Here is a 48,463-nt window from a genome sequence, read left to right as displayed (position 1 = left end):
CCCCGCCTCACGACGACGCCCTTGCGCTTCGCTAACCCTTCGCCGCCATCAGGCTGGGTAGAGGACTTACACCTCCGAGCTGTCGATCATGCTCGGCACACAAAGAAAAGGCCGCCCGGAAGGCGGCCTTTTGCGATACAGAGAGGCTGCTCAGAGCGAAGACGTGATCTGCAGCTCGTTGGCACCGTCGAGCGCGTAGACGTCGTCGCGGAACTGGACGACGCCCGGTCCTGTCGACCATGCCGAAAGGTAGAGGAAATGCACCGGCACCGGGTTGGTGACCTGGATCGGCGTGTTTTCGCCGGTCTTGATCGCTGCCTCGAAATGCTGGCGGTCCCAGCCAGGCGTGTCGCGCAGGATCCAGGTGACGAGATCGCGCACGTTCTGCACGCGCACGCAGCCCGAGGAATCGAAGCGCATCATCTTGCCGAACAGGCTCTGCTGCGGCGTGTCGTGCATATAGACGCCGTCGGGGCTCGGGAAGTTGATCTTGACCGAGGCCATCGCGTTGCCCGCACCCGGATCCTGGCGGAAGCGATATTTGGCCGCATCGTCAGTCGACCAGTCGACATTGAGCGGATCGACCTCGCTGCCGTCCGGCGCGAACAAGCGGATATGGCTGTCCTTCAGGTAGTCAGGATTCTTCCGCATCAATGGAATGATATCCTTGCGCACGATCGAAACCGGCGCGTTCCAGTACGGATTGACGATGATCTCGTTGATCTTGGAATTGACGATCGGGGTCTGGCGATCGATCTTGCCGACGATCGCGGTGTGGCGAAGCACGACACGATCGTTCTCGACAGCCTCGATCTGCGCCGCCGGAATGTCGACCAGCACATAGCGGCTGCCGAGCGTGCCGGCCTTTTCGCGCAGGCGCTGCAGATTTGTCTGCAACTGGCCAAGCCGAATCTGTGCCGATACGTTCATTGCCGCATAGGTGTACTTGCCCAAAGCGCCGTCAGCAGGCAGGCCATGACGGGTCTGGAAGCGCTTGACCGCTGAATCGACATAAGAATCGAAGGCGGTCGAAACTCCAGCGCCTTGCGCCAGGTCGCCGGAAACCATCAACCGCTTGCGCAACGGCACGACATCGGGATCATCGACGCCGAGCTGCAACTTCTTGGTCGCGGGAACCTCTACCCAGCCGCCCTGCCCGACGATGTTCTGATACTGGGCGACAGCCTGTTCGGTGAAAGCGACGGTCTGCAGGCTGAAAATCGGCAGCGTCGAGGCCACTTTGCCGCCTTCGCTGGCGCGGGCGTCGAACTGGTCGTCCCAATTGCCGCGGGCCGAGGATTTCAGGATATCCCCGATCACATCCTGAGCACTCGCGTGGCCCGCCACCATGGCGGCAGCGAGCGCTGAGGCTCCGGAGAGGAAAAAACGGCGGCTGGTTCTCATGGACGTTCCAGACATTTGTAGCAGTTCGTTCACTTGCTGCGTTGATCATCGGGCGATCTCGCCCGCACTCTAAAATTGGCAATCTTAACAATTAGCCAACCATGGTCCGCATCGTCGAGCGCGAACGGGTGCCGGCGCGACGCGGTTTGCGGGTGAACGCTTGGTCTTGACCACAGCATCACTGCCATCCTCGGTTCCATTGGATTATGGCGGCAACGTGGCCTCGTCTCCAAATCGGGCCAGGCAGCGCTCCGAAAAGAAAAGACCGGTGCTTTTCGGCACCGGCCCTGACTGAAGGTCGCTGTTTCGGCCGCGCTTCTGTGGCGCGGGCCAGATCCGATGCGGCGGACGTCAATTACATCCGGTAGGCGATGGTGTCGTTCCAGAAGCGGTCGAGCCGCTGCAGGGCGCGGTTCATCTGCTTGAACTCGTCGGTGTTGATGCCGCCGACCTGCTCGATCGAGCCGACATGGCGCTCGTAGAGACCGGCAACCACTTCCGCCACCTCGTTGCCCTTCGGCGTCAGCGAGATACGGACCGAACGGCGGTCGATGCGCGAGCGCTGGTGATTGATGAAGCCGAGATCGACCAGCTTCTTCAGATTGTAGGAGACGTTCGAGCCGAGATAATAGCCACGCGAGCGCAGTTCGCCGGCCGTCAGCTCGGAATTGCCGATGTTGAACAAAAGCAGCGCCTGTATGGCATTGATGTCGGAACGGCCGTTGCGGTCGAATTCGTCCTTGATCACGTCAAGCAGACGGCGGTGCAGCCGCTCTACAAGCTGGAGCGATTCCATGTACAGCGAACGGATTGCCTCGCGGCGGTCGTCGGAAACGTTGGCGGTCTTCGCCGCCGGACGCGAATTGATCATTGTCTTTGCCTCTCGTTTGTCGCCCTGGTGATTTTTTGTTTTTCACCTTGATCGCGACACTATCGAATACTCATAAAATTCGACTTAAACGCTAGGGCTAACAAGAGCTTACCGGTAACAGGTTTCGAAAGAGGCTTAACGAACGGTCACCCGAGCAAGGATGATTAACCTAAAGATTTAGGCAATGTTCCGAGGGCGGAATCCGGGATATCGCCAGGTCGCCAATCCGCTCAACGGCTTACCCCCGCCTCGGCCGCTTCTGCATGTAGATGACGATGCGAAAAACGATATAGAGCAGCGTCACCGCGGCATGCGAGACGACAATGAGCGGACGGTGGCCGAAGAGCTCGGGGAAGCCGGCGTACATGACCGTCTCGGTCACCGCGCAGATGAACCAGATCACCGGGCCCCAGGAGGCCAGCATCCACAAGCCGGCGGCGGCAAAGGGAAAGAACACGGCGAGCACGACCGCCGCCACTTGCCAGTGCACCGGCATCAGGTCGAAGCGCCACAGGGGGCCTGGATAGAAGCCAATCAGCTTGATCCAGTAGAGAACGCCGAACAGCAGGCAGTAGCCCGATACGACGCGCTGGAACCAGGCGAAGATAACTTCCACGCCTGAAGGCTGAAGTACGACGCGTCTGGAGGTCACCTCGCTCATAGCCGAAGCTCCCGTTCGCCGAGCGGGGCGAAATAGGCGTCGACATCCGCCTCGCCGACCGCGTCCAGGGTTGCCGGCCGCCATTGCGGCTTCGATCCCTTGTCGATGATGGCGGCGCGGATGCCCTCGTAGAAATCATGGCCGGCAAGCATGCGGTTGAGAATGCGGAACTCCATCTTCATGCAATCGTCCATGGACAGGGTCGACCCGGCGCTGATCTGGCGCCAGGCGACGCGAAGGCTGGTCGGCGAGCGCGTGCGGATCGTCGCCAGCGTTCTTGCGGCGAAATCGTCGGCGCCCGCGGCGCGCTCCAGACTACCGATGGCGTCCTGCAGCGACGGTTGGGCGAAATGGCTGGAGATCGCCTCCAGCGTCGGCCTGTCGGTCTCCCGCCTCGCCTGGACGAAGAAACCACGCAGCACCGATTCCGGATCGCCGGTCAGGGCCAGCCGGTCGAGGAAGCCCGACTGGTCCTCGGCCTTGATGGTGTGGGTAGCCAACCCCGACCACAGCGGGTCGCCATAGCGGATGCGGTTGCCAGTCAGGGCCAGATACATGCCGAAGGAGCCGCCGAGATCGGGCAGCAAATGGCTGGCGCCGACATCCGGGAAAAAGCCGATGCCGACTTCCGGCATGGCGAACTGGGCATTCTCGGTCATCACCCGGTGCGAACCGTGGAAGGAAATGCCGACACCGCCGCCCATGACGATGCCATCGATCAGAGCGACGTAAGGCTTCTTGAAGCTGTTGATGCGGGCATTGAGCCGATATTCGTCGGCGAAGAATTCGACCGGCGGCTTTCCGGCCCGTCCGGCCTCGTAGATGTGCAGGATATCGCCTCCGGCCGAAAACGCCCTGCCCTCGGCCTTGACGACGACGACGTCGATGCCCGGATCCCGCTCCCAGGCGCGCAAAGCCTTTGCCAGGGCGTTGACCATGCGATGCGTCACCGCATTGAGCGCGTGCGGCCGCGTCAGCGTGACGATGCCGGCCCGGCCCAGATGCTCGAAGCGGATCTCGTCGCCTCCGCCAAAATCCATCGTGAAAGAATCCCTTCCCGCGCCGCCGGGACTGAAGTGCTAAAGCGTGGCGCATGGATGCGTCAATGCCGGGACGCACCGCACGGCTCCGAACGTTGGCAAAAGGCGGCTAACACCGGCGGTGCCGGCGCTTTTTATGCCGGCAGCTTTTCACGATAGGAATTTTTTCTTGACAGGGTGAGTGCAGCTATGGTAGATATTTACCTATGGTGCAGATTTGCGCCAATGACCCGCCGCACAGGCGGGTTTTTCGTTTGATGCTTCTCAACCAACGCGCCGGCGAACGCTCCAGTGGAGCGTCGGCGAACGCTCCAGAGGAACCCGTTGAACCGGGTTTCGTTGCCGTGCCACCGCAACCGCTTGGCTCGCGTCGGGGGCCGGTGCTAAAAATCGAACCGTAATGCCGGCAACGATGAGAAACCGGGCGGCATGCGTGCTGCAACGCGGCGCTGGCGGGTCTTTGAACGGGGGGTGTGTCCATGACTCGATTTTTGCGCCGAGCACTGGTGTCGATGGCGCTGATCGGCATCTGCCTGGCTGTCCATCCAGCCTTGGCGACAAACCTCGCCGAACTTTACCGATCGCAGACCATCGTCAACGGCAAGTACGAGAAAAACCGCCAGTCCGGTTTCAAGCGCTGTCTCGACGCGGTTCTGGTCCGGGTTTCCGGCGATCAGCGCCTGCCGGCCAAACCGGAGATGTCAGTCCTGCGCGAGAAGGCCGGCAGCTTCGTCGCCGGCTTCAGCTACCGCGACCGCATGGAAGGCATTCCCAACCATGACGATCAAGGCACGTACGATCGGCCGCACAACCTCTATTGCCAGTACACGCCGGCGGTGATCGACCCGCTGCTGGCATCGCTCGGCAGCAAGCCGTGGCTGATGGAGCGGCCACGGCTGGCGGTATTTTTGGCGACCGAGCGCGGCGCCAGGCGTTTCGCGCTCGATGCCGACGATGAGCGCGGCCTGCTGATGCGCGAATCGTTCAGCAATGCCGCCGCGCCGCTCGCCATGCAGGTGGCGTTTCCCACGGCAGCGCAGCTGTCGCAGGCAGCGTTGGACGACAGGAACCTGCGCGACGCCGAGGTGACGATGCTGGACGCTGTGGCCAAGAAAGCCGGCGCCGACCAAGCGCTGGCCGGCAGTATCGTGTGGAGCGATAAGGAACTGGGCTGGATCGCCGACTGGCGCCTGGCGACGGCCGGGAATACCTATCGCTGGCAGGTGCGCGGGGTTTCCTTCGACGACGCCTTTCGCGTCGCCCTGCGTGGCGCGGCGCAGATCCTGTCGGGCAATGGGCAACCGGAATAGAACGCGGCCGGATCGCTGGCACAAACGTGTCGCATTGGTCAGCGGCAAGGGGCCGTGGTAAAAACCCGCCGATCCGGAGTTTAGGCAAATGAACAAATTCACCCCGACAAAGCCAGCCGGCGCGCGCAGCGTCGACGACATCACCGGCAGCCGGCGTTTGCGCCGCATGCGCAAGGCCGACTGGTCGCGCCGTCTGGTGCAGGAGAACCGGCTTACGGTCGACGACCTGATCTGGCCGATCTTCGTCGTCGATGGCAAAAATGTGCGAGAGCCGATCGCCGCCATGCCCGGCGTGTTCCGCATGTCGATCGACCTTGCCATCAAGGAGGCTGAACGCGCGGCAAAACTTGGCATTCCCGCGCTTGCCACCTTCCCCAATGTCGACATCTCGTTGCGCGACCAGACGGGCTCGCACATCCTCGACCCGGAAAACGTCATCAACCGCGCCACGCGGGCGATAAAGGACGCGGTGCCGCAGATCGGCATCATTACCGATGCCGCGCTCGACCCCTTCACCAGCCACGGCCATGACGGCATCCTGCGCGACGGCATCGTCGTCAACGACGAAACGGTCGAACAGGTCGCGGCGGCGGCAGTGATCCAGGCGGCCGCCGGCGCCGACATCATCGCACCGTCGGACATGATGGACGGCCGGATCGGCGCCATCCGCGAGGCGCTCGACGCCAACGGCTTCCAGGACGTGGCGATCATGTCCTACGCGACCAAATTCGCCTCGGCCTTCTACGGCCCCTACCGCGAAGCGGTGGGCACCGCCGGCCTGCTCAAGGGCGACAAGAAGACCTATTACATCGATCACGCCAATTCCGATGAGGCGGTGCGCGAGGCCGAACAGGACCTCGCCGAAGGCGCCGACATGCTGATGGTCAAGCCTGGCTTGCCCTATCTGGACATCATCCGGAGGTTGAAGGACGAATTCCAGATGCCGACCTTTGCCTACCAGGTGTCGGGCGAATATTCGATGATCAAGGCGGCTGCCGCCAATGGCTGGATCGATGGCGAGAAGGCGATGCTGGAATCGCTGCTCGCCTTCAAGCGCGCCGGCTGCGACGGGATCCTGACCTATTTTGCGCCCGAAGTGGCGGAGCTGCTGAAGGGATAGCAGTCCGGTCGTTTTGGAATTTTGGCAACAATCCGCTAGAATGAACTTATGAGCAGGAATGACGTCATTCGGCAGTTGCAGAGAAACGCGGATGCTATCAAAGGCATGGGCGCGACTTCGCTTTATCTGTTCGGATCGATGGCGCGGGACGACGCGCGGCCGGACAGTGACCTCGATCTGTTCATCGATTATGATCCTGCGAGGCGTTTCTCGCTGATCGACCTGGTCGGCATCAAGCAATTTCTCGAAGAGACGATGTCAGCAGAGATTGATATCACCACCCGCGACAGCCTTAACCCAATGTTGAAGGCCGATATCGAACGATCGGCTGTGCGCATATTTTGATGGCAGCGCGTCGGATCGAACCGATTCTAGCCGAAATAATAGAGGCTTTGGATGGTATTATCGCTGCCACAACCGGTAAGACTCTGGATGACTTCAACAGCGACTGGCTGCTTCGACATGGCACCGAACGCGGGATCGAAATCGTTTCCGAAGCTGCGCGACATATTCCGGAGGATCTGACAGCTCTTGCTCCTGAGATTCCATGGAAACAAGTTCGTGGAATAGGCAACGTTTTGCGTCACGAATACCACAAGACTTCCGGTGCGATAGTGTGGGCCGTGGTGACGGATAACCTACTCCCCCTACGTCTTGCCGTCGAACGTATGCTCGAAGCGTCGAAGCCCCGATAATTCTGACTTCCAGCACGAGCTGCGGCGCACCCTGTTTCGCCCACTGTGCAAGTGCGATGTCGCTCTCGTGTATACAACCCCTCTCCTGACGATGAAGCATTTCGTACGTCGGCTTGGTCGGGCGTCGTCGAAAAAAACCGCTTGCAAATCGCAATCAGTTTGCTACAAGGAAACTACTTGCAAAACACAATCGGTTATCGAGGAGACCTTTCATGTCCAAGCTTCGCGTCAATGCATTCAGTCTGTCGCTTGACGGCTATGGTGCCGGTCCGGACCAGGATCTGCAAAATCCGCTCGGCGTCGGCGGCCCAGCCGTGCACAAATGGGCCTTCAGCACCCGCACCTTTCGGAAAATGTTCGGCGAAGAGGGCGGCGCGACGACCGGCGCCGATGAGGATTTCGCGGCGCGCAGTTTCGAGAATGTCGGCGCATGGATCCTCGGCCGCAACATGTTCGGGCCGATCCGCGGCGAATGGCCTGACGACAGCTGGAAAGGCTGGTGGGGCGACAACCCTCCCTACCATGTGCCGGTCTTCGTGTTGACGCACCACGAACGGGCACCCATCACGATGGAAAGAGGCACGACCTTCTATTTTGTGACCGACGGCATCCATTCGGCGCTCGAGCAGGCGAAGGCGGCGGCGGGTGGCAAGGATGTGCGGGTTGGCGGCGGCGTCGCCACCATCCGGCAATATCTTCAGGAGAGATTGATCAACGAGATGCATCTGGCAATCTCGCCGGTGTTGCTTGGCAAGGGCGAGAACCTTTTTGCCGGCCTGGATATGCTGGAGTTGGGCTACCATTGCAGCGAGCAGGTGGCAACGGATCTTGCCACGCATGTGGTCATCAAGCGCGTGTAGGCGCTTGATGAAACTCTGGTGATTAGCGAAATCCTCGCGCCAGCCTCTTTCTCCCCGTCACTATACGGGGAGAAATGCCCGGCAGGGCAATGAGGGGCAGCGCAAACAGGTTGAATATTGCGTCGCCGGGAATATCACTGATGGCAATATGGTAGCAGAATAAATTGAGCCTACGCAGCGATTTGTGAGGATTCAACCATCGACGTCGGCGCCGCCCCTCATCCGCCTGCCGGTCCTCCGCAGCAGCTTCGGAGGGTGGACCGGCACCTTCTTCCCGTATAGTGACGGGAAGAAGGGAGTAGTCCATCAATACTTCTCCGGCACGTAAAGCTCGCCGGGCAGCACCTGGCGCTCGTATTCCGGGTTGAAGACGCGCTCCGGCAGCGATATCTCCTCGTGCGGCACTTCCTCGTAGGGAACCTGCTGCAGCAGATGGTCGATGCAGTTCAGCCGCGCCCGCTTCTTATCGTTGCCCTCGACGATGAACCATGGCGCCTCGGGAATGTTGGTGCGGGCGAACGTCTCTTCCTTGGCCTTGGTGTATTGCTCCCAGCGCACGCGCGACTCCAGATCCATCGGCGACAGCTTCCACTGCTTCATCGGATCGTGGATGCGCATGAGGAAACGCATCTGCTGCTCCTCGTCGGTGATCGAGAACCAGTATTTGACCAGCGTGATGCCGGAGCGCACCAGCATGCGCTCGAACTCCGGCACGTCGTGGAAGAACTCTTCCACCTGGTCCGGCCCGGCGAACCCCATCACCCGCTCGACGCCGGAGCGGTTGTACCAGGAGCGGTCGAAGAGCACGATCTCACCGCCCGCCGGCAGATGCGGGACATAGCGCTGGAAATACCATTGTGACTTCTCGCGCTCGGTCGGCGCCGGCAGCGCCACGACGCGGCAGATGCGCGGATTGAGCCGCTGGGTGATGCGCTTGATGACGCCGCCCTTGCCGGCGGAATCGCGGCCCTCGAAAATCACCACCAGCTTCTTCTTGTGATGGGCGACCCAGGACTGCAGCTTGATCAATTCCGACTGCAAGGCGATCAAGTCGCGAAAATACTGCATGCGATCGATCGAGGGCGGATGCGAGTTCTTGTAGATCTTGGCGATCTCCATCGACAGCGCCGGCTCCGATAATTCGAGCTCATAGTCTTCGTCGAGCGTGTCGGCGAGTTCTGCTTCGAGCCAGTCCTTGGCGGGAGAATTCTGTTTTTCCTCGGTCATTTTCGCTGCTCCGCTTGCAAGCCCTGTCGGTCACGTCAGGCGCTCCAAGCTCCTGACCTGCGTCCGGGAATGGCAACACCTGAGCCGACTTCAGTATAGGCCGGCAATGACGGTTTTATTGCAGCCTGGTCTTGACCGCCGCCGCCGCTACAAATCCGCGAGGCATGATCGATCCGTCGTCGTGGCATGGCGACAAACGATCCAAATTGTCCTACAAATACCTGCTACATCGGGGCTACCCTTCCCCTCCTTTTCCCAATGCAATCGCGAGGACCGACATGGAATACCGCACCCTCGGCCGTTCCGGCTTGAAAGTTTCGACACTGACCATGGGAACCATGACCTTCGGCGGCGCCGGCGCGTTTTCGGCTGTCGGCAAGACCGACCTCGACGAGGCACGCCGGATGATCGACATCTGCATCGATGCCGGCATCAACCTGATCGACACCGCCAATGTCTATTCGAACGGCATTTCCGAGGAGATCATCGGCGAAGCGCTCGGCGGCAAGCGCAAGGGCGACGTGCTGATAGCCTCCAAGGCGCGGATGCGGATCGGCAATGGTCCCAACGATGAAGGCCTGTCGCGCTATCATCTGATCCGCGAATGCGAGAAGAGCCTCAAGCGCCTGAAGACCGATGTCATCGACATTTACTTCCTGCACGAATGGGACGGTGCAACCCCGCTGGAGGAAACCATTGCCGCGCTCGACACGCTGGTTACCCAAGGCAAGGTTCGCTATGTCGGCTGTTCCAACTATTCAGGCTGGCAGGTGATGAAGGCGCTCTCCATCAGCGACAGCCACCACCAGCCGCGCTTCGTCACCCAGCAGATCCACTACACGCTGGAGGCGCGCGAGGCCGAATACGAGCTGCTGCCGATTTCGGTCGACCAGGGGCTGGGCGTGCTGGTGTGGAGCCCGCTCGCCGGCGGATTGCTTTCCGGCAAATACCGCCGCGACAGCCCGACCGCCCGCCAACTCGCCGGCTGGTCGGAACCGCCGATCCGCGATGAGGACCGGCTGTGGCGGATCGTCGATATCCTCGTTGAGATCGGTACTCAGCGCGGCGTGTCGGCCGCGCAGGTGGCCCTCGCCTGGCTGCTCGGCCGGCCTGCCATCAGTTCGCTGGTGATCGGCGCGCGCAGCGAAACGCAGCTCAAGGACAATATCGCAGCCGCAAGCCTTGCGCTCTCGGACGACGAACGCGGGCGCCTCGACACGGTCAGCAGGCCGCCCCTGCTCTACCCCTACTGGCACCAGCAACTGACGGCAAAAGACCGTTTTGGCGCCGCCGACCTCGTGATTGACCGATGCGGCGTCTGACCCGCGATTTTCGATCATGTGGCGGGCGATACCCGCCGGCGGCTAACCCGAAATGAAGCGCCAGACCTCTGCGTCCGGTTTGACCTGGCCGCTGAGCACAAAGTATTTATAGAGCACGAGCAGGGAGATCGCCTGCTCGGTCCGCTCGTCGGCGAATGTCCGGCAATAGGCGTTCGCGGCGGCGATGATGCGTTCGGCCCGTTCGGGGTGCCGCTCGAAATAAGCCACGCGTTCCGCGAGATCGGCGAAGTCCGATTCGAGCGGCACATAATGGACATCGGGTTCGAGTTGCTTTTCGGCAAACCATGTCTCGTATGTCGGCGGCGGCATCAAGCAAAGCGAGTTGGAATTCAGGATCCATTTGAGATTGGTCGCCACGTCATTGCCTTCGAGCGAAACAATGTAGCGATAACGCTGGTGCTGGCTGATGCTGAGATAGGGTTTGCTGTACTCGGCCGGTGCGTTCGGCTTGTGCGAGCCGGCGTCGCAGAACCGCAGGTCACACACCGCATCCAGAAATCTTGTCCGGATCGGATTGTTGAGATCGCCGCGCCAGACCACGGCCGGGAGCTTGTCGGCGAATGCGGTTGCATCGGCCGGCATCTGGAAGTGACGGAACTTGTCGAGCTTCATGATGACCGCGTTCTTGTCGTCGGCGCGGATCGGCCTATCCTTGACGATCGACGGCACCTTCGGCACGTCGATCACGTCGCCGAACTCCAGGTCGATCAGCAATCCGGGATCGAAGTAGCGGGCAAATTCCTTCAGGTCGTAATAGTACATGGTCGGCGTGAAGGGCAGCCTGTTGATGCGCACGGCATCGGGGCTGGGCACGAAGCCATCCTGCAGCTTGTTGTAGTAATTCAGGCGCCGGCGCGCCGCTTCGCCCGAAAGCCTCGCCATCTCCAGGTGAGCGCCCAATCTGCGGCGGAACAATGCCTGCGGGACGGCATCGCGCGCAAAGTTGCGCGCATAGTAGAAAACCCTTGCGGTCGTTCGCGCAATTGTGGCCATAGCTCACTTGATCAAGATAAACAGGCAGCTCTCAATAGGTCGGCGCCCCGGCACTTCCTACACCATTGTGCCGCGCATCTTGCAAGTCCCCGAACAGATCGTTGTGACGTCCGGATAGTTTCGCTCCGGCTGTTGTGTTTGGCAGCCAATGCTCCTAGGCAGGGTCAGAGCCCCAGGGCCAATCAAAAAAGGAGCCGGTATGGCGCGAGCACCAAACTACGATCAGGAACGCAAGGAACGCGACCGCCAGAAAGCGGCCAAGAAGGCCGAGAAGCAGGCGGCCAAGGTCGCGGCGCGGGAACGTTCGAAACCCGAGGGCGAAGGCGAGACTGAGACCGAAACGGAAGAATGACGGCATGCGGCCCGCGAATGCGGGCCGTGCCTCAATCTCCATTGTCGTCCTGTAATCAGGCAGGAGCCTTGTCGCTGACGAAAACGTCCACTTCACGCGCCGCCGCGATAAAGGCGCGCCTGGCGTTCATGGCCGGCTTGTCCCCGGCCAGCGCGTCGTGGCAGGCCTGCAGCGCCGCGCGATGCTTAGGGCTGCGCTTTCCGGGCCAGCTGTTGAGAAGGTAATCGGAAGCCTCCCTTGCCGAGCGCAGGACCTGAGTGCTTCCCGCCGTGACGGACTTGACGGTCACGGGTGTTTCAAATCGGTTGTTTTCCATCGCCGCTCTTACGCCATCGGCGCCCGTGAAGCGAGGCCGAAAGTGCGCTTCACGTTCGGCCGGAAACTTTTCGCATGGCCCTGCCCCAGCTAGGCAGCGACGACGGCAAATCCCCTGGCGCGAAGACCGCGTCGATCGTTGGCGAGCGACGTGACCAGCCGGTCGCGGCTGCCGATGATATGGGCCGAAAGCAAGCGCGCGGCTCCATCGCCGTCGCCAAGGCGTGTCGCCGCCAGAATGGCGCGATGCTCGGCCCAGGCGCGAACAAGCGCAGCTTGATCGCGAACCTCCAGCCAGCGAGCCCGCGACAGCCGTGTCATGGCATCGCGAACGGCCCGGAACAGGAATTCGTTGCCTGACAGGCGCGCCAACTCGATGTGAAAATCCATGCCGATACGATGCCATTCCTCGCGCGGCGTTTCGTTGTCGCAGGAATCGAGCATTGCCTCGATCACATCGACGGCGCTTCTGTCGGCTTGGGCGCTCGTCAGCCGCACAGCCGCGATCTCGACCGCCTCGCGATAGACCGCGATCTGCTCGAGTTCGGCCAGATTGATGGGTGAAACCGTCCAGCCGCGCCCGTCCCTGCCGACCAGCCCCTCGGTCTCCAGCCGCAGCAGCGCCGCCCTGACCGGGGTGCGCGAGGCGCCGAAGCGGCCTTCGATCCAACGCTCGGTCAGGCGCTCGCCGGGCCCGATCTCCAACCCCAGGATCATCTCGCGAAGCTGCCGCTCGACGTTCTGCATTTGCGACATCGCGTTTCCCTTTCGAGGCCGCATTGACAGCGGCGAGGCTGAGGTCCATGACGGATACCAGATTGGTATCCCAAATTGGTATCCGCTACAATCCCCCCGACATTCGGCAGGCAAGGCAATGGCACAGGACAATACGCAACAGCAGGGCTACAACATCCACTGGCGGCGCAATCTCGCCGTCTGCTTCGCCGGCTCGTTCAGCACGCTCATTGCCATGACCCTGCTGTTGCCTTTCCTGCCGCTCTACGTCGAACAGCTGGGCGCCGAGGGCCATGTGGCGATCGTGCAGTGGTCGGGCATCGCCTATGGGGCGACCTTCTTCGCCGCGGCGATGGTCGCGCCGCTGTGGGGACGTCTTGGCGACCGCTACGGCCGCAAGCTGATGCTGGTGCGGGCCAGTTTCGGCATGGCGCTCTGCATGTCGCTGACGGGCATGGTCGAGACCGTCTGGCAACTGGTGCTGCTGCGCCTGCTGATCGGTTTTGCCGGCGGCTATTCCTCGGGTTCGACCATATTGGTGGCCATGCAGACGCCGAAAGACCGCTCCGGCTGGGCCCTGGGCGTGTTGTCGGCGGGGATCACGGCAGGCTCGCTGGTCGGCCCCCTGCTGGGTGGCGCGCTGCCGCCACTGATCGGCATTCGCGCGACCTTCCTGTTGTCCGGCGGCGTCATCTTTCTTGCCTTCCTGGCAACGACGTTCCTGATCAAGGAGAACACGCGAGCCGAGGCGGCAAAAGCCGCATCGGCGGCGAATCCGAAAAGCGGCTGGTCGCAGGTTCCCGACAAGCGGCCGGTCGTCGCCATGCTGACCACTGGCATGCTGCTCGCCTTCGCCACCATGTCGATCGAGCCGATCATCACGGTCTACGTGCAGCAGCTCATCGAGGATCAGAGCCGGGTGACGCTAGTCGCCGGCGTCGTGATGTCGGCGACAGCGCTCGGCGCGATTGTCTCCGCCTCATGGCTCGGCAAGCTTGCCGATCGCGTTGGCCACTGGAACGTCGTCGTCGGGGCGCTGGCCGTCTCGGCCCTGCTGCTCATCCCGCAGGCCTTCGTCACCAATAGCTGGCAACTGATCGCCCTACGTCTCCTGATGGGCCTAGCGCTTGGCGGCCTGCTGCCATGCATCACCAGCGTTATCAGGCACAATGTGCCGGACGGCGTCGGCGGCAATGTGCTGGGCTTGTCGATCTCGGCGCAGTATGTCGGACAGGTCGCAGGGCCGCTGGCCGGCGGCTTCGTGGGCGGCCGTTTCGGCATGCCGGCGGTGTTTCTCGGCACATCGGTGCTGATGGCGGGAGGAGCGGTCTACAACTGGATTGTTCAGTCGCGGCGAACGCGGCATATGATGCTTGAGGCGGGCGAGCCCTGAGGGTTTGCCCGGCCGGACCAACCGCACAAGGGAGCGCTCCAACATGAACCTCGCCGATCCAAACGGCAGCCGTGTCCTTGTGTTTGCCGGCGGTCTCGTCGGCGCGGCGGGGGTGGCGCTGTCGGCGGCGGCGGCGCATGGTGGCGGCGCCTTCACCGGCACGGCCGCGTCCTTCCTGCTGATGCACGCCCCGGTCTTTCTGGCCGTTGGCCTCATTGGCGCAAACCGCTTCCTGCGGATCGCCAGCCTGGTGCTTTTGACCGGGCTCCTGCTTTTTGCTGGCGACCTTGTCGCGCGCGATTTGTTCGGCGCGAGATTGTTTCCGATGTCGGCGCCAATCGGAGGCAGCCTGCTCATCGCCGGGTGGCTGGCGATCGCGGTCTCCGCCCTGGTGCGTCCACGTCCCTGAGCATTCGGCGAGGCTCAGTCCCGACGGCGTCCTGGCCGGCCCCAGAAGTCACGGTTGCGCGTGGCGGGCTTTGCCAGGCGCCGCGCCTCCGGCCGCTCGGCAGCCGGCGAGATGCCCCAGTAATTGCGGTAAATGTCTGCGAACAGATGATTGATGGGATGCATGGTCTGTCTCCCTGTGCTTGAATCGATCCAATCGATGGGCAAAAAAATGCCGCCGGTCAGATCCGCTTGCGCCTCACGAGAAAACGCAGGTCGCGAACCCACGGGCCGGCACCGTCGCGCGGCTTACGCCTGGCGGTGGTCGACCCAATATTCCAGTCGTTGCGATAGATGTCTTCGAACAGATAGTTGACGGGGTGCATGATGCTCCTCCTCTTCGGCAATCGGGCAGGCGAATGTGCCACTTTGGATCGATTCAAACATAGGTCCTCGGCCAGCGCTGGTCAAGCAATAAATTGAATCGATCCAACGAAAATACTAGATGCAACTCAAGAACGTGCTAAATGCAGGCTAGGAGGCACGCAGAATGGCGCCACTTACCGCAGGCAATCGACGACCCGTCCGGCTGGCCGACATCGCCAAGGCCGCCGGTGTTTCGCACGGCACCGCATCCAATGTTTTCAGCCGCCCCGAGATCGTGCGCGAGGAAGTCCGTGAACGGGTCAAGGCGGCGGCCGAGGCGATGGGCTATGGCGGCCCGGATCCCAAGGGCCGGCTGCTGCGGGCCGGCAAGGTCAACGCCATCGGCGTGGCGACGGCAGAGCCCCTCTCCTACTTCTTCGACGATCCCTTTGCGCGCGTCATGATGGCTGGCATCTCCCAAGCTTGCGACGCAACAGGGGCTGGTATCTCCCTTGTTTCAGCCGCCAACAGCGAACAGCTTGCCTGGAACATCCAGAGCGCCCTGGTCGACGGCTTCATCGTCTTCTGTATCGAAGGCGGCTCGCGGCTGGTCGAGCTGGCACGAGAGCGCAAGCTTCCCTTTGTGGCGCTCGACCTGGATTCCGAGGACGGGTCGGTCGCGGCGATCGGTGTCGACAACATCGCCGGGGCCGGCCTGGCGGCGCGTCATCTGACGGATCTCGGGCATCGCCGCTTTGCCGTGCTGGCGCTGCCTTTCGCCGATGGCAGGACAGGCCTTATTTCGCCCGAGGAGCTTCGCGCCGCGGCCTATGCCGGGACACGCGATCGCCTCACCGGATATTTCCGGGAGCTTTCGCGGGTTGGCATCGACACGTCCACAGTGCCCGTCTACGAAACCGCCAACGATGCCGCCAGCACAAAGGCCGGGCTGGAAACGATCTTTGCTTCCGGCGAGCCACCCACGGCCATCCTGGCGATGTCGGACAGAATGGCCCTGGCAACGCTCGAATGGCTGAGTGCGCGCAACCTGAGCGTCCCCGGCGACGTTTCCGTCGTTGGCTTCGATGGTGTTCCGGAAGGAGCGGTATCGGAGCCGCCATTGACCACGGTCGCCCAGCCGATCGCGGAGATGGGGCGCCTGGCCGTCAAGGCGATCCTGGAAAGCGATGGCCAGGTTCGCCGGCAGCAACTGCCTGTCGAACTGATCGTGCGGGGTTCGTCGGCTCCCCCAGCCGGCTGAACCGACCGAAGCAATTCCGGGAAAACAGCTCCAGGCGGCTCATCGATTGGCTCTCGCCGCCACGGCCGAGATGCCGAAAGACGCACGGACGGGTTGGGTCGTCCGGGCCTTGCCCGAGCCGCCGATGGCCGACAGCCATTCGAGATAGAAGGCAAGCGCGAACTGCATGGCGATGCCGGCCGATATCAGCAGGCCGTCATAGGCAAGGCCACCCGGATTGATCAGTTTCATCACCTGGGCGACCATGGCGATCACCGTGCCGGCGATGAAGACCGGCAGCGAACGCTTGCCGAGTATCGCCAGCGGATGATCGGGGCTGGTGCGGAACAGGTTGGAGAACGCCGGCAGAGCCACGAACAGGTAGCTGACCGCGAGGATATGCAACAGCCGCGGCAGCGACAGGAAGGTCTTGTCGAAACCGCCGAGCACCACGGGCAGGTTGAACCACGTTACGTGTCCCCAGAGCGGGCTGTGCACCCATACCGCCGCCGTCAGCACATAGGCGGCGGCCGCGCCGACCAGCCAGCGGTTGACCGGAATGACACCGCCGCGCCTGATATGCAGCATGGCGGCAATGCCGATGTTGAACAGGAACTGCCAGGACAGAGGATTGAGGAACCAGAAACCAGGCTCGGGATAGTTCGGCGGAGCGATCTGCCAGATGCCGGCGAAAAGCCACAGCAAGCCCGACACGGTCAGCCCAGCAAGCGGCCTGTGGCCGATGAACAGGACAAAGACCGGCGCCATCAAAAGCAGCGCGGCATAGACCGGCAGGATGTTGTTGTAGCCGAGCTGATGGCCGAGCGTGACAATACCGACCAGCACTTCGGGCGTGTTCTTCATCAGCGGCTCGATGTTGATCAGCTTCAAGAGCTCCGGCTTTTTGGCGAACACCGCCACGGCGCAGAACAAGCCCATCACCACCATTGTCGTCACGATATGGGCGATATAAAGCACACACGCCCGCCGCCACATCTTCAATGTCGCGAGAAGACGGCCGCCCGGCCGGAACTTCGTGCCATAGGCAAGCGCGACGGAGATGCCGGAGATGAGCACGAACGCCTCGGCGGCGTCCGAAAAGCCGAAATTCTTGTAGGTCAAGGCCTCGAAGGCCGTACCCGGCACATGGTCGATGAAAATGGTCAGCAACGCGAGCGCGCGCACCACATCGATACGCGTATCGCGTTCCGGCGAAGCAGGGGTGGTCATCGAGAAAAGGCCTCAAAGCTGGTCGTTCATAGGGGCAATGCGATGCCGGCGCACCGCTTCGATTCCTCCCGCAGGAAATGTATCGGCCCGAAAACGGGCTGGAGTGCGCCCGGTTCAATCAACTTTCGCAGAGCATGAAAATATTGCGTTTTGAAGCCGGCAAATTGAGCGAAACGAAATGTAATCAAAGGGATGCGGAATGACCGACGAGAACGTCGAAAACGGCAAGCTGCTGCTGGATCTGGCCTTTCCCTATCGTCTTGACGCAGCCGGCGGAACCAGCCGCGCATGCCTCTTCCTGCTGCATGGATCGGGCGCCGACGAGACAAGCCTGTTGCCACTGGCGAAACGGATAGCGCCCGGAGCCGTATTGGTGGCGGTACGCGGACGCGTCCCCCAGGAGGATGGCTTCCGCTGGTTCGAGCGGATCACCCCGACGCGTTTCGACCAGACAAGCGTCCTTGCCGAGACGGCTGCTTTCGGGCAGTTCGTCGCCAAGGTCGGGGATCGGCACGGGATCGATCCCGCAGGCGCCGTCTTCCTCGGCTATTCGAACGGCGCCAATCTGGTTTCCAGCCTGATGCTGCTCCATCCAGGCATGGTCAGGGCGGCGGCGCTGCTCAGGCCAATGCTTGTGCTTGACCAGGCGCCGGCAACGGATCTCCGGGGGACGCGGACGCTGATCGTCGCCGGCGCCGCCGACGAGACCTACGGGCCCTTCGCACCGGCGCTGGTGAGGCTGCTCAGCGAGCACGGCGCCGAGGTCGACGCCCGCATTATTTCCTCAGGCCATGAAGTCGGTGATCCAGACGCTGCGATCGTCAGGCAATGGTTGGCAGGATCGGCGGCGCTGGCGCAGGCAAGCTGACCGGCCGCACGAAGCGATCGAGGCGCGGAGAAAATGAGATCCGTCTCTCTCAGATGGTCTCTGGGTGGGCCCTACCCCCGCCCCATCCTGTTCCAGGCGTCGAGACCAGCGATCTTGTAGGCTTCGGCGAGCGTCGGATAGTTGAAGGTATTGTTGACGAAGAAGTCGACGGTGCCGCCGAGATTGATGACAGCCTGGCCGATGTGAATGAGTTCGGTTGCCCCTTCGCCGACAATATGCGCGCCGAGCAGCCGGCGCGTCTCGATCGAAAACAACAGCTTCAGGAAACCGGTGTTGACGCCCATGATATGGCCGCGCGAGGTCTCGCGGAAGCGTGCCACGCCAACCTCGTAGGCAGCACCGCTCTCGCGCACCTGCTCCTCGGATTGGCCGACGGTGGAGATCTCCGGCACCGCGTAGATGCCATAAGGGAAGGTTTCCGGCGGCGGCGGCAACGAAACACCGAAGGCATGGCAGGCGGCCACCCTGCCCTGCTCCATCGAGGTCGAGGCGAGGCTCGGAAAGCCGATCACGTCGCCGGCAGCATAGATGTTGGGCACGCTCGTCTGGAAAGTCTGCGGATCGACCTTGATACGGCCTCTGGGATCGGCATCGATGCCGACGACGTCCAGCCCCAGGCTGCCGACATTGCCGGTGCGGCCGGCGGCATAGAGCACGACCTCCGAACGGATGGTGCGGCCATCGGCCAGTTCTACTTCGGCTGCTTCAGGCTTGGAGCGGATTTCCTTCACCGCGCTGCCCAGCCTTATCGTCATGCCGCGATCGCGCATCTGGTGAATGAAATCGTCGACGATCTCGCGATCGACGAAATCGAGCATGGAATTGCGCGGCTCGACCAGCGTCACCGGCACGTCGAGCGCCGAGAAGATCGTGGCGTATTCGACACCGATCACGCCGGCGCCGATGACGGTCAGCGTGCGCGGCAGGCGGTCGAGTTCGAGCATCTCGTCGCTGTCGAAGACGCGGCTTTTGTCGAAAGGCACGTCGCCCGGCCGGTGCGGCCTTGTGCCGACCGCGATCAGCGCGTTGGAAAAACCGACTTCGCTGTAGTCGCCATTATCTGATGTCAGGCTGACCTTGTTGGGGCCAAGAAACTTCACCGACGCACGCGCGCTCTTGACCGTATTGCGCATGAACTGGTGCTGCAGCACCTCGACCTCGTGATCGAGTGTCTTGTGCAGGCGCTCGATCAGATCGCCGACCGAAATATCCTGCTTGACGCGGTAGCCGCGGCCATAGAAGCCACGTTCGCGCCAGCCCGAGAGGTTGAGCACCGTCTCGCGCAACGTTTTCGACGGAATGGTGCCGGTATGGACGGAGACGCCGCCGAGGCGCCGGCCTCGGTCGACCACCAGCACCGACTTGCCGAGCTTGGCCGACTGCACGGCGGCGCGGCGCCCGGAAGGGCCGCTGCCGATGACCAGCATGTCGTAATCCATATTGCCCCGTCCCCTTTGCCCCAGAACGCTCTGTTGCGCCGCAGCAAGCTAATGCCATCCGTGCGGCAAATTCAACCGGTCCAGATTGTACCTCACCCCTTTCGGGCCTTGCGTGCGCTGGGGAAGCTCAACCTTGATTCCGCCGCGTGTCTTCACCATTTCATTGCTGAGCGGCCCACACCCTATGTCGGGCCTTGTTACGAGGAAATGACATGAACGCTCGCGTTCTCGACGGCGAAATCATCAACACCCGGCTCGACGATGTCAGGGCCTATGAAGGCGTGCGCACAAGGCGCATCCTGGCCTTCGTGCTCGACTACATCATCGTCGCCTTGCTCACCATTCCGTTCGCCATACTGGTGTTTTTCCTCGGACTTTTGACGCTCGGCCTTGGCTGGATGCTGTTTGGCATCCTCGTTCCGGCCGTTGCGATCCTCTACATCTGGAACACGCTGGGCAGCGCCGACCAGGCCACCACGGGCATGAAAATGATGGGCATCCGCCTCGACCGGCTCGACGGCAGGCCGATCGACGGCCTGACCGCGGTCGTCCATTCCGTGCTGTTCTGGGCCGGCAACGTCATTCTCTCGCCGCTGGTCCTGCTGGTGACCCTGTTTGCCGACCGCAAGCGCACGCTGCACGATCTTCTGCTCGGCACGGTGGTCAGCCGCACCGGCCATTGACGGCATTTCCGGGAAGCGCTACCGGCGCGTCAGCGCAAATGTGAAGGCGTTCACCCAGCCGCGCCTTCATAATCCTGTTGAATTTTTCGCTTTCCGCGCCAAAGGTAGAGCGACTCGAAGGAGCGTATCCTAGACTCGATGACGCAGCATCCGACCCAGTCGCCGCAGTTCTTCCTGACCGCGCCATCGCCGTGTCCCTATCTCGACGGCCAGTTCGAGCGCAAGGTGTTCACGCATCTGGTCGGCGACAAGGCTTCGGAGATGAACGATCTCTTGACGCAAGGTGGCTTCCGGCGGTCGCAGAACATCGCCTACAGGCCGGCCTGCGAGACCTGCCGCGCCTGTGTTTCCGTGCGCATCCTCGCCCAGGAATTCGTTGCCAGCCGCAATATGAAGCGCGTGCTGCACAACAATTCCGATCTGGTCGGCGCCATGCACAATGCCGAGCCCTCGACCGAACAATATTCGCTGTTCCGCAGCTACCTCGATGCCCGCCATCGCCGTGGCGGCATGTCCGACATGACGGTGCTCGACTACGCCATGATGGTCGAGGACACCCATGTCGAGACCAAGGTCATCGAATACCGGCGGCGCGGCCCCGACACATTCATTACCGGCAAGAGCCAGGGCGAACTGATCGCGGTGGCGCTGACCGACAAGATGGCCGACGGCCTGTCCATGGTCTATTCCTATTTCAATCCCGATTACGAGGAACGTTCGCTCGGCACGTTCATGATCCTCGATCACATCGCCCGCGCACGGGCGATGGGCTTGCCCCATGTCTATCTCGGCTACTGGGTCAACGGCTCGCGCAAGATGAACTATAAGATGCGCTTCATGCCGCAGGAGCATCTCGGCCCGAAAGGCTGGGAGCGCTACACCAACGAAGCGGTTTCACGCTGAGTTTTCCCACGGTCCACGCTTAACTGTTTCAAGGCAGGGAATGCTGGTCTTTCCGCCGCTTGGTTGGAGAGTGCGCCATCGCACCGGTCACACCTGCATTTCATTGCGAGAGCTGCCGCATGTCTTCCCACAACGATCACCGGAAGGGCCTGCTGATAACCGCCATCGGCGGCCTGACCCTGACCGTCGACATTCCCTTGATCCGCCTCGCCGACGGGGAGGCTTGGACGATCCTTCTGCTGCGCGCCGGCACGACCCTGATCGCGTCGCTGATCATCTGGGCGGTCTGGCGTGCCCTGAGCAAGGATGCGCCGCAACTCATTCCCGGCAAGGCAGGACTGGTGGTTGCCGCACTCTACGGACTCGGTTCGATTGCTTTCATCACCGGCGTTTTCCACACCTCGACGGCCAATCTCGTCTTCATCCTCGCCTTCACCACCATGTTCTCGGCGCTGCTGTCCTGGCTGTTCCTGAAGGAGCGGCCACGGCCGCTCACGCTGGCCGCGCTGGCGCTGATGATCCTGGGAATCGCGATCATCGTCGGCGATTCCATCGGCACCGGGCATCTGTTCGGCGATATCATGGCACTGTGCTCCGCGCTGTGCATCGCATGCGCCATCACCATTTCGCGTGCGAGCGGCAAGGATATGGGCTTTACGGCGCTGGTCGGCGTCGCCCTGCCCTTCGCCGTCGCCGCATTGATGGTTTCGAAGACCGGCATCCAGGTGAACGCGCCGTGGTGGATCATCTTCAACGGCGCTGTCATCATGCCGATCTCGTTCTTCTGCCTCGCCGCCGGGCCGAAGTACATTTCAGGACCGGAAGTGGCGATGTTCTACCTGCTCGAAACCGTACTGGCGCCGATCTGGGTGTGGATAGTCTTTGCCGAGACACCGAGCCGTAACAGCATGATCGGCGGCGCGATCCTGATTGTCACGCTTGTCGCCCACTCGCTTTGGCAGCTGCATCAGGGACGCAAGCGCCGCAGCGACTTTGCGGTGCATCATCCGGCCTGATACCCGCGCAATGCCGGCTGCAAACGGCAATTTCCTACGTCAGGCGCTGGCTTTCTTCGCCGCGCCTGGCTCCGGCAGAATCTCGATCTGTGGACCGGCCTCGATTTCGGCGGCCGAGCCTGAGGCCATCTCATCGGCCAACTCCACCTCGCGCAGCCATTCGCGCCAGATCGCGACCAGCAGTGCCATCAGCACCGGACCGATGAACAGGCCCAGGAAGCCCATGGTCTTGACGCCGCCGATCAGGCCGAAGAAGGTCGGCAGGAAGGGCAGCTTGATCGGCCCGCCGACCAGCTTCGGACGCAGTGTCTTGTCGACGATGAACAGTTCGACCGCGCCCCAGATGAACAGCGCCAGCCCTGCCATCGGTGAGCCGCTGGCCGCCAGGTAGATCGAGACCAAGGTGAAGGACAGCGGCGCGCCGCCGGGGATGAGCGCCATGACGCCGGTCAGGGCGCCGAGCGTAACCGGCGACGGGACGCCAGCCAGCCAGTAGGCGATGCCCAGCACCAGCCCCTCGCCAATGGCAATCACGGTCATGCCGGTCACTGTCGAAGAGATGGTCGCCGGCACGACCCGGGAGATCCGTTCCCATCTTGTCGGCAGGATGCGCTCGCCGAGGCGGTCGACCTGGCCCGCGAAGTGCTCGCCGTCGCGATAGGCGAAGAACAGCGCGATCATCATGAACAGCAGCGTCAACAGCAGCCCGAAGGCACTGCCGCCGGCGGCCAGCACACCACGGTAGATGCTGCCGATATTGGCGCCGCTGACCAGCTGGATCAATTCGCCGATGCCGCCGGGATGACCAAGATTGGTTGTCCACTGCTCGTTCAGCCACTCACCCACGATCGGCAGCGTCGCGATCCAGTGTGGCGTCACCGCGCCATGCCGGTTGGTCTCGATGGCCCACCCGACCCATTCGCGCACCTCGTTGATGGCGTATGTGCCGGCAAGCGCGATCGGGATCACCAAGAAAGCAAGGATGAAGAGGATGGCAAGGGTCGCGGCGATGGTACGGTTGCCGCCGACGCCGGTCAGCAGCCGCCGGTAGAGCGGCCAGCTGGCGAAAGCGATGACAAGCGCGGCGAGCACCGGAAACAGGAAGCCGTGGAAGAAATAGACGCCGGCGGCGACGATCAGCACCAAGAGCCAGCGCGCCGCCGACAGCGGCGGAATGACGGCCGCCCGCAGCGGCGTCGACAGTCCGAACAGGCGCTGCTGCCGTTCCGGTTTCTGGATTCTTGCTTCCTTCAAACGCTCGTTTCTCCCGACACCTTCCCGTTTATGCCCTGATATAGTGCAGTAATCGTGACGATAGTCCAAATGGTTGTGATCTCCCCCCTCGAGGGGGAGATGTCGCCGAAGGCGACAGAGGGGGTCGGTTCGACTGGGCGCGGCCTACTGCCTTGCGAATAGAGAGTGCTGGCGCTTTACGCGCGGCGACCCCCTCTGGCCTGCCGGCCATCTCCCCCTCGAGGGGGGAGATCGCAGCTTCAACCAAACTTGCCCGTCCTCGGAAATCCCTTCGGCACCATGCGCCCTGCCGATGCCCGGGCGCCGATCCATTCGGCCAGTTCCTCGCGCGACCTTGTGAACGTGCGGTCGGCCGAATCCTGCCAGGAAAGGCCGCTTTCCAGCGTAAACGGCTTGAGGTCGAGAAGGCCGCCATCCTTGTACTTCTGCAGCCGCACGCCCTTGCCGCGGCCCATCTCCGGGATATCGGAGAGCGCGAACACCAGCATCTTGCGGTTCTCGCCGACGATGGCGAGATGATCGCCGGTGACCGGTATGCAGCGCTTGGCCTCGTCCGGCGCCTTGACGTTCATCACCTGCTTGCCCTTGCGGGTGTTGGCGATCACCTCCTCCTCCGGAACGATGAAGCCGTTGGCGTCATGTGAGACCAACAGAAGCTTGCGCTTCGGATCGTGGACGAAGGCGGTGACGATGTCCTGGTCATTGTCCATGTCGACGATGATGCGGATCGGCTCGCCATGGCCGCGGCCGCCCGGCAACCTGTCGGCGCCGATGGTGTAGAACTTGCCGCCGGTGGTGAAGACCAGCACCTTGTCGGTGGTCTGTGCATGGAAGGCGAGCTTGAGGCTGTCGCCCTCCTTGAAGGTCAGCGTCGAGAGATCGGCCAGATGCCCCTTCATCGCCCGCAGCCAACCCTTTTCGGAAACCACGACGGTGACCGGCTCGCGCTCGATCATGGCGTGCGCGATGTCGGTCAAATCGTGCTCGGGCGCGTCCGCGAATTGGGTGCGACGCTTGCCGATCTCGGTCTCCGGACCGAACTTGTCGCGGATGTTGGCGACTTCCCACTTGATCGTCGCCCATTGTTTGTCGTTCGAGGCAAGCAGTGCCTCGATCTGCTTTTTCTCGGCGCTGAGACCATCGAATTCCTTGCGGATCTCGAATTCTTCGAGCTTGCGCAGGGCGCGCAGGCGCATGTTGAGGATGGCTTCGGCCTGGGTATCGGTGAGTGACCAGCGGGCCATCATCACCTGCTTGGGCTCGTCCTCCTCGCGGATGATCCTGATCACCTCGTCGATGTTGAGGTAGGCGATCAGGTAGCCGGCAAGGATCTCCAGCCGTCTTTCGATCTCGCCCAGCCGATGTTTCGAGCGCCGGATCAGAACGTCGCGGCGATGATCGAGCCATTCCTGCAGCACGCCCTTCAGCGACAGCACGTTGGGCACCTTGCCGCGCGACAACACATTCATGTTGAGCGGAAAACGGCTTTCGAGCTCGGTGAGCTTGAATAGCGATTCCATCAGGATGCCGGGATCGACCGACCGGCTCTTCGGCACCAGGACGACGCGGATATCCTCGGCGCTCTCATCCCTGACATCCTCGAGCAGCGGCAGCTTGCGCGCCATCAACAGCTCGGCGATCTTCTCGATCAGCCGCGCCTTCTGCACGCCGTAAGGGATTTCTGTGACGACGATGCTCCAGGTGCCCCTGCCCTGATCTTCCTGGTTCCATTTCGAGCGCACGCGAAAGCCGCCGCGGCCGGTCTCATAGGCTTCGAGGATCGAGGCGCGGCTGTCGACGATGATGCCGCCGGTCGGAAAATCCGGACCCTGAACGAAGTCCATCAGCTTCGCCACCGGCGCGTCGCGATGCTCTATCAGGTGCAGCGCGGCATCGCAGAGTTCGGCCGCGTTGTGCGGCGGGATCGAGGTCGCCATGCCCACGGCGATGCCGGACGAGCCATTGGCCAAAAGGTTCGGGAAGGCGCCGGGGAGCACAACCGGCTCCTCGTCCTCTTCATTGTAGGTCGGCCGATAATCGACGGCGTCCTCGGTGATGCCGGACAACAGCTCGGTCGCCACGTCGGTCATGCGCGCTTCGGTGTAACGCATGGCGGCGGCGTTATCGCCGTCGATATTGCCGAAATTGCCTTGCCCATCGACCAGGGGATAGCGCATCGAAAAATTCTGCGCCAACCGCACCAGCGCATCATAGATCGACTGGTCGCCGTGCGGGTGGAACTTGCCCATCACCTCGCCGACGATGCGGGCGCATTTGGCGAACCCCTGGTCAGGATTGAGGCGCAGCAGGCGCATGGCGTGCATGATGCGGCGGTGGACCGGCTTCAGCCCGTCGCGGACATCGGGCAGCGCCCGGTGCATGATGGTCGACAGCGCATAGGCAAGATAGCGCTCTTCCAGCGCCTTCTTCAGATCCACCGGTTCGATATGATCGCCGCCGCCATTTTCAGGCGGCAAAAGCCTTTTTCCCATGGGCTCGACCTAGCCGAGCGGGTGATTCGCGGCAAGAGCGCATGCGGAGCCGGTGGAGTTGCGCGCGCGGTTTCTGCAACATGAAACCGCAAGGTCGAACTTGCCGGCCAACATCAACCTGTTACATGCCGCATCTATTGCAAAGCGCGATGGCACTCATCGGTCGGGTCTTCATTCCAAATTCACCGCTTTGCCCGATGACGTCCGGATCGGATTTGCCTTTCGCCGGGATTTTTGACCAATGTGGCGGGATGCGCCATTTTCCCGTCCAGTTCGTCGCGGCATGGTGATGGCGCAAAGAATTCAAAAACAATTTCAGGCTCTCAGGGAATTTGCGATGACAATCAAACGCTCAACTCTCAGGAAATTCGCTTTTTCGACCTTTTTGCTTACGCTGCCGCTGAACGCGGCCCTGGCCCAGGACACCGCAGTTGCCGACCGGCTGAAGGCGGCGCTTGCCGCCCAGGGCGTCGACATCTCCTGGACCGGTGTAACCGGCGACGATACCGCCATGGTGCTGCAGGGCGTGTCGGTCAAACCGGCCGCGGAAAAGGAGGCGCTCCCAATCGGCGACGTCAAGCTCGAGGGGGTGACCGAGGCAAACGGCGGCTATGATATCGCCACCGTGTCGACATCGGCCTTCCAACACAGCAAGGACGGCGTCACCCTCAATCTCAGCCCCTTCGTCATCCACGACATGACGGTTCCGGCCGATGGCGCCACCGGCCCGCTGGGCTCGTTGATGATGTACAAGTCCGCCGAACTCTCGAACATGACGGTCAAGGTCGCCGACAAGACCGCGTTCTCGATGGACGGGCTTGCCATCGAGATCACACCGCCGGCAGACGGCAAGGCGATGGAATTCACCGGCACCACGGAAAAATTCGACGCCGACCTGACGCTGGTCGATGATCCCAAGTCGAAGGAAGTCATCAATGCGCTCGGCTACCAGAACATCTCGGGCAATCTCGAGATGGCCGGCACTTGGCAGCCCTCGGACGGCAAGATGGAGCTGTCCAAATACGACATCTCGGTCGAGAATGCCGGCACGCTCGGCATGACTTTCGACCTCGGCGGCTACACGATCGACTTCATCAAGTCTTTGCAGGAGATGCAGAAGAAGATGGCGGCGCAGCCCGAGGGCGCCGACAATTCGGCGCAAGGCATGGCCATGCTCGGCATTTTGCAGCAGCTTTCGTTCAACAGCGCCTCGATCCGCTTCGACGACGATTCGCTGACCAACAAGGTGCTGGACTATGTCGGCAAGCAGCAAGGCATGTCCGGCAAGGACATCGCCAACCAGGCCAAGGCGATCGTGCCGTTCGGGATGGCGCAGCTCAACAATCCGGAACTGACCGCGCAAGTGACCGCCGCCGTCGGCAAATATCTGGACGATCCGAAGAGCCTCGAAATCTCGGCCGAGCCGCCGGCATCGGTGCCGTTCGCGCTGATCATGGCGGGCGCCATGTCCAATCCGCTCGACCTGCCGAAGACGCTCGGCGTCAGCGTCAAGGCCAACGAAGACTGATCGAAGTTAGCTCCCTTCTCCCCGTCACTATAGACGGGGAGAAGGTGCCGGCAGGCGGATGAGGGGCAGCGCCGACGCCTGCAAATTGCAATTCAATGCCGAACCGATTGCCTGACAGCAGGTGTCAGTTTGCTCCTGACAGCAGGTGTCAGTTTGCTACGGCCGTTCGCCAATTACATGCAGCGGCGCTGCCCCTCATTGTCCTGCCCGTCCTCCGCAGCAGCTGCGCTGCAGCTGCGGAGGGTGGACCGGACATTTCTCCCCGTATAGAGACGGGGAGAAAGGGCAGTTGCAACGCTGCCGTCAGTCCTTCTTGGGCGTCGCGACGCGCAGTGCCAGTTCGCGAAGTTGCTGCGGGCTTGCTTCCGACGGCGCACTCATCAAGAGGTCGTAGGCCTGCTGGTTCATCGGGAACATGGTCACCTCGCGCAGATTCTTGGCCCCAACCAGAAGCATGACGACGCGATCGATGCCAGCCGCCATGCCGCCATGCGGCGGCGCGCCGTACTGGAAGGCGCGGTAGAGGCCGCCAAAGCGCTCCTCGACCGTGGCGCGATCCAGCCCGACCGTTTCGAACGCCTTGACCATGGTTTCGGGCAGATGGTTGCGGATACCGCCGGAAGCGATCTCGAAGCCATTGCAGACCATGTCGTACTGGAACGCCTTGATGCCGAGCAGATCGTCGCCATTGAGCGCATCGATACCGCCCTGCGGCATCGAGAACGGGTTATGGGCGAAGTCGATCTTCTTCTCCTCCTCGTTCCATTCGAAGAACGGGAAGTCCACGATCCAGCAAAGCTCGAAGCGTTCGCGATCGACTAGATTCAACTCCTCGCCGGCGCGGGTGCGCGCGGCACCTGCAAACGAGACGAATTTCTTCGGGTCGCCGGCGACGAAGAAGGCGGCGTCGCCATCGGCAAGGCCGAGCTGCTGCCGGATCGCCTCGGTGCGTTCCTCGCCGATGTTCTTGGCCAGCGGACCGGCGCCTTCGAGCTTCTCGCCCTCCTTGCGCCAAAAGATGTAGCCCAGCCCCGGCTGTCCCTCGCCTTGCGCCCAGGAGTTCATGCGATCGCAGAAGGCGCGGCTGCCGCCGGTCTTTGCCGGAATGCCCCACACCTCTGCCTTCGGGTCGTTGGCCAAAATGTTGGCAAACACCTTGAAGCCGGAGTCGCGAAAATGGTCGGAGACGGCCTGCATCTCGATCGGGTTGCGCAGGTCGGGCTTGTCGGTGCCGTATTTGCGCATGGCGACGTCGTAGGGAATGCGCTGGAAGTTCTGCGTCACCGGCTTGCCGTTGGCGAAGGTCTCGAACACGCCGCGCATCACCGGTTCCATGGTCGACAGCACGTCGTCCTGCTCGACGAAGCTCATTTCCAGGTCGAGCTGGTAGAATTCGCCCGGCAGCCGGTCGGCGCGCGGATCCTCATCACGGAAGCAGGGCGCGATCTGGAAATAACGGTCGAAGCCCGACACCATGATCAGCTGCTTGTATTGCTGCGGTGCCTGCGGCAGCGCGTAGAATGTGCCGGGGTGGATGCGCGACGGCACCAGGAAGTCCCGCGCGCCTTCCGGTGACGAGGCGGTCAGGATCGGCGTCGAGAATTCCGTGAAGCCGACATCGCCCATGCGCTTGCGCATCTCGGCGATGATTTTTGTCCGCGCAAGGATGTTCTTGTGCAGTGTATCGCGGCGCAGATCGAGGAAGCGGTATTTCAGCCGGATGTCTTCGGGATAGTCCGGCTCGCCGAACACCGGTAGCGGCAATTCCTTGGCCGCCGACAGCACTTCGATCTCGCGGGCGAAAATCTCGATCTCGCCGGTCGGCAAATTGGCGTTGGTAGTCTCGGGCAAGCGCGCCTTGACCTCGCCGTCGACGCGGATGACCCATTCGCCACGCACGGTCTCGGCGACTTTGAAGGCCGGCGAATCCGGATCGGCGACGATCTGCGTCAGGCCGTAGTGGTCGCGCATGTCGATGAACAGCAGGCCACCATGGTCGCGCACGCGGTGCACCCAGCCCGACAGGCGAACGGTCGAGCCGACGTCGCTCTTTCTCAACTGGGCACAGGTGTGGCTGCGGTAACGGTGCATTGTCATTGCTAAAGTCCGGGGTGCTGGGTTGCGGGCCGAAGCATCAAAGCCCGGCCTGAAAATTTGCGCGAAAAGCGCATGGGAGGCTGGATTTGTCAAGGCAAGCGGACTTCGGGTTGTCTCATGACATGACCTTCAGGGTTTAAGTCTTTGCCTGTCTTGGTGCATTGCCACTAGAAGTGCTTCCTACGACCGCGCAATTATCAAGCGATCTGGAGATGCTTCGTGCCAAAACGCACTGTCCCACCGGGCATTGGGCCACATAATGGCCGCGAGTTGGAAATGATGCTTCGGGGCGACAAGCCAATGGCCTTGTTCGCGGCGGAACCGGGCATGGACGCGGAAGATGTCTTGCCGCCCCAATGCCTGCTTGGAATTGCCGCTGGCGTTGGCGGAAGCGATGGTCCAAAAGAGATCACCGATACGTGATTGCCTCTTCATGTCCTCCATCCGCCCGCTGATACCGCTCCTTCTCGCCGCAGGCATCCTGCTTGGCGGCAACGGGCTGCAAAGCACACTGATCGCGCTGCGCGGCGCGCAGGAGGGGTTTTCGGCTTCCTACATCGGCCTGATGGGCACATTCTACTTCGCCGGTTTCCTGCTCGGCTGCCTGGCCATCACGCGCATCATGAAAGCCGTCGGCCATGTCAGGGCGTTTTCGGCGCTGGCGGCGATCGCCTCGGTCGGCACCTTGCTCCTGGTGCTGGTTCTCGATCCGGTGATGTGGTGCGCGGTGCGCTTTGTCGGCGGGTTCTGCTTCGCGGGGCTGTTCACGATCGTCGAAAGCTGGCTGAATTCCGGCGTCAGCAATCATGATCGCGCGCGCGTGCTGGCGATCTACCGGATGGTCGATATTGGCTCGGTGACCGGCGCCCAGTTCCTGATTCCCGTTTTCGGCGCCGGCGGTTTCGCCATCTTCGCCATCATGTCGATGATGATCACGCTGTCGCTCGTGCCGGTGTCGCTCGGCGACCGTTCCAACCCGACGCCGCCGGAAGAGGTCAAGCTCGACCTGGCGCGCGTCTGGCGGATCTCGCCGCTGGGCTGCTTCGGCTGCATCGCCGTCGGTGTCACCAACAGTGCCTTTCGCACATTGTCACCGGTCTATGCCGAACAGATCGGCATGTCGGTCGCCGATGTCGTCACCTTCGTCAGCGTCGGAATCTTCGGCGGCGCCATCATCCAGTATCCGCTCGGCTATCTCTCCGACCGCTGGGACCGGCGCCGGGTGTTGTTGATGACGACCTGCTGCGCGATGTTTTCGGCACTGGCGCTGGTGTTCATCGCCGGCAGCAATCCATTGCTCAACTTCGTCACCATCTTCGTCTTCGGCTGTTTTGCAATGCCGCTCTATTCACTGTCGGCGGCGCATTCCAACGACCGCGCCGACACGGGGGAGTTCGTTCTGATCAACGCGGCGCTGATGCTGTTCTACTCCTTCGGCGCCATTGGCGGTCCGTTTGCCGCCTCGACGGCGATGCAGTATTTCGGGCCGAGCGCGCTGTTCGTGTTCAGCGCCGTCGTCTATGCGATCTTCATCGCGGTCATTCTCTTGCGCATGCAGGCCCGGTCCGGCGTGCCGGCGGGCAAGCGCAGCCGCTTTACCGCGCTGTTGCGCACCTCGACGATTTTCGCTCGGCTGGCCAGAAAAAGCGGCGATGCCGACGGCCCGCCGAAACCGTGACGATGGCGCCACGGCTTGACGAAAGCCCTGCCGGCTGAAATCTAGGAAGACCTTACTCCTGCCAAAAGCGATTTGATGCACGTCATCACCACCCAGCAAGAGCTCGAGACCGTTCTCGCCGCTTTCGAAAAGTCGGATTTCGTCACCGTCGACACCGAATTCATCCGGGAAACGACCTTCTGGCCGATCCTGTGCCTGATCCAGATGGCCGCACCCGGGGTGACCGCGCTGATCGATCCGCTGTCACCAGACATCGACCTGAAGCCGTTCTTCAGGCTGATGGCCAACGAAGCGGTGGTCAAAGTCTTCCACGCTGCGCGGCAGGACATCGAAATCATCGTCCATCTCGGCGATCTCGTTCCGCACCCGGTGTTCGACACGCAGGTGGCGGCGATGGTCTGCGGCTTCGGCGACAGCGTTTCCTACGATCAGCTGGTACAGCGCATCACCGGCGCGCGGCTCGACAAGTCGTCGCGCTTCACCGACTGGCGCCACCGTCCGCTTTCCGAGAAGCAACTCGAATATGCACTGGCCGACGTCACCCATCTGATCGAGGTCTATAGGCATCTCAGCGCCGAACTGGTGCGGGAGAACCGCGCCCATTGGCTCAACGAGGAAATGGACGTCCTGACCTCGCGCGAAACCTACGATCCGCATCCGGAAGACGCCTGGAAGCGGCTGAAGATGCGGCTGCGCAAGCCGCAGGAACTGGCGATCGTGCAGGCCGTGGCCGCATGGCGCGAGCGCGAGGCGCGCGAGCGCGACGTACCGCGCGGCCGCGTGCTCAAGGACGACGCGATCTACGAGGTGGCGCAGCAGGGGCCGCGCGACATGGCGGCCTTGGCCAAGCTGCGCACGACGCCGAAAGGCTGGGAGCGTTCCTCGACGGCCACGGCTTTGCTTGGCGCGGTCAATACCGCGCTTGCCCTGCCCAAGGAGCAGATGCCGAAGCTGCCGAAGAACTTCCAGCCGCCCGAAGGGTCGAGCGCTGCGGCGGAGTTGTTGAAGGTGCTGCTGAGGATCGTCGCCGAAAAACAGGGCGTGGCCTCGAAAGTGCTGGCCTCCAGCGACGACATAGACCGCATCGCGGCGGAAGGCGAGGATGCCGACGTGCCGGCTTTGCAAGGCTGGCGGCGTGCCGTGTTCGGCGAGGCGGCGCTCAAGCTGGTGCGCGGCGAAATCGGCATCAAGTTCGACAAGCGCAAGATCGCGGTATTCGACCTGTAGCGTCGGCCGCGCATCTCATCTCCCCTTGTTGGCGAAAGGGAGTTGGCGCAACACATGCGCCAATCAATCCTGGCGTCGTCTCTGGTCAACCAGGGTGAAAGCCGCCATGACGACCACCGGGATGGCGAGAAGCGCGAATTTGGTCACGATCAGCGCCGAGGCGAACGACAGCGAATCCGGGTTGGCATACAGGAAATCGGACAAAAGCCGCGCCACCGCCATGTTCTGGGCATAGTCGGCGATCGTGTAAGGCAGCACCAGCACCAGCGCGAAAATGGACTGGAGCTGCGCCGGCATGGCGCGAAAACTCTTCAATCGCCGGCCAGTGGCCAGGATCAGGCTGACCAGCGTCACCGACAACAGCGCCGGGAACAGCAGATCGAAGGTCAGGTAATGCCAGACGAGAATGATCTCGCCGCCGCGCCGGCCGAGTGCCGTCAGCCAAGCCATGCCTTCGTCCGGAGTGAAACCGAGAATGCGCATGTCGAGTGACGGCAAGCCGCCGCTCAACTGGCGGAAGTAGAAGAATTCCAACGCTGTCATGGCGATGAAAACCGCCGCTGTCAGGAAGCAGAACGGGGCGGCGTGACGGGACAGCCGCAGGATCGCCGCCGTCAGGCTCCGCCCGAGCCCGTATTGGTCAGGCTCCACCGGGATAGTTCGGGCTTTCGCGGGTGATCGTGACGTCATGGGCGTGGCTTTCACGAAGTCCGGCGTTGGATATGCGCACAAAAGTGGCGCGCTCGCGGAAATCGGCAAGATCACGGCCACCAACATAACCCATAGCGGCTTTCAGGCCGCCCGCAAGCTGGTGCAGCACGCCAGACACAGGTCCTTTGTAGGGGACCTGCCCTTCAATGCCCTCCGGCACCAGTTTCAGCGTGTCGCGCACCTCGGCCTGGAAGTAGCGATCGGCGGAGCCGCGCGCCATGGCGCCAACCGAGCCCATGCCGCGGTAAGCCTTGAAGGAGCGACCCTGGTGCAGATAGACCTCGCCCGGGCTCTCGTCGGTGCCGGCCAGCAGCGAGCCGATCATGGCCGCACTGGCGCCGGCGGCGAGCGCCTTGGCGAGATCGCCGGAATATTTGATGCCGCCATCGGCAATCACCGACACGCCTGATTTATACGCGGTTTCCACCGCCGACATGATCGCCGAGAGCTGCGGCACGCCGACGCCGGCAACGATGCGGGTGGTGCAGATGGAGCCTGGGCCGATGCCGACCTTGACCGCATCGGCACCGGCATCGATCAGTGCCTGCGTGCCTTCGGCGGTGGCGACGTTGCCGGCCAGGATACGCACCGAATTCGAGAGCTTCTTGGCGCGGGTCACCGCGTCTAGAACGCGCTGCGAGTGGCCATGCGCTGTGTCGATCACCAGGAGGTCGACGCCGGCCTCGATCAGGCGTTCGGCGCGCTCATAGCCGTCATCGCCGACGCTGGTGGCGGCTGCCGCGCGCAAGCGGCCCTGCGCATCCTTGGTGGCGTGCGGGTTGAGCTGCGACTTCTCGATGTCCTTGACGGTGATCAGCCCGACGCAATTGCCTTGCTTGTCGACGACGACAAGCTTCTCGATGCGGTGCTGGTGGAGAAGCCGCTTGGCCTCATCCTGGTCGACATTTTCCTTGACCGTGATCAGGTTCTCACGGGTCATCAGTTCGTAGACTTTCTGCGCCGGGTCGGACGCAAAGCGGACATCGCGGTTGGTCAGGATGCCGACCAGCCGCCCCGTCTTGTGGCCGCCGCTGCCGCCATTCTCGACCACCGGAATGCCCGAGATCGAGTAGGTGCGCATCAGCGAAAGTGCATCGGCAAGCGTGGCGTCGGGACCGATGGTGACCGGGTTGACCACCATGCCGGATTCGAATTTCTTGACCTGCCGTACCTGCTCGGCCTGTTCGGCAGGGGAGAAATTGCGGTGGATGACGCCGATGCCGCCGGCCTGGGCCATGGCGATGGCAAGGCGCGCCTCGGTGACGGTGTCCATCGCCGCCGACAGGATCGGAACGTTGAGGTCGATGTCGCCCGCGATGCGGGTGCGCACATCGGTTTCGCCGGGCATGACCTCGGAATGACCGGGCTGCAGCAGCACGTCGTCAAAGGTCAGCGCCAGTGCGCCGGTGGACGTTTCGATGATTTTTGCCATGGCCAGTCCTCGGAATACAGAAAAAGCGCTTGACCGGAATGGACAGCGCCGACTCGTCTTCTTCCCTTTCAGGATTGGCGCTGGCTCGTAACACGTCCCGCCGCGGATGAAAAGCCGATCGTTGCATTGCAAAGCAACAGCATCGAGCGGCTTGCGGCGCCACCCCTGGTTGCGGTCGCACGAAAGTGAAAGCAATTTAACACGACATCGGCGCCGAGCCGTGATAACCGCCCAGCGTGCCGGCTTGCCCCGATCTGCAATGTCGGCGACACACAGAATCAAGTCCGGACGCGTTTTGTGAACCGCACCATTCCGCTCATCCTGGCGGTCGCACTTTTCATGGAAAACATGGATTCGACCGTCATCGCCACATCGCTGCCGGCGATTGCCGTCGACATCCACACCAGCCCGATCGCGCTCAAGCTGGCGCTGACCGCCTATCTGGTATCTCTGGCGATCTTCATTCCGATCAGCGGCTGGATGGCCGACCGTTTTGGCGCCAAGAATGTCTTTCGCAGCGCGATCGCGGTCTTCATCGTCGGCTCTATCGCTTGTGCTCTCTCCGGTTCTCTGCCGGCTTTCGTGGTTTCGCGTTTTCTGCAAGGCATCGGCGGCGCCATGATGACGCCGGTCGGGCGACTGGTGCTGGTGCGCGCGACGCCGAAAAGCGAACTCGTCGCCGCCATGTCATGGCTGACCGTACCGGCGCTGGTCGGGCCATTGGTCGGGCCGCCCGTGGGCGGCTTCATCACCACTTATTTCACCTGGCACTGGATCTTCCTGATCAACGTTCCGATCGGCCTGATCGGCATCTGGCTGGCGACGCGTTTCCTGCCGCAGACCGAACCGATGGAGAACCCGCCGCTTGATTTCATCGGCTTCGTGCTGAGCGGGCTGGCGGCATCCGGCGTGGTGTTCGGCCTGTCGGTGGTCAGCCTGCCCTATCTGCCGCCGATGGCCGGCGTCATCACGGTGGCGGTCGGGCTGGTGTCGGGCGGGCTCTATTTGCTGCACGCGCGCCGCGCCAAAAATCCGCTGCTGGCGCTCGACCTGTTCCGCAACCAGGTATTCCGCTCGTCGGTGCTGGGCGGCGGGCTTTTCCGCATCGGCATCGGCGCGGTACCGTTCCTGTTGCCGTTGATGTTCCAGATCGGCTTCGGGCTGACGCCCTTCCAGTCCGGCATGATCACCTTCGTCTCGGCGATCGGCGCGATCGGCATGAAATTCGTCACCGCGCTGATCTTCCGCGTCGCCGGATTCCGCCGCGTGCTGGTCGTCGGCTCGCTGGTCGCAGCGGCCTCCATCGCCATCAACGGCCTGTTCACCCCGGACACACCTTATCTGCTGATGTTGGCCATGCTTCTGGCCGGTGGCTTCATCAGGTCGATGTTCTTCACCGGCGTCAATGCGCTTGCCTATGCCGAGGTATCGGCCGCCGACACCAGCAAGGCGACGCCGATCGCCGCGGTATTCCAGCAGCTTTCGATCGCGCTCGGCGTGGCGCTGGCCGGCGGCATCCTGGAAGTGTCGACATCGATCCAAGGCGGCCCGCTGACGCTGGACGATTTCCACCTCGCCTTCTTTATCGTCGCGGCGGTAGCGGCGGCGGCTTCGCTGTCGTTCGTGCGGCTGGCACCGGATGCCGGCAATGCCGTTTCCGGCCACGGCCGGCTGACAACGCCCAAGACACTGGAAACGGTCAGATCGCCGGGAGAGTGATGCGCCCTTTCCCTTCTCCCCTCGTGGGAGAAGGCAAGGCGCTATTCGCCGTCCCCCGGCCCTTCGCCAAGGCTCCGGGCGCTCGAGTCCTTAACGTCCACTGGACGTTCCGATCCGCCTGATGGCGGACCGGACTCTCGCCCCTTGAAGTCCTTGGCCAACAGATAGAGTTCGACCGATTCATCGCGCGACGCCGGAGGCTTGACGTGATGGACCGAACGGAAGTTGCGCTTGAGCATCGAGAGCAGCTCGTTCTCGGCGCCGCCCTGAAAAGTCTTGGCCAGGAAATGCCCGCCCGGTTTCAGGACGGACAGCGCGAAATCGGCCGCCACCTCGCACAGATGCATGGTGCGGATGTGATCGGTCCGCTTGTGGCCTGTGGTGGGGGCGGCCATGTCGGACAGCACGACATCGGGTTCGCCGCCCAGTGCCTCCGCCAGTTTTTGCGGCGCCTGCGGATCGAGGAAATCCATGAGCAGCACCGGCGCGCCGGGTACGGCGTCCATTTCCAGATAGTCGATGCCGATGACATGCGGCTTTTCGGCCGTCGATTTGGTGCGCGCGGCCGCGACCTGGCACCAGCCGCCCGGGGCGGCGCCCAGATCGATCACCTTCATGCCGGGTTTCAGCAAATGGTGCTTGTCATCGATCTCGATCAGCTTGTAGGCCGCGCGTGAACGGTAGCCGTCAGCCTTTGAACGCTGGACGTAGGGATCGTTGATATGACGCTGCAGCCAGCGGCGCGACGATTCCTTCAGGCCGCTCTTCTTCTTGATCCGCGTCTTCAGCACGCGAATGCTGGCTGATCCTGGCTTTTCCGGTTTCTTGGTCATTGTCTGATTTCTTGTTTGAGTTTTCTCGTTTGCCGAGTTGTGGCGGTTTTTCGGATGCTGCGCGTTTCGTGAACGGCTTCCCCCACTCCGTCGCTGCTTCGCAGCGCCACCTCTCCCCCCTCCGGAGGGAGAGGAAGGGTGCCAGGGCCTGCGACCTCGCGCCCTTCGAGATCAGGCTCTGCCACGCCCATCATTGCGCCAGACGCCGTCATCCGCCATCAGCTCGCTCAATATGCCCTCGCGCAGGCCACGGTCGGCGACGCGCAGCCGCTCCGAAGGCCAGACCGCGCGGATCGCTTCCAGTATGGCGCAACCGGCAAGTACGAGATCGGCGCGATCCGCACCGATGCAAGGATTGGCGCAGCGCTGCTGGAAATCCCAGCCGACCAATCGTTCGACCATGCGATCGACGCTGTCGCGATCCATCCACAGCCCGTCGACGCGGCGGCGATCGTAGCGTTCGAGGTCGAGGTGAACGCCCGCCAGCGTCGTCACCGTACCCGAAGTGCCGAGGAGATGAAAATTCGGGCTGGCCTTGAGATGGCTCAGCCGGTCGCGGCCGTCGAAGGCGGCCAGCCGGCCGGCGACATCGTCAACCATGGCGGCGAAGATTTCGCGCGTCACCGTGCGGCCGCCGAAACGCTCGGCCAGCGAAACGACGCCGACCGGCAGCGAAGTCCACGACACGATATGGTTCGCGAGCCGCGGCGAACGTCGGCCGGTGAGATCGATCAGCGCGATCTCGGACGAGCCGCCGCCGATATCGAACAGGACGACGCCTTGCGTGTCGCGCTCGACCAGCGAGCCGCAGCCCGAAACCGCCAATCGCGCTTCGGTCTGGCGATCGATGATTTCAAGCTTGAGACCGGCCTCGCGCTCGACGCGCTCCAGGAATTCGACGCCGTTCTCGGCCGAGCGGCAGGCTTCGGTGGCGATCAGCCTTGCCTTCCTGATCTTGCGGCCGCGCAATTTGTCGCCGCAAACCTTCAGGGCCTCGACCGCGCGGTCCATCGCCGGCTGGCCGAGCCGCCCATTGGCGGTAAGCCCCTCGCCCAGCCGCACGATGCGCGAGAAGGCATCGATGACCCGGAACTGACCATGGCGCGTGGGAACGGCGACCAATAGCCGGCAATTGTTGGTGCCGAGGTCCAGAGCCGCAAAGACAGGCAATTCGCGTGCCGGCGGCCGACGGGTGCCCTGCTCCGGTCGCGGCGCTGGAACGAGAAGCGAGACGACCGAATCCGGCGGCCGGTTCGCCTCAACCGCCGGGTCGGCGGCTTTGCCTGGCGTAGGCGATCTGTTGTCCTGCGGACGCGTTTCGTCGCGCGCGAAAACCTTGCGCCCGCGCCGTCGCTTGCGCCGCTTCTTCGGCTTGCTCTTCTGGTTACGGGTCGCGTCGCCCGCCTCCCCGTTCACGGAGCGAAGCTCCGACGGACGGCGTTGCTGCCAACTGGCGGTCCCCGAGCCTGACGGCCCTGGGGAAGCGCTGGACGCGCCCACCTCCGGCGCCCGGGCGCCGGTGTCGCGGTCTTCCACTATCGTTCCTTCCGGCGCCGCGCGAACCGATGACGGACGCAGCAGGCGCTTCAGTGTTTTAAGTTGCCGCCAGACTAACAGTGCTGCGCCAGATCACCAAGAGCCGTGTGCCGAATTTTGCCGGCTGGGCGTGCAAGCGACGTCTCTGGCCATTCGGCGTAACGTTTCGGCAAGCGGGGATCGGTAGCGGAATACCTTCCTGATTCCGCCAGCCGCCGGCGTAAAAGCCTTCGCGGTTGAATAGCCGGCTTCAATGAGGCATTTCTGAAATGCAGGGAAGAAATCGGAATCGCCAAATCGGAATCGCCGATGTCTCCCGCCACCGACAGAAAAGGAACGGGCCGCAAACGCATGGCAATCTGGCGATGAACTGGAGACGCTATTTCTGGCCGGTGGTCGGCATCGCGGCGGTGATATTCTCGCTGCTGCTGCTCTGGCACGAACTGCGCGGCATTTCGCTCGACGATGTCTGGGACGGCCTCGCCGCCATTCCGACCCGCGGCTGGATCCTGGCGGCGCTGAGTTCGGTCGTCGCCTATGCATCGCTCGCCGGTTACGACCACATCGCGCTCATGCACATCGGCAAGAAAGTCTCGTGGCTGTTCGTCACCCTGTGCTCCTTCACCACCTATGCGCTGTCACACAATATCGGCGGCTCGGTCTTCTCCGGCGCCGTCATCCGCTACCGCGCCTACGGCACCAGGGGCCTGACCGGCCAGGATGTCGGTGTGCTGGTGGCCATCTGCTGGATCACCTTCGTGCTGTCGACGGTCCTCGCCTCCGGCCTCGTACTGGTCTTCGAGCCCGAGATTCTCGACCGGTTTTCCGGCATCGCCCATCATGGCCTGTCGGAAGCCGCGGGCATCGCGATGCTGGTCCTGGTCGCTGCCTATATATTCGGCAGCTGGTTGCATCTGCGCCCGCTGAAAATCGGAAGTTTCCAGTTGCACTATCCGGCGCTGCCGATCGTCGCCAGGCAGTTGCTGATCGGCCCTATCGAACTTCTGGCAGCCACCGCGATCATCTTCTTCGCCCTGCCCGAAACGCACAACCCCGGCTATTTCGTCATTCTCGGCGTCTTCCTCGTCTCCTTCTCGATTGCGCAGATCTCGCATGCGCCTGGCGGGCTCGGCGTGTTCGAGGTGGTGTTCCTGGCCGGGCTTTCGGACATGGATCCGGTCGGCGTGCTGGCTGCGCTGCTGGTGTTCCGGCTGTTTTATCTCATCATTCCGCTGATTCTCGGGCTGGGCATCGTGCTGTTCTTCGAACGCTCGCAGTTCGGTCGCAACCAGAGCTGAAACGCAGGATTGGACGTCAGGCCCGCGCGGCGCTCGAAACGCATCATCCGAACCGGCCGACAAAACGTTGCGAATGAACCGCCGAGCAGGCTTGACTATTTTCCGCTGGCGGCTACAAGGCAGCGCTCACAGCGGCTTGCCCGCTCGGCTCGCGCGGTTCATGGCCGCGCCTGCTGGGGAATAGGTTAACGGTAGACCCACGGACTCTGACTCCGTTAGTCCTGGTTCGAATCCAGGTTCCCCAGCCATCTTTTTTCCCATTAAGATCAAACGCTTGGACATATTACGCCTTTGCAGGCGTGCCCTTCTGAATCATCTGGCGGGCAGAAAAAGCAGTAGCCGCCAATCTAAAAAGCCCTGACTCGGCGCTTTTCAAGAACGTGCGTTATAATGATCTCAAGATCGCCGCGCCGTGGCGAATGCACCGCGTCCCATTGTCGAAGCATTTCGAGGAATCTGCGGGTAGCCAGGTCAGCGCTGGCGACGTCGACCGCGCGGATCTCAAGCGCCATAGCGTCGATTAATTGGGGTCGCCGGACCTTGAGCCGCCGTGGGCTCCGCCGCCGGCGTTGTCCGATCCGCCGTGGCTGTGGAACTGACTTCGCCTGAACGTGACACTTTTAACGGGGGGGCCGACGGGAACGTGGTTGTTGTCGCCCGATCCTTTGCCGGGATGCGATCCGCCTGATTTGGCTATTGCCCCAGAGTTCAAACTCGTGCCGAGCAGAAGTGTCATGGCCGGCGGTGTCACGGCCGCGAAGCGGCCGGCCCTTTTCAGAAAGTCACGGCGCGCTTTGGCCTCCGAGACCAGCTTGTTGTTCCCTGTGCTTTCAGTTGCCATCTCAGCACTCCCCTTTTAGCTATCCTAGTCTTTCATTGGGAAAAATAGTATTGCTCCAAAAGGCTTAGGTGGCGTTTGTCAGTTCTTGCGTTTCAGTAGGGAATGGCCTGCTTTCGGCGGCGCTTTTCTCTGTTCGACATTGGTGAAGCTGCAATGGAACACGCAGCCAGCCCCGAAAGTTGAACGCCAGAGCCGATGCATCGCAAACCTGGCAATCGGCATCGAAAGATCGACCAAGACATGAGCCGATGAGCACCTTTCCACTGCCGCTCGACACCCCTCCGATGGAGGCCAGGATTGCCGACGCGATCCCCGAGGACGACGGCTCTTGGCAATACGAGCCTAAATGGGATGGATTTCGGTGCCTGGCCTTCAAGAATGGCGACGCGGTCGACCTGCGTGCCAAATCCGGCAAGCCGCTCGGCCGATATTTTCCGGAAATCGTAGCCGTTCTGGGAAGTCTTCAGGCCAAACGCTTCGTTATCGACGGCGAGATCGTGATCGAGGTTGGCGGCGAGTTTTCCTTCGAGGCGCTGCAGATGCGCCTGCATCCGGCGCAGAGCAGGATTCGCAAACTGAGTTCGCAGACGCCTGCCGGATTGGTGCTCTTCGACATGCTCGCCAGACCGGGCGGCGAGATCATCACCGGCAAACCGCTTGTCGAAAGGCGGCGGGCGATCGAGGCCTTCGTGACTTCCTCGAACAGCCCGGATCTTCGCCTGTCGCAGTGCACACACGATGCTGCCACGGCAGCGCGATGGCTGAGCGGCGCCGGCCACGGGTCGACCGACGGTATCGTCGCCAAGTTGCTCGATGGCCACTACCTGCCCGGCGAGCGGGCGATGATCAAGGTAAAGCGGTTGCGTTCAGCCGATTGCGTCGTCGGTGGCTTCCGCTATCTCGCCGGCAGCCGCGAAGTCGGCTCGTTGCTCCTCGGCCTCTACGATGATGGCGGCAAGCTCGATCATGTCGGGTTCACCTCGACCATCGCCAACGCCGACAGGGCAGCGCTCACGCGACGGCTGGAGGGCCTGCGGGCGGAGCCCGGGTTCACCGGCAAGGCGCCGGGCGGACCAAGCCGCTGGAGCACCGAACGCAGTGGAGAATGGGAACCGCTGAAACCCGAACTGGTGGTCGAGGTCCGCTTCGATCATGTCACCGGCAAGCGGTTTCGCCATGGCACCAAGCTGCTGCGCTGGCGGCCCGACAAGGCGCCACGGCAATGCACGTTCGAACAGATCGAATAGGCCGTTATCGTTGGCCCTTCGAAGGCATGTCACGATTTTCCGCGCAAAGGGAACCAACTCAGGATTTGCCGGTTCGGACACCATCCACCGGAGGTTTCCCGACATGCCAAATGCAGCAGAAATTCTGGTCGACACTCTCATCGCCTGGAACGTCGAGGTGGTGTTCGGCTTGCCGGGGGACGGCATAAACGGCGTGATGGAGGCGCTGCGCACCCGGTCCGATAAAATCTCGTTCGTGCAGGTCCGGCATGAGGAGTCCGCCGCATTCATGGCATGCGCCTACGCGAAATGGACGGGGAAGCTCGGCGTGTGCCTGGCGACGTCCGGCCCCGGCGGCACGCATCTCCTGACCGGCCTCTACGACGCCAAGCTCGACCAGGCGCCGGTGCTGGCGGTCACCGGCATGCAGTTCCACGACCTGATCGAGACGTTCACGCAACAGGACGTCGACCTGACGCGCGTTTTCAACGACGTTTCCGTCTACAACGCCCATGTTTCGGATGCGGCGCATATGGAAAACGTCGCCAGCCTCGCGTGCCGCACCGCACTGGCGCGCAAGGGCGTGGCCCACCTTTCGATCGCCAGCGATGTCCAGGAGCAGGAGGACGAGCCCTCGAGGCGCTCCAAGCGCAATCGCCCTGCCCACACGCCGCAGGACATGTTTGCCGGCCATAGCATGCCGCTGGACGTCGAACTGGATAAAGCCGCCGCCATTCTCAACGAGGCTTCGCGGGTAACGATCCTGGCTGGACGCGGCGCGCTCGGCGCGGCTGCCGAACTCGAACACACGGCACGCCTGTTGCAGGCGCCTGTCGCAAAGGCGTTGCTCGGCAAGGCCGTGCTGCCGGATGACCATCCCCACACGACCGGAGGCATCGGCATCCTCGGAACCCTGGCTTCGCAAGAGGCGATGGAAAGCTGCGATGCGGTTCTGATCGTCGGTTCCACCTTTCCCTACATCGAATACTACCCGAAACCCGGACAGGCACGCGGGGTTCAGATCGACTGCGATGCGCAACGGATCGGGCTGCGCTTTCCAGTCGAGGCAGGCCTTGTCGGCGACGCGGCCGAAACCTTACGCGCCCTCAACCGGCGGCTGACACAGAAGCCTTCCAATGAATTCCTGCGACGCTCCCAGGAGACCATGGGACGGTGGCGTGAGATGATGAGGCAGTCGGAAGACGCGCGAGCGCATCCGCTGAAGCCGCAATTGATTGCCCGTGCATTCGGACAAAGATTGGCCGACGACACGGTGTTGGCCACCGACTCCGGCCAGAACACCGAGCTTGCCGCCCGCCATGTCGATCTTCGCGGCGGCCAGGCGTTCGGAGTGTCAGGATCCCTGGCATCCATGGCCTGCGGCCTCGCCTACGCAATCGCAGCCGGCATCGCATTTCCCGGTCGACCGATCGCCGCCATCGTCGGCGATGGCGGCTTTGCCATGCAGCTCGGCGAATTCTCGACGGCGGTGCGCTACAAGATTCCACTGAAGTTGCTGGTCATCAAAAACAACATGCTCAACCAGATCGCCTGGGAACAGATGATGTTTCTGGGCAATCCGCAATTCGGTTGCGAGCTGCAGCCGATCGACTTCGCCAAGGCGGCGGAAGCGATGGGCGCAAAGGGCTTGCACATCGACCGGGTCGACCAGATCGAGACGGTTCTCGACGAAGCTTTCGCCACTGAAGGGCCCGTAGTGATCGAAGCGCTGGTCGATGCCTACGAACCGATGATGCCGCCAAGGATGCCGCCCGACTACGCCAAGAATTTCCGCGAGGCCTTGCCGGATACGCCTGGGCACGAACGCATCGAGAAAAATATCGCTCGCGAACCGGCGAAATCGATGATGGATGCTGAGTAACCGGCGCCGACCGGCTGCGTCGCCGCGTCGATGAATGGCTTCGGCGCATGCCGCTGCCGCCGCGCCGCAGGCCTTCGCACAGGAGATACTCGATGTCTCGAGGTGAACTGACGCCCGACAGACATCGCGGGAATCACCCAGACCGTTGAGCTTCCTCGGAAGGGCGCTGCAAGGCCGCGCCACGGTCTTCGGCACTCGGGAACAGCACCTTCAATTTGTGCTCCGCGCCGGCCCAGCTTCGCGTGTGGAATTGCCACAGGCACCAAATGCTCACCGCAAAGGCCAGAACGCCGGCGATCAGGGCGAGGCCGACAGTCGCACCAATAACCGCCTTGAGCATCACGCCGACAAAGACGCCGGCGATTGCACCGTTGACGACATTCACCATGCCCGCCGTGCTGGCAAAGGCCTGCCAGGGCCTGGGCTTGAGGCCGACATCGGCCAGCAGAGCCAGATGGTCGTCGTGGGTGGAGTGAACCAGATATCGCGCCATCGAAGGCGCAAGCTCCGTATAGTAGTGCCGGATGCGCGCCATGCCATGGGCATGGACCATATCCTCAATGGCCACCTGAACGGCCCTGACGAAGGTCACCAGTCCAATGAAGTAGAGGCAAGGCAACAGGATCAGGCTGAACAGCACGAAAGGAAGCCCCATCCTCGTCACCTGAGCCACGAAAGCGAGCGCGATCGTCGCGCTCGACACGGAAGTCAGGAACAGATTGGCGCGCTGGTTCGCCTCCTGGATGGTGGCCGCCCTGGCGGTTTCCAGCACGAAATGTTCCGTGGTCATCATCTGCAGGAGCTGCTGCCGGCGCTCGCTTTCGTTTGTTTTGATTTCCTGTGTATCGGGCATCGCAAAGAGCCTATCGACGGTCGCTGGATTGCAGGGAGCGCAGGCTGACCTTCGGCTGTCGATCCCGGCCTGGCGCCGGTGCCAACTGACGAACGAGCAGTCGTCGACCCAGGAACGAATGCCGTTGGCCAGGGTTCCGGCCCGATCGACGGCCGTTCTATGATTGCGGCCGGAAAGCGGATCCGAAAGCGATCCCGATTCGGGCAATTTTTTATCCACGGATGACGAAACAATTGCCCCCGAGCATCGTTTCGCCACCAGCTATGAGTTGGTGAGGAGGCCACGATGAGCGCGACCGGTATGGATGTTTTCGACAAGACGCTGCAGACCACGAATATCTGGCTCGACGAGATCATGGCCGACCTTGGTCCGGACAGGCGCATCGCGTGGCACATATTGGGCGCCGTTCTGCGCACGTTGAGAGACAGGCTGCAGGTCGGGCTCGCCGCCAAGCTGGGAGCGGAGCTGCCGCTCCTTGTCCGCGGCGCCTATTACGATCGCTACCGGCCAGCGGCTGAGCCCGACAAGACGCGCTCGCTGGAAGAATTCTCGCAGCACATTCACGAGGAACTGAAGTCCATCCGTCCCGTTGATCCCGAGGATGCGGCGCGCTCGGTGTTCCGAGTGCTTGCGCGGCACATCGACCTCGGGCAGTCGGCAAAGGTGCGGGATGCATTGCCGAAGGAAATCCAGGCGCTCTGGCCTGAAAGCGTCGGCGTCAAGTGACACCACGGCGAACCAATAGCGCCGTCCCTGGGTTGAAGGAGAGGCCCACGTTCGTTCGCAAAGCCCGTCACGGTTACTTCTTGACGTAGGCGCCCGGCTGTCGGCCACCCTTGGGTGCTCTGGCGTCCTTGGAGCGCTCGGCAACCGCTGGGCCGGCGCCGGACGTCTTTTCGGTTGCCGCGCTCGGGGTAGCCTGGCTTGGTATTGCTCGTCTTGGCATTGCTTTTCTAGGCGGGTTTTGTCCTTCCGACTGGCGGGTCTTGTCTTCCACCTCCCCCAGCCGCCGCGTCAGCCCCATCCCACCGGGCGGCTTCCTGTTGCCGGCCGCCGCCTGGGAGAATTCATCCGCGGCGTCCGCGCCGGTCTTGGGCGGATACTTGGTTGCGCCGGTTTCGTAACGGGTCTCGTTCTCGGTCATGGCATCTCTCCGATTGCATGAGGGGTAAACTTTTCCGCGCTGCGCGGGTTCCGACTGCCGGCGGGTGCATGCGGATTTTGACAGCGGGAGATCCCGACGGCTGGACCACGTCAAACATTGGATTTTGCTGTTGCTTGCTGCCACTTCCGCGGCTTTCGCGCGTTGAGGCATGTTCAATGGGTACGCCGCACGTGGCCGATCGAAGCCGGACTTTTTCGGAGCCGTTTCCCAGTGGGTTCGCCCGATGAGCTTCGACGCGCTCTTCTCGACCTCAATCTGCTACGGCAACGGCGCCCCGCAAGCCGGCTGGACGCTGGCATTGCCCATCACACTGCCGCTCGCCGCGGTCATGTGGCTCTACATCGCCGGCGCTTTCCGGCTCCGGCGGCGGAGCGGGCGCGGACGTCGGTTGCGATCCCGGCAAGCCTTGCTGTTTGGCGCCGGCTGGTTCGCCTTGGCGGTCGCGCTGGTCAGCCCCATCCACGCTCTGGGCGAACGCGTGTTTGCCGCCCATATGATCGAGCACGAATTGCTGATGGCGGTCGCGGCGCCTCTGCTGGTGGCGTCATGCCCGGCGGCGGCGATGATATGGGCGCTGCCGGCGCGAATGCGCCAGGCACTCGGCGCGACCGCGCATGCAGGCGTCGTTCGGGCGATCTGGACCGTCATGAGCCGTCCCGTGGCGGCAACCATCCTGCACGGAGCGGCGATCTGGGCGTGGCATATCCCGGCGCTGTTCGAGGCTGCACTCCAGCAAGGTTTCTTCCACTATGCCCAGCATGCCAGCTTCCTCGGCACCGGGCTGTTGTTCTGGTGGGTGCTGCTGCCTCGTCCCGGCCGCGAGCAGGCCTGCGGCAGCGCGGTCATGCATCTTTTCCTCATTTCGCTGCACACCGGCCTGCTCGGGGCGCTGCTCGTGGTTTCGCCAAGGCTTTGGTATCCGCAAAATGCCGTCGGCTCGAGTTTATGGAATCTCAGCCCGCTCGAGGATCAGCAGGTCGCAGGCCTGGTGACGTGGATTCCAGCCGGCCTGATCTATGGCGGGGCCGCGCTGCTGATGGCGGCTCTCTGGATCCGGGCAAGCGGACGCCGGCAGGCCCGGCATGACCTGCGCGCCATCTGAATCGAAACAGTCGGCCACAGGGCGATCTACAGCACCGTCAGGCCGAGCCTCGTCCCGGCAATTGTGTCTGTTCGCTGACCTGCTTGCGCAGCTCTTCACGGGCGCGTTCCACCTGGGCCTCGCCGGCGGATTGCGAGGCGCTGCGCCCCGACCGGTCCTGCCTGTCCAGTTCATGCTCCACCGTTTCGCGGGAGCCTTCCGCCGGATCCTCTTCCGGATGGTTGCCGTCCGCAGCCTGGTCTTGCTGTGTTTCTCCCCTGCCCCTTTTACGCGTTTCGCCCTGGATGCGATCGTCCTTGCCTGGGACGCTTCGATTTCCGCTGGCCGTTTTGTCTGTGTTGCTCATGGGCTAGGTTCCTAGGCTTCATGGCGTGGAACCGTCCGATGCGCGTTCCGCGCCTTTTGCCTGGAGGAACGGGCATGTCCGCCATTGGTTGCGCTCGCGGCGCAAGCATCGATCCGGCACCGCGTCCGGCATCCCATGGTGGCGAAAAGCCGATCGCGAACGGAACCTTCGATTTCGGTCACGGTTAGGGCTCGGACAGCGCTGTTCGAGGGAGTGGACGACCATGGCTCAAGCCCAGCAAGAACTGACCGAATTTGTAATCCGCAAGGCCTTCGATCCGGTTATGCGGGCGAAAGCGGACGGCAAATCCGAGGCCGACCGCAAGGCCCTGGAGCACGTGCAGCAAGCCACGAGGGCCGAGATCGAACGCTACCGAGGTTACAGCTCGGCCCAGGAGGTCGCCATCAATTTCAAGCGCGATCTCAGTTCCGAGCCCGCCAAGAAACTGCATGCTCAACTGCGGCGCCTGCATCTGCCGACGATCGAAGATATTCGGGAAGACTTCGACGACAAGGCCGGCAAGCTCGGGGTTAAAGCTTCTTCCTGAAGGACGCGTAGTAACGCAAGCGTCCGCTCATTGTCCGGCACAAAACAGCCGGTCGTGATCGTCACACAGCATGGAGTTCGGGAATTATGGCCTTTGCTCTCACAAGCCCCGCCTTCGCCGATAACCAGAGAATGCTGCCGCGATACGCGCGCGACGGCGAGAATGTATCGCCACCATTGGAATGGACGGATCCGCCGCAAGGGACCAAGAGCTTTGCCCTGGTG

49 protein-coding genes and 1 tRNA gene (1 of these 50 cut by a window edge) are annotated in these 48,463 nt (G+C 62.5%); 26 read left to right on the top strand and 24 right to left on the bottom strand.

What is annotated here, in order from left to right:
* Positions 1-150 precede the first annotated feature (150 nt).
* From NKI49_RS03330 to NKI49_RS03315, 4 genes are all read right to left on the bottom strand, one after another.
* Positions 151-1,404, bottom strand: a complete 1,254-nt coding sequence (locus NKI49_RS03330) for a L,D-transpeptidase family protein (RefSeq protein ID WP_352598350.1) — start codon at positions 1,402-1,404, stop codon at positions 151-153.
* A 355-nt stretch (positions 1,405-1,759) separates the two neighbouring features.
* Entirely contained in the window at positions 1,760-2,275 is a 516-nt protein-coding gene (gene ldtR / locus NKI49_RS03325; protein ID WP_027028003.1) for a transcriptional regulator LdtR, read from the bottom strand.
* Positions 2,276-2,513: 238 nt separating this feature from the next.
* Positions 2,514-2,936, bottom strand: a complete 423-nt coding sequence (locus tag NKI49_RS03320; RefSeq protein ID WP_352598351.1) for a DUF6163 family protein — start codon at positions 2,934-2,936, stop codon at positions 2,514-2,516.
* Positions 2,933-3,976 carry an enoyl-CoA hydratase/isomerase family protein gene (locus NKI49_RS03315; RefSeq protein WP_352598352.1) on the bottom strand — a complete coding sequence of 348 codons (1,044 nt, stop codon included), beginning with the start codon at positions 3,974-3,976 and terminating at the stop codon, positions 2,933-2,935. Before NKI49_RS03315 ends, NKI49_RS03320 begins: the two co-directional genes overlap by 4 nt.
* 479 nt (positions 3,977-4,455) lie before the next feature.
* Here NKI49_RS03315 and NKI49_RS03310 point away from each other — a divergent pair, with 479 nt between their 5' ends.
* The 5 genes from NKI49_RS03310 to NKI49_RS03290 all read left to right on the top strand — a co-directional run bounded on the left by NKI49_RS03310 (position 4,456) and on the right by NKI49_RS03290 (position 7,961).
* The gene (locus NKI49_RS03310) at positions 4,456-5,286 is read left to right on the top strand and encodes a DUF8605 domain-containing protein (protein WP_352598353.1); all 831 of its coding nucleotides are present in this window, start codon (positions 4,456-4,458) and stop codon (positions 5,284-5,286) included.
* 88 nt (positions 5,287-5,374) lie between these two features.
* Entirely contained in the window at positions 5,375-6,406 is a 1,032-nt protein-coding gene (hemB, locus tag NKI49_RS03305) for a porphobilinogen synthase (protein ID WP_352598354.1), read from the top strand.
* Positions 6,407-6,454: 48 nt separating this feature from the next.
* On the top strand, positions 6,455-6,751 hold the full coding sequence (locus tag NKI49_RS03300) for a nucleotidyltransferase family protein (protein WP_352598355.1): 297 nt from the start codon (positions 6,455-6,457) through the stop codon (positions 6,749-6,751).
* Complete coding sequence (locus NKI49_RS03295; protein WP_352598356.1) at positions 6,751-7,101, top strand: HepT-like ribonuclease domain-containing protein; 351 nt, start codon at positions 6,751-6,753, stop codon at positions 7,099-7,101. Before NKI49_RS03300 ends, NKI49_RS03295 begins: the two co-directional genes overlap by 1 nt.
* Before the next feature lie 212 nt (positions 7,102-7,313).
* Complete coding sequence (locus NKI49_RS03290; protein WP_352598357.1) at positions 7,314-7,961, top strand: dihydrofolate reductase family protein; 648 nt, start codon at positions 7,314-7,316, stop codon at positions 7,959-7,961.
* 22 nt (positions 7,962-7,983) lie between these two features.
* On the opposite strand, the gene NKI49_RS03285 is transcribed toward NKI49_RS03290, so the two are convergent.
* Together NKI49_RS03285 and ppk2 are read right to left on the bottom strand one after the other, a co-directional pair.
* The gene (locus tag NKI49_RS03285; protein WP_352598358.1) at positions 7,984-8,268 is read right to left on the bottom strand and encodes a hypothetical protein; all 285 of its coding nucleotides are present in this window, start codon (positions 8,266-8,268) and stop codon (positions 7,984-7,986) included.
* Positions 8,268-9,188 carry a polyphosphate kinase 2 gene (gene ppk2, locus NKI49_RS03280; protein ID WP_352598359.1) on the bottom strand — a complete coding sequence of 307 codons (921 nt, stop codon included), beginning with the start codon at positions 9,186-9,188 and terminating at the stop codon, positions 8,268-8,270. The genes NKI49_RS03285 and ppk2 overlap by 1 nt, the downstream gene beginning before the upstream one ends.
* Before the next feature lie 278 nt (positions 9,189-9,466).
* Between ppk2 and NKI49_RS03275 the strand changes: the two genes are divergently transcribed.
* Entirely contained in the window at positions 9,467-10,510 is a 1,044-nt protein-coding gene (locus NKI49_RS03275; RefSeq protein WP_352598360.1) for an aldo/keto reductase, read from the top strand.
* A 42-nt stretch (positions 10,511-10,552) separates the two neighbouring features.
* On the opposite strand, the gene NKI49_RS03270 is transcribed toward NKI49_RS03275, so the two are convergent.
* Entirely contained in the window at positions 10,553-11,524 is a 972-nt protein-coding gene (locus NKI49_RS03270; RefSeq protein ID WP_352598361.1) for a glycosyl transferase family 90, read from the bottom strand.
* Between the two features lie 199 nt (positions 11,525-11,723).
* Between NKI49_RS03270 and NKI49_RS03265 the strand changes: the two genes are divergently transcribed.
* Entirely contained in the window at positions 11,724-11,876 is a 153-nt protein-coding gene (locus tag NKI49_RS03265; protein ID WP_081689681.1) for a hypothetical protein, read from the top strand.
* Positions 11,877-11,931: 55 nt separating this feature from the next.
* Here the strand turns inward: NKI49_RS03265 and NKI49_RS03260 are convergent, their stop codons facing one another.
* Entirely contained in the window at positions 11,932-12,192 is a 261-nt protein-coding gene (locus tag NKI49_RS03260) for a DUF982 domain-containing protein (RefSeq protein WP_352598362.1), read from the bottom strand.
* 89 nt (positions 12,193-12,281) lie between these two features.
* Positions 12,282-12,947 (bottom strand): GntR family transcriptional regulator, encoded by a 666-nt coding sequence (locus tag NKI49_RS03255; protein ID WP_352598363.1) that lies wholly within the window; start codon positions 12,945-12,947, stop codon positions 12,282-12,284.
* A gap of 118 nt (positions 12,948-13,065) precedes the next feature.
* On the opposite strand from NKI49_RS03255, the gene NKI49_RS03250 reads away from it, so the two are divergent.
* Positions 13,066-14,319: an MFS transporter gene (locus NKI49_RS03250; RefSeq protein ID WP_352598364.1), complete on the top strand. Its 1,254-nt coding sequence runs from the start codon at positions 13,066-13,068 to the stop codon at positions 14,317-14,319.
* Between the two features lie 43 nt (positions 14,320-14,362).
* Entirely contained in the window at positions 14,363-14,728 is a 366-nt protein-coding gene (locus NKI49_RS03245; protein ID WP_352598365.1) for a DUF423 domain-containing protein, read from the top strand.
* Between the two features lie 14 nt (positions 14,729-14,742).
* On the opposite strand, the gene NKI49_RS03240 is transcribed toward NKI49_RS03245, so the two are convergent.
* Both NKI49_RS03240 and NKI49_RS03235 read right to left on the bottom strand, forming a co-directional pair.
* Positions 14,743-14,892, bottom strand: coding sequence for a hypothetical protein (locus NKI49_RS03240; RefSeq protein ID WP_352598366.1), 150 nt, complete (start codon positions 14,890-14,892; stop codon positions 14,743-14,745).
* Positions 14,893-14,948: 56 nt separating this feature from the next.
* A complete protein-coding gene (locus NKI49_RS03235) occupies positions 14,949-15,092 on the bottom strand; it encodes a hypothetical protein (RefSeq protein WP_352598367.1) in 144 nt (47 codons plus the stop codon).
* 164 nt (positions 15,093-15,256) lie between these two features.
* On the opposite strand from NKI49_RS03235, the gene NKI49_RS03230 reads away from it, so the two are divergent.
* Entirely contained in the window at positions 15,257-16,333 is a 1,077-nt protein-coding gene (locus tag NKI49_RS03230; protein ID WP_352598368.1) for a LacI family DNA-binding transcriptional regulator, read from the top strand.
* A gap of 39 nt (positions 16,334-16,372) precedes the next feature.
* On the opposite strand, the gene NKI49_RS03225 is transcribed toward NKI49_RS03230, so the two are convergent.
* The gene (locus tag NKI49_RS03225; RefSeq protein ID WP_352598369.1) at positions 16,373-17,542 is read right to left on the bottom strand and encodes an OpgC family protein; all 1,170 of its coding nucleotides are present in this window, start codon (positions 17,540-17,542) and stop codon (positions 16,373-16,375) included.
* A 199-nt stretch (positions 17,543-17,741) separates the two neighbouring features.
* Here NKI49_RS03225 and NKI49_RS03220 point away from each other — a divergent pair, with 199 nt between their 5' ends.
* A complete protein-coding gene (locus NKI49_RS03220) occupies positions 17,742-18,410 on the top strand; it encodes an alpha/beta hydrolase (protein ID WP_352598370.1) in 669 nt (222 codons plus the stop codon).
* 71 nt (positions 18,411-18,481) lie between these two features.
* Here the strand turns inward: NKI49_RS03220 and sthA are convergent, their stop codons facing one another.
* Entirely contained in the window at positions 18,482-19,870 is a 1,389-nt protein-coding gene (gene sthA / locus NKI49_RS03215; protein ID WP_352598371.1) for a Si-specific NAD(P)(+) transhydrogenase, read from the bottom strand.
* A gap of 212 nt (positions 19,871-20,082) precedes the next feature.
* On the opposite strand from sthA, the gene NKI49_RS03210 reads away from it, so the two are divergent.
* The 3 genes from NKI49_RS03210 to NKI49_RS03200 all read left to right on the top strand — a co-directional run bounded on the left by NKI49_RS03210 (position 20,083) and on the right by NKI49_RS03200 (position 22,472).
* Positions 20,083-20,553, top strand: a complete 471-nt coding sequence (locus tag NKI49_RS03210) for an RDD family protein (RefSeq protein WP_027027987.1) — start codon at positions 20,083-20,085, stop codon at positions 20,551-20,553.
* 138 nt (positions 20,554-20,691) lie between these two features.
* Entirely contained in the window at positions 20,692-21,456 is a 765-nt protein-coding gene (locus NKI49_RS03205; RefSeq protein WP_352598372.1) for an arginyltransferase, read from the top strand.
* Between the two features lie 119 nt (positions 21,457-21,575).
* Entirely contained in the window at positions 21,576-22,472 is an 897-nt protein-coding gene (locus NKI49_RS03200) for a DMT family transporter (RefSeq protein ID WP_352598373.1), read from the top strand.
* A gap of 39 nt (positions 22,473-22,511) precedes the next feature.
* On the opposite strand, the gene NKI49_RS03195 is transcribed toward NKI49_RS03200, so the two are convergent.
* Complete coding sequence (locus NKI49_RS03195) at positions 22,512-23,726, bottom strand: AI-2E family transporter (RefSeq protein WP_352598374.1); 1,215 nt, start codon at positions 23,724-23,726, stop codon at positions 22,512-22,514.
* A 239-nt stretch (positions 23,727-23,965) separates the two neighbouring features.
* The gene (gene parC, locus NKI49_RS03190; RefSeq protein ID WP_352598375.1) at positions 23,966-26,218 is read right to left on the bottom strand and encodes a DNA topoisomerase IV subunit A; all 2,253 of its coding nucleotides are present in this window, start codon (positions 26,216-26,218) and stop codon (positions 23,966-23,968) included.
* A gap of 337 nt (positions 26,219-26,555) precedes the next feature.
* Between parC and NKI49_RS03185 the strand changes: the two genes are divergently transcribed.
* Positions 26,556-27,746: an aq_1923 C-terminal domain gene (locus NKI49_RS03185; protein ID WP_352598376.1), complete on the top strand. Its 1,191-nt coding sequence runs from the start codon at positions 26,556-26,558 to the stop codon at positions 27,744-27,746.
* Between the two features lie 303 nt (positions 27,747-28,049).
* Here NKI49_RS03185 and aspS read toward each other — a convergent pair whose 3' ends face one another.
* Positions 28,050-29,837 (bottom strand): aspartate--tRNA ligase, encoded by a 1,788-nt coding sequence (aspS, locus tag NKI49_RS03180; protein WP_352598651.1) that lies wholly within the window; start codon positions 29,835-29,837, stop codon positions 28,050-28,052.
* Positions 29,838-30,276: 439 nt separating this feature from the next.
* Here aspS and NKI49_RS03175 point away from each other — a divergent pair, with 439 nt between their 5' ends.
* Both NKI49_RS03175 and rnd read left to right on the top strand, forming a co-directional pair.
* Positions 30,277-31,521 carry an MFS transporter gene (locus tag NKI49_RS03175; protein ID WP_352598378.1) on the top strand — a complete coding sequence of 415 codons (1,245 nt, stop codon included), beginning with the start codon at positions 30,277-30,279 and terminating at the stop codon, positions 31,519-31,521.
* Between the two features lie 75 nt (positions 31,522-31,596).
* Positions 31,597-32,748 (top strand): ribonuclease D, encoded by a 1,152-nt coding sequence (gene rnd, locus NKI49_RS03170; protein WP_352598379.1) that lies wholly within the window; start codon positions 31,597-31,599, stop codon positions 32,746-32,748.
* A gap of 63 nt (positions 32,749-32,811) precedes the next feature.
* Here rnd and NKI49_RS03165 read toward each other — a convergent pair whose 3' ends face one another.
* Both NKI49_RS03165 and guaB read right to left on the bottom strand, forming a co-directional pair.
* Positions 32,812-33,438, bottom strand: a complete 627-nt coding sequence (locus NKI49_RS03165) for a hypothetical protein (protein WP_352598380.1) — start codon at positions 33,436-33,438, stop codon at positions 32,812-32,814.
* On the bottom strand, positions 33,389-34,891 hold the full coding sequence (guaB, locus tag NKI49_RS03160) for an IMP dehydrogenase (protein WP_352598381.1): 1,503 nt from the start codon (positions 34,889-34,891) through the stop codon (positions 33,389-33,391). Before guaB ends, NKI49_RS03165 begins: the two co-directional genes overlap by 50 nt.
* A gap of 297 nt (positions 34,892-35,188) precedes the next feature.
* Between guaB and NKI49_RS03155 the strand changes: the two genes are divergently transcribed.
* A complete protein-coding gene (locus NKI49_RS03155) occupies positions 35,189-36,610 on the top strand; it encodes an MFS transporter (protein ID WP_352598382.1) in 1,422 nt (473 codons plus the stop codon).
* A 41-nt stretch (positions 36,611-36,651) separates the two neighbouring features.
* On the opposite strand, the gene NKI49_RS03150 is transcribed toward NKI49_RS03155, so the two are convergent.
* Positions 36,652-37,443, bottom strand: coding sequence for an RlmE family RNA methyltransferase (locus tag NKI49_RS03150; RefSeq protein ID WP_352598383.1), 792 nt, complete (start codon positions 37,441-37,443; stop codon positions 36,652-36,654).
* Positions 37,444-37,614: 171 nt separating this feature from the next.
* Positions 37,615-38,979, bottom strand: coding sequence for a Ppx/GppA phosphatase family protein (locus tag NKI49_RS03145; protein WP_352598384.1), 1,365 nt, complete (start codon positions 38,977-38,979; stop codon positions 37,615-37,617).
* A 365-nt stretch (positions 38,980-39,344) separates the two neighbouring features.
* Between NKI49_RS03145 and NKI49_RS03140 the strand changes: the two genes are divergently transcribed.
* The gene (locus tag NKI49_RS03140) at positions 39,345-40,277 is read left to right on the top strand and encodes a lysylphosphatidylglycerol synthase domain-containing protein (protein WP_352598385.1); all 933 of its coding nucleotides are present in this window, start codon (positions 39,345-39,347) and stop codon (positions 40,275-40,277) included.
* Positions 40,278-40,451: 174 nt separating this feature from the next.
* Positions 40,452-40,525, top strand: a tRNA-Gln gene (locus NKI49_RS03135).
* Positions 40,526-40,797: 272 nt separating this feature from the next.
* Here NKI49_RS03135 and NKI49_RS03130 read toward each other — a convergent pair.
* A complete protein-coding gene (locus NKI49_RS03130; protein ID WP_352598386.1) occupies positions 40,798-41,118 on the bottom strand; it encodes a hypothetical protein in 321 nt (106 codons plus the stop codon).
* A 248-nt stretch (positions 41,119-41,366) separates the two neighbouring features.
* Here NKI49_RS03130 and NKI49_RS03125 point away from each other — a divergent pair, with 248 nt between their 5' ends.
* Both NKI49_RS03125 and NKI49_RS03120 read left to right on the top strand, forming a co-directional pair.
* Positions 41,367-42,365 carry an ATP-dependent DNA ligase gene (locus NKI49_RS03125; RefSeq protein ID WP_352598387.1) on the top strand — a complete coding sequence of 333 codons (999 nt, stop codon included), beginning with the start codon at positions 41,367-41,369 and terminating at the stop codon, positions 42,363-42,365.
* A 103-nt stretch (positions 42,366-42,468) separates the two neighbouring features.
* Complete coding sequence (locus NKI49_RS03120; protein WP_352598388.1) at positions 42,469-44,226, top strand: thiamine pyrophosphate-dependent enzyme; 1,758 nt, start codon at positions 42,469-42,471, stop codon at positions 44,224-44,226.
* 133 nt (positions 44,227-44,359) lie between these two features.
* Here the strand turns inward: NKI49_RS03120 and NKI49_RS03115 are convergent, their stop codons facing one another.
* Complete coding sequence (locus tag NKI49_RS03115; protein WP_352598389.1) at positions 44,360-45,019, bottom strand: hypothetical protein; 660 nt, start codon at positions 45,017-45,019, stop codon at positions 44,360-44,362.
* A gap of 345 nt (positions 45,020-45,364) precedes the next feature.
* Here NKI49_RS03115 and NKI49_RS03110 point away from each other — a divergent pair, with 345 nt between their 5' ends.
* Positions 45,365-45,805, top strand: coding sequence for a DUF2267 domain-containing protein (locus NKI49_RS03110; RefSeq protein WP_352598390.1), 441 nt, complete (start codon positions 45,365-45,367; stop codon positions 45,803-45,805).
* A gap of 73 nt (positions 45,806-45,878) precedes the next feature.
* Here NKI49_RS03110 and NKI49_RS03105 read toward each other — a convergent pair whose 3' ends face one another.
* Positions 45,879-46,223: a hypothetical protein gene (locus tag NKI49_RS03105; RefSeq protein WP_352598391.1), complete on the bottom strand. Its 345-nt coding sequence runs from the start codon at positions 46,221-46,223 to the stop codon at positions 45,879-45,881.
* Positions 46,224-46,467: 244 nt separating this feature from the next.
* On the opposite strand from NKI49_RS03105, the gene NKI49_RS03100 reads away from it, so the two are divergent.
* Positions 46,468-47,346 (top strand): cytochrome c oxidase assembly protein, encoded by an 879-nt coding sequence (locus NKI49_RS03100; protein ID WP_352598392.1) that lies wholly within the window; start codon positions 46,468-46,470, stop codon positions 47,344-47,346.
* 37 nt (positions 47,347-47,383) lie between these two features.
* Here the strand turns inward: NKI49_RS03100 and NKI49_RS03095 are convergent, their stop codons facing one another.
* Positions 47,384-47,692 carry a hypothetical protein gene (locus NKI49_RS03095; protein ID WP_352598393.1) on the bottom strand — a complete coding sequence of 103 codons (309 nt, stop codon included), beginning with the start codon at positions 47,690-47,692 and terminating at the stop codon, positions 47,384-47,386.
* A gap of 223 nt (positions 47,693-47,915) precedes the next feature.
* On the opposite strand from NKI49_RS03095, the gene NKI49_RS03090 reads away from it, so the two are divergent.
* Positions 47,916-48,239 (top strand): hypothetical protein, encoded by a 324-nt coding sequence (locus NKI49_RS03090; RefSeq protein WP_352598394.1) that lies wholly within the window; start codon positions 47,916-47,918, stop codon positions 48,237-48,239.
* An 86-nt stretch (positions 48,240-48,325) separates the two neighbouring features.
* Positions 48,326-48,463: the 5' portion of a YbhB/YbcL family Raf kinase inhibitor-like protein gene (locus tag NKI49_RS03085; RefSeq protein WP_352598395.1), read on the top strand. The gene runs 330 nt beyond the window's last position; only the first 138 of its 468 coding nucleotides appear in the window; its start codon is at positions 48,326-48,328; the stop codon falls past the right edge of the window.

The organism is Mesorhizobium sp. M0587 (assembly GCF_040320945.1).
GTDB lineage: Bacteria > Pseudomonadota > Alphaproteobacteria > Rhizobiales > Rhizobiaceae > Mesorhizobium.
The sequence above is the reverse complement of the archived record's forward strand: the minus strand, read 5'-3'. Positions and strand labels throughout refer to the sequence as shown.

Coding starts and splice junctions, on each gene's coding strand:
- NKI49_RS03120 (WP_352598388.1), top strand. CDS start 42,469: ATGCCAAATGCAGCAGAAATTCTGGTCGACACTCTCATCGCCTGGAAC.
- NKI49_RS03295 (WP_352598356.1), top strand. CDS start 6,751: ATGGCAGCGCGTCGGATCGAACCGATTCTAGCCGAAATAATAGAGGCT.
- NKI49_RS03270 (WP_352598361.1), bottom strand. CDS start 11,524: ATGGCCACAATTGCGCGAACGACCGCAAGGGTTTTCTACTATGCGCGC.
- NKI49_RS03250 (WP_352598364.1), top strand. CDS start 13,066: ATGGCACAGGACAATACGCAACAGCAGGGCTACAACATCCACTGGCGG.
- guaB (WP_352598381.1), bottom strand. CDS start 34,891: ATGGCAAAAATCATCGAAACGTCCACCGGCGCACTGGCGCTGACCTTT.
- rnd (WP_352598379.1), top strand. CDS start 31,597: ATGCACGTCATCACCACCCAGCAAGAGCTCGAGACCGTTCTCGCCGCT.
- NKI49_RS03165 (WP_352598380.1), bottom strand. CDS start 33,438: ATGACGTCACGATCACCCGCGAAAGCCCGAACTATCCCGGTGGAGCCT.
- hemB (WP_352598354.1), top strand. CDS start 5,375: ATGAACAAATTCACCCCGACAAAGCCAGCCGGCGCGCGCAGCGTCGAC.
- NKI49_RS03275 (WP_352598360.1), top strand. CDS start 9,467: ATGGAATACCGCACCCTCGGCCGTTCCGGCTTGAAAGTTTCGACACTG.
- NKI49_RS03320 (WP_352598351.1), bottom strand. CDS start 2,936: ATGAGCGAGGTGACCTCCAGACGCGTCGTACTTCAGCCTTCAGGCGTG.
- NKI49_RS03095 (WP_352598393.1), bottom strand. CDS start 47,692: ATGAGCAACACAGACAAAACGGCCAGCGGAAATCGAAGCGTCCCAGGC.
- sthA (WP_352598371.1), bottom strand. CDS start 19,870: ATGGATTACGACATGCTGGTCATCGGCAGCGGCCCTTCCGGGCGCCGC.
- NKI49_RS03200 (WP_352598373.1), top strand. CDS start 21,576: ATGTCTTCCCACAACGATCACCGGAAGGGCCTGCTGATAACCGCCATC.
- NKI49_RS03105 (WP_352598391.1), bottom strand. CDS start 46,223: ATGACCGAGAACGAGACCCGTTACGAAACCGGCGCAACCAAGTATCCG.
- NKI49_RS03185 (WP_352598376.1), top strand. CDS start 26,556: ATGACAATCAAACGCTCAACTCTCAGGAAATTCGCTTTTTCGACCTTT.
- parC (WP_352598375.1), bottom strand. CDS start 26,218: ATGGGAAAAAGGCTTTTGCCGCCTGAAAATGGCGGCGGCGATCATATC.
- NKI49_RS03150 (WP_352598383.1), bottom strand. CDS start 37,443: ATGACCAAGAAACCGGAAAAGCCAGGATCAGCCAGCATTCGCGTGCTG.
- ldtR (WP_027028003.1), bottom strand. CDS start 2,275: ATGATCAATTCGCGTCCGGCGGCGAAGACCGCCAACGTTTCCGACGAC.
- NKI49_RS03210 (WP_027027987.1), top strand. CDS start 20,083: ATGAACGCTCGCGTTCTCGACGGCGAAATCATCAACACCCGGCTCGAC.
- NKI49_RS03130 (WP_352598386.1), bottom strand. CDS start 41,118: ATGGCAACTGAAAGCACAGGGAACAACAAGCTGGTCTCGGAGGCCAAA.
- NKI49_RS03115 (WP_352598389.1), bottom strand. CDS start 45,019: ATGATGACCACGGAACATTTCGTGCTGGAAACCGCCAGGGCGGCCACC.
- NKI49_RS03290 (WP_352598357.1), top strand. CDS start 7,314: ATGTCCAAGCTTCGCGTCAATGCATTCAGTCTGTCGCTTGACGGCTAT.
- NKI49_RS03300 (WP_352598355.1), top strand. CDS start 6,455: ATGAGCAGGAATGACGTCATTCGGCAGTTGCAGAGAAACGCGGATGCT.
- NKI49_RS03245 (WP_352598365.1), top strand. CDS start 14,363: ATGAACCTCGCCGATCCAAACGGCAGCCGTGTCCTTGTGTTTGCCGGC.
- ppk2 (WP_352598359.1), bottom strand. CDS start 9,188: ATGACCGAGGAAAAACAGAATTCTCCCGCCAAGGACTGGCTCGAAGCA.
- NKI49_RS03235 (WP_352598367.1), bottom strand. CDS start 15,092: ATGCACCCCGTCAACTATCTGTTCGAAGACATCTATCGCAACGACTGG.
- NKI49_RS03310 (WP_352598353.1), top strand. CDS start 4,456: ATGACTCGATTTTTGCGCCGAGCACTGGTGTCGATGGCGCTGATCGGC.
- NKI49_RS03315 (WP_352598352.1), bottom strand. CDS start 3,976: ATGGATTTTGGCGGAGGCGACGAGATCCGCTTCGAGCATCTGGGCCGG.
- NKI49_RS03100 (WP_352598392.1), top strand. CDS start 46,468: ATGAGCTTCGACGCGCTCTTCTCGACCTCAATCTGCTACGGCAACGGC.
- NKI49_RS03285 (WP_352598358.1), bottom strand. CDS start 8,268: ATGGACTACTCCCTTCTTCCCGTCACTATACGGGAAGAAGGTGCCGGT.
- NKI49_RS03140 (WP_352598385.1), top strand. CDS start 39,345: ATGAACTGGAGACGCTATTTCTGGCCGGTGGTCGGCATCGCGGCGGTG.
- aspS (WP_352598651.1), bottom strand. CDS start 29,837: ATGCACCGTTACCGCAGCCACACCTGTGCCCAGTTGAGAAAGAGCGAC.
- NKI49_RS03175 (WP_352598378.1), top strand. CDS start 30,277: ATGTCCTCCATCCGCCCGCTGATACCGCTCCTTCTCGCCGCAGGCATC.
- NKI49_RS03125 (WP_352598387.1), top strand. CDS start 41,367: ATGAGCACCTTTCCACTGCCGCTCGACACCCCTCCGATGGAGGCCAGG.
- NKI49_RS03225 (WP_352598369.1), bottom strand. CDS start 17,542: ATGACCACCCCTGCTTCGCCGGAACGCGATACGCGTATCGATGTGGTG.
- NKI49_RS03205 (WP_352598372.1), top strand. CDS start 20,692: ATGACGCAGCATCCGACCCAGTCGCCGCAGTTCTTCCTGACCGCGCCA.
- NKI49_RS03265 (WP_081689681.1), top strand. CDS start 11,724: ATGGCGCGAGCACCAAACTACGATCAGGAACGCAAGGAACGCGACCGC.
- NKI49_RS03220 (WP_352598370.1), top strand. CDS start 17,742: ATGACCGACGAGAACGTCGAAAACGGCAAGCTGCTGCTGGATCTGGCC.
- NKI49_RS03255 (WP_352598363.1), bottom strand. CDS start 12,947: ATGTCGCAAATGCAGAACGTCGAGCGGCAGCTTCGCGAGATGATCCTG.
- NKI49_RS03240 (WP_352598366.1), bottom strand. CDS start 14,892: ATGCATCCCATCAATCATCTGTTCGCAGACATTTACCGCAATTACTGG.
- NKI49_RS03260 (WP_352598362.1), bottom strand. CDS start 12,192: ATGGAAAACAACCGATTTGAAACACCCGTGACCGTCAAGTCCGTCACG.
- NKI49_RS03090 (WP_352598394.1), top strand. CDS start 47,916: ATGGCTCAAGCCCAGCAAGAACTGACCGAATTTGTAATCCGCAAGGCC.
- NKI49_RS03230 (WP_352598368.1), top strand. CDS start 15,257: ATGGCGCCACTTACCGCAGGCAATCGACGACCCGTCCGGCTGGCCGAC.
- NKI49_RS03330 (WP_352598350.1), bottom strand. CDS start 1,404: ATGAGAACCAGCCGCCGTTTTTTCCTCTCCGGAGCCTCAGCGCTCGCT.
- NKI49_RS03110 (WP_352598390.1), top strand. CDS start 45,365: ATGAGCGCGACCGGTATGGATGTTTTCGACAAGACGCTGCAGACCACG.